Consider the following 41,801-nt stretch of genomic DNA (forward strand, 5'->3'; position numbering starts at 1 on the left):
AGTGGAAAATCTTCGCCTTTTGGGCAAAGACTATTGATGTTCCCTGGGATATCAACATTGGTCGTCGGGGCACGGCAGTGGAAAATCTTCGCCTTTTGGGCAAAGACTATTGATGTTCCCTGGGATATCAACATTGGTCGTCGGGGCACGGCAGTGGAAAATCTTCGCCTTTTGGGCAAAGACTATTGATGTTCCCTGGGATAATTAATCTACATCCGCATGGGCATAGCGCCGATAGAGGAAGTCTAAAGCGTAGTTGCGGAGGTCGTAGTAAGTTTGGTCTTCCATAATTTTCTCGCGCTCGCGGGGACGCTCAAATGGAATATCCAAAACTTCACCAATTTTAGCCGCTGGGCCGTTGGTCATCATTACGAGGCGATCTGCCAAGTACAGCGCTTCATCGATATCGTGGGTAATCATTAATACCGTGACCCGATGTTCGCGCCAGATGGCTAACAGTTCATCTTGCAATTCTTCCTTGGTTAAGGCATCGAGAGCGCCGAAGGGTTCGTCTAGAATTAGCACTTGGGGACGAATAGCCAAGGCGCGGGCGATCGCCACCCGTTGTTTCATCCCGCCGGATAATTGGGTGGGACGCTTGTACATTGCTTCTCCCAGTCCGACCATTTCCAGATGTTCGCGTGCGATCGCAGTTTTCTCGGCTTTGGATTTTTCCGGATATACTTCGTCTACGGCTAAGTAAACATTATCAAACGCGGTCATCCAAGGCAGCAAACAGTAATTTTGAAACACTACCATGCGGTCGGGTCCCGGTTCGGTAATGCGCCGCGAAAGCAGTCGCACTTCTCCCGTCGTCGGTGTTTGGAACCCGGATACCATGTTCAACAGGGTGGATTTACCGCAGCCAGAGTGACCGATTAAGCAGATAAATTCGCCTTCGTAAACTGTTAAGTCAATTCCATCCAATACAACGGCAGGGCCTTTGGGCGTGGGATAAACTTTAGTGACGCTATCGATTACTAAAAATGGGTCTTTTTTCCGTACCGATTGCTGTTTTTTTAAGGCTGTTTGAGTGCTGTTGAATGTTTGCATGGTTATCAATAAGGGACTAGGGGATAGGGAGTGGGGAGGCTTACTCGTTTGGCTAGGGAAGAATATCTATTTATTGAACCGCCAAGAAGCCAAGGACGCCAAGAAAGAAGAAACGAAGAAGATAGGTAATGTTGTGGCGCACTGGGAGTGGGAGTGGAAAAATAATTTCTTTCCCTGGCCTTTAGCCCCTTCTACGCTGCTTGAGAATCGACTAAAATTTCTTCAACGTTGAATTCGCGTTTGATTTCTAAGCGTTTGAGATAGCCTAGCGGATCGTCAGGATTAAATACAACGCCGTCGAACAGGGTAAAGGGTTTGCGATCTGGTTCCATATCGGACCAATTTAATTGGCGCGCTGCTTCGCCGTATAAGTCTACCCGGCGTACTCGTTCGAGAATTTCGATCCAATTTTTCGGGAAGGCGGTAATTCCCCAACGGGCGAGTTGAGTTAATATCCATAACCCTTCGGCGCGACCCGGACAATTAGTATTCTCGAAGTGGAATTGGTTGAAACGCGGCATTAGTTGGGGCGGCGCACCCGTACCCCGGTGATAGTATCCTAAGAAACCTGGGCGAATATATTCGGCGGGAACACCGACATATTGGGGTTGAGTTAGCCATTGCATAATCTCTTCCCGATTGCGGCGATCTTCGCAGTATTCGCAAGCTTCTAAAATTGCTTTAACGAGGGCGATGTGCAGGTGAGGGTTATAATTTGCCCACTCTTCCCTTACTCCCAGTACTTTTTCCGGGTTTCCGGGCCAAATATCCAGGTCGGTGGCGATAACGAAACCCAATCCTTCGTAAACGGCACGACAGTTCCAAGGTTCGCCGACGCAGTAGCCGTCGATGTTTCCCTCTTTGAGTTGGTTGACCATTTCTGGTGGGGGAACGACGACTAAGTTTACATCGCGGTCGGGGTCAATTCCACCTGAAGCCAGCCAGTAGCGCAGCATCAGGTTGTGCATCGAACATTCGTGAACGACGGCGAGGGTGTAAACTTTATCCGTTGATTGTGCGATCGCGCGTTTAAAATCGCTTAATGTCCGCACCCCTTGTTGGTAGAATCTATCGCTTAAGGTAATCGCGTTACCGTTGCGGCTGAGAACCATCGCTGTAGAGGTGGCTACGGGTGCGTTGCCAAAAAGGCCCAACGTCATTGCCAGAGGCATTGCCGTCACCATTTGGGCAGCGTCTAGGCGTCCCGTGGCGACACCCTCTGCGATCGCATCCCAGTTACTTTCCCGCACCAAATCGACTTCTTCTATCCCATGTTTTTTAAAGAAACCTTTTTCTTTAGCGACTACAAACGGCGCGCAATCTGTTAAAGGCAAAAAGCCAATGGCTAATTTGACTTTCTCTAATTCGCTGCCACCTTTAGAAACTTTGCGGACAACTTCTTTAGTTTCCTTGACAGATGTTACACTTGCTGGTTTAGTTTCCTTGACAGGCGTTGCACTTGCAGCTGCAGCTTGTTTGGCCTTGCGTCGTTTATCCCGCTTTTGCTGGTTGAGGAAATTAATTAATTCCGCCCGCATCCGATAATAATCGGGATGATTAACCACTTCCAAACGATGGCGAGGGCGGGGAATATTCACTTCTAAAATTTGACCGATGTGGGATTCTGGCCCATTAGTTAACATCACAATGCGGTCGGATAATAGCAGCGCTTCGTCCACATCGTGGGTAACCATGACCGAGGTAACGTGACTTTCCTGGCAAATTTGCATCAGCTGTTCTTGCAAGTTACCCCGCGTTAAAGCATCCAACGCACCGAAGGGTTCGTCTAAGAGTAATAGTTTAGGACGGATGGAAAGGGCGCGCGCGATCGCTACCCGTTGTTTCATCCCCCCCGATAATTGTCCCGGTCGTTTATCGGCGGCGTGGCGCAGTCCCACCATATCGATACTTTGCTCGATAATTCCGCGTCTTTCCCCTTTCGCCTGCGATCCATATACTTCATCAACTGCCAATTCAATATTTTCCCGTACCGTCAACCAAGGCAGCAACGAATAGTTTTGGAATACTACCATGCGATCCGGTCCCGGTTCGGTCACTTGGCGACCTTCTAAAATCACGCCGCCGTGACTTGGTCTATCCAAACCGGCAATAATATTGAGCAGGGTTGATTTACCGCAACCAGAGTGACCAATTAAGGAGATAAACTCGCCTTTACGAATCTTGAGTTCGATATTCTTAAGGGCGATATACTTGCCGCCATTAGCCAGGGGGAATACGCGGTCAATGTGATCGACTTCTACGAAGAAAGACATGGTAATTGCTAATTGCTAATTGCTAATTGATAATTGCGTTCGTAGTAGGCGCTGCAGCGCCTACTACGAACTACTTATGTTCTTGCGGTACGATAATGCTGCCGATGAAGCTAACTAACCTGTCTAGTAGTAGACCGACGACCCCTACGTAAATCAGCGCGATAATAATTTGGGACAACAGCGAGTTGTTGTAAGCATCCCAGATAAAGAAACCAATTCCTACACCACCGACTAACATTTCAGCCGCAACAATTGCCAACCAGGATAAACCAATTCCTATTTTCAGCCCGGTAAAGATGTAGGGAACCGAAGCGGGCAAAACGATCTTCAAGAAATACTTATGAGTTTTTAGACGCAAAACCCTGGCGACGTTTCTGTAATCTTGCGGAATGTTCTGTACGCCAACGGTTGTGTTAATCAGAATCGGCCAAATCGCCGTAATAAAAATTACAAAGATTGCGGAAGGATTGCTTTGTTGAAAGGCGGCGAGAGAAATCGGCAACCAAGCGAGGGGAGGAATGGTACGCAGCACTTGGAAAAGTGGGTCTACGGCGCGAAAAACGAAGTCATTAACGCCAATAACGATACCCAAAGCGATGCCAACAATAGCAGATAAAGAAAAGCCAATTGCTACCCGTTGCAAGCTGGCGAAGACTTGCAAAGCCAAGCCTTTATCGGTGCCGCCGTTATCAAAGAAAGGATTGATGATGTAAGGGTCCCACGTATCGGCGATTACTTGCATCGGGCCTGGTAAGCCTTTGGAACCGGGAGGACAGAGAATTTGCCAGACAATCGCAAAGAATGCAATCGCTACAATTGGCGGCAGGACATATTTATTGTTTTTCTTGAACCAACTACCCAACAATTGCTGGGGATTGTTGTTAGTTGAATATCTGCGATCGCTTCTAGCAGTCATGAAACCCTCCAAATTATCAGCCGTCAGTTCTTAGTTTGTCTTCCTAGTTCCCAGGCTCCTGCCTGTCTTCCTAGTTCCCAGGCTCCTGCCTGGGAACTCTATTTTAGAGGCTCTGCCTCGCCTATCTTAGTAACTAATTAAGCCTTTTTAATCTTGAGACTTGCCAAATAAGCTGCGGGGTTTTCCGGATCGAAAGTAACGCCATCAAAGAAAGTTTCGACGCCGCGAGAAGGACTGGTAGGAATTTCTGCCGCCGGTACGCCCATTTCTTGAGCGGCTGCTCTCCACAAATCTTCCCGGTTTACTTTATCAACCAATTCCTTAGTATTAGTATTGGCAGGAATATTGCCCCAGCGAATATTTTCAGTCAAGAACCACAAATCGTGACTCTTATAAGGATAGGAAGCATTATCTGCCCAGAACTTCATCCGCAAGTCGCTTGCTTGCAGTGGGGGACGACCATCGCCGTAATCAATGTTGCCTTTAGCGCGTTCGATAATATCTGCTGCCGGTACTTTAAACCACTTCGCTTGCGACAGAATTTGGCACATTTCTTCTTTATTTTCCGTCTTTTCGCACCACTGTTGCGCTTCCATGACGGCTTTTAAAACCGCCTTCGCTGCTTTGGGATGTTTATCCACCCAATCTGCGCGCATGGTAAAAGCTTTTTCGGGATGGTTTTTCCACAGTTCTCCGGTTACCAATGCGGTGTAACCAACTTGCTGATTAACCAGTTGCGCGTTCCAAGGTTCCCCTACGCAAAACGCTTCCATATTTCCCGTTTTCATATTCGCCACCATTTGGGGCGGTGGAACGGGAATTACCGAAACTTCTTGGTCTGGATTAATGCCATTAGCTGCTAACCAGTAGCGCATCCACATGTCGTGAGTACCGCCGGGAAACGTAATGGCAACTTTCAGTTCGTCTTTACCGCTGGATTTGGCTTGCGAGAATGCATCTTTGAGAGCTTTAGCTTCTAAGCCAATCTTGGCATCTTTGTAAGTATTGCCAATAGAAATCGCCTGACCGTTTGTATTTAACCTTGCCAAAATGTACATCGGTATAGCTTGCTTGGTCTTGGTTTGACCCAAGGTCATAAAGTAAGGCATGGGGGTTAGAATGTGCGCCCCGTCGATACCGCCGCCAGTGGAACCAATTTCTAAGTTATCGCGAGTAACGGGCCAAGATGCTTGCTTGAGAACTTCTACATCCTTCATCCCATACTTGTCAAACAACCCCTTTTCTTTGGCAATAATTAGGGGTGCAGAGTCGGTCAGCGCGATATATCCCAGTTTGGCTGTCGTGACTTCTGGGGCGTCGGCGGCGCTGACGTTGGTAGCCACGACTGGACTAGAAGTTGCCGCCGGTGCATTGTTAGCAGCAGGCGTATTGTTGGCGGTAGTATTATTCCCTGAAGTACAGCCGTGGGCAAACAGAGTCCCTGCTGCTGTTGCCCCTGCGGTGATGATGAATTTGCGTCTGGAAAACTTGGTCATTTTTCTTTACCTGTACGATAGTTGGTTTCTTTCCGGCTGAGCTTCCCCTGTCTAGAGGGTATGAAGTTGCATCTGATAGCAAGTTAGTATTCGTTTTGGCTTTCTGCAAGCGGGTAATACTTTTACTCTGCATCTTAGACAAATTAAATCGATGGATGGGGTATTACCTTTAGCAGAAAGCGTCGTATTTGTAAATAGTTTTGCTAGTAGGTTGCGTTTAGGTACGTTATCACTTGGGGTTACGCTTACTGAACAGCTATTGAGTTTTGTTAAGTAAAACCGGCTTCGGCTCCTCCTTGGTGTCTAATTAAGCCATCGCTGAATTGATTGTTTCGTATCTTTAGTTACAAATTATTGCAATAAATGAAGTTTAGGCATATATGTTATGCAATTTTGACATATATAATTCTTGAGAAAGATTGACCAAAGAGGCAGAGGTCGAGGGGCAGGTGGGCAAAAGGTGCTCCAGGGGAATTTGAATGTAAATTCTCCCCATCTCCCCATCTCCCCATCTCCCCATCTCCTTTTGCCCCTCTGCTTTTTTTTCACCCAGGGGAATTGGTAAAGTTGAATTTAGAAGCGCTGAGAGTTTTTTATGGATCGTCGTAGCTTTCTGGGCTGGGTGGGTGTGGGTTGGGTAGCCAGTTCGCTGCCGGTAGCACTTGCCGCCTGTTCCTCTAACAACACCGATACTCAAGCACAAACAAATAACACCGCCACGGACACACCCGTAGCCAGTTCTCCCCGCAGCGATCGCTTTGTCGTCGTCGGTACGGTTGCGGATTTAACTCAGAAAGGTCAAATCCTGAACAAGCAATCTGGCGTTGGCCCGGTTTTAGTTGTCCGTAACCCTGCTGCTGCTAACCAACTTGTGGCGGTTAATCCCACCTGTACCCACTTACGCTGCACGGTAGATTGGAAGTCCCAGCCAAGGGAGTTTGTCTGTCCTTGTCACGGTTCTAAATTCGCCACCAATGGCACCGTTGTCACAGGTCCAGCGGATAAGCCGCTAAAAACTTACCAAGCCAAGATTGAAGGTAATTCAGTTTTGGTCAGCTCCAGCTAGATCAACCACCAAATATGATCAAACAGCATGGTTTCCATGCATAATAAGAATCGCAAAAGTCATTCAGTAGTAAAAGTTACAAAAACCAACTGGGAGAACCGAATATGGTGTTTGCAGTAAAACATCAAGTACGTCGAGCAACAGCGGAATTAACGCCTGTGGACAAGAAGGAGCCGACTCCCTTGGCTGAAGCAGGAAATAAACGTCAAAACAAGCGAGTTAGAGAGCTATGCGTGTTTTGAGTCAGTTTTGTGTTGCACCTACTCCAAGCCCTCCGATTGACAAGGCGATCGCCTCCTATGAAAGGGGCGATTTTTTATTAAAATCCAACTCGCTCAAATAAATAAGGATCATGTTGAACGTTCTAGAACAGGCTGCTTGTGCTGTTGAGCAAAAGAATTGGTCTTTGCTCAACCAATGCCTGCAACAACTGCCGGTGAAGAGAAACAGTGCAGGCGCACCTGGGGGGGAACAGCAAGCCTTACCTGATATAAATTTACTGCTAACTTTAGCGTTAGAAATTCTGGAAACCGGGGATTTTCACCAACGTTGGGAAGTTGCGAAGGTTTTCCCTCGACTGGGGAGTTTTGCGATTGCTCCTTTAGTAGATATTTTGGCAGACGAAGCCGAAGAAGATCGGGAGTTACGCTGGTTCGCTGCTCGCATTTTAGGCGATTTCCACGCTCCAGAAGCGATCGCGGCTTTGGTAAACGTTCTCAAAACTGACCATAGCGAAGATTTAACCGCAATGGCAGCAGCGGCGTTAGCGAGTCTCGGTGCATCGTCAAAAAATGCTACCGCTTTTCGCTTAGCAATCGACGCTTTGACGGATATGCTGGGGCGAGACGAAACCAGAGCTTTGGCAGTGAAAGCGCTTTCCCACATCCGCCACTCGGAAACCATTACACCCCTGCTCAGTGTTATCCGAGATAAAGAAGTAGCAGTTAGAACAACAGCTCTAGAAGCGCTCGCCAGCTTTCACGACGATCGCATTCCGCCGGTTTTGTTAGACGCGCTCAAAGATACCGCAGCGCCAGTCAGGCGGGAAGCCACCATCGGTTTGGGTTTAAGGGCGCAATTGCAAGAAGAATTAAAATTGGTGGCGCAGTTGAGCGAGCAACTTTGGGACTTGAATCTGGAAGTTTGCAACGCAGCTGCTATTGCCTTGGGGCGCATGGGAACAGACGCCGCCGCCGATGCTTTGTTTGCCGTGCTGCGAAAGGGAACCGCGCCGCTATCGTTACAAGTTCAAATTGTGCGAAGTCTCGGCTGGATCGAGACGCCAAAGTCGCTAATTTATTTGCAACAAGCGATCGCACAGCGGAATGGATCGCAGGATCGCAGGGGTGCAGGGGTGCAGGGGTGCAGGGGAGAATTACCAACGCCTGATGTCCCAGGGGATATTGACTTAGTTTGCCAGGAAATTATCGCGGTTTTGGGGCGCGTAGAAAAGCCAGATGTAGTACGGCTCGCTGCTAAGATTTTGCTCGATGCCTTGAATTCTAACTATCCGAAGATTCAACATCCTAGACTGAAACAAGCCTTGGCAACGAGTTTGGGGCATCTGAAAGATCCGGCGGCGATTGATTCGCTAATTCAAATGTTGGCAGATGGGGATGAGGGTGTAAAATGGCACGCCATCGCAGCGTTAAAAAAGTTCTCTGGGGTCGCGCCAAAATTAGAGGCTCTGGTCGCTAATCATAATTTGACCCCCGCGCTCAAACAAGGGATTGCAATCGCTCTGGAGCATCTCAGATTTTAGATTGGGTAATTGGTAATTGCTAATTGCTCATTGCTAATTGGTAAGTTCCCCCCTGCTCACCTGCTGAATTTGCGTAATTCCTGATGTAGTACAATCTGCCAGCCCGCAATGGAAACCCAAAAAGCTCCCAGTGGGTGGGAGCTTTTTATTGACTATTAGCACTTACGCAAATCACCAAAGTTTCTCTGAAAAATCGTTGGTTTGGGAACTAGAGATCCAGGTCGAAACTTTGGTGATAGCCACGCGCTTGCGTAAGTCCTGTACCTGTTCCCCAATTAAATCCAAAAATCTGGTTCCATAGTGCTGAATTTCCCAAAAAATTGCCTGTTGTGCTACTGATATCATGTTTGGTTGCATCGGTTGTATATAGTCGATTGTGCGAAAAGCTGTTTTTTTCCCTCCCATCTGCCCAAGAGATCGCCTGCTCAAGAGCTCACCCTAAGCCTAACGCTACCGAAGCAAGCGGACATGATATGATTTGTAGACCCGAAATGTCTTGATAATTTCCCAAATTCCCGGCACTTTCCAGAGGGCTAACAAAACTGGTATCTTGTTCGAGAAAGTGAGATTGGTTAGCCCAATTATCCATCTGTGATGCACAATCCTGGCTCTTCCGTACTCTGGTTGATAAGTTTTACTAATTTATTTGGGTTGGGGCTATAACTAAAAAGGCTGAAATGCTGATCTAGTAAGATATTGAGTCTAAAAAGCCTGAAAAAATCTTAGCTAGTTTTAAGGCTAGTGGCATTTGAGATTCTTGTGGGGTGGGCATCTTGCCCGCCTCTGCATTCGATTTAGATGCCAACCAATGCTGGTTTTTTCATCATTAAATAAAATCAAAAAAAATTTACAGGACTTACGCACGACGCTCCTAGAAACCCGGTTTCTTTGCGTAAGTCCTGATTTATCAAAACTGACGCAAAGAAGTTGAACAGAAGAGAACTTTGTTCTCCTCTGTTCAACCTTAAATGTTCGGCTTTAGGCGGGTAGCCCTAATTAGAACAGTCAGTCAGTCCCATCGACATTAGTCTCACTAAAGTTGACCAGCGTGATAGTATTTCCGGTGCCAAAGACTGCACTGGAAATAATCGTATTCACCCCACTCTGAGTGACTGTCAAAGCATCAAAGGTGGTAGTAAATGCCTTCAGGTCGATGTAATCTACACCATTCTCAAAGCTGGGAATCTGGTCTAGGCCAAATCCGCTCTCGAAGATGAAGGTATCGAGATCTGCACCACCATCGAGGATGTCATCGCCAGCACCACCTGTCAGGAAGTCTTTGTCAGCACCACCATAGAGGCTGTCATTGCCAGCTTGCCCCAACAAGGCGTCTTCGCCAGCTTCACCATTGAGGATATCGGCATCAGCACCGCCATCGAGCGTATCCTTTTCGGCTCCGCCACTCAGGGTATCGTTGCCACTGTCACCAAACAGGTTATCTTCTTTGATTCCACCTGTGAGGATATCGGCATCAGCACCACCGTCGAGAGAATTCTTTTCGTCGCCACCCGTGAGGCTGTCATTGCCAGCGCCGCCTTCCAGGGTGTTTTCGCCGTCTCCACCTTGTAGCGTATCGTTACCGATGCCGCCAATCAGCGTATTCTTGCCGAAGCCAATTCCGATCAAGCTGTCATTGCCATCACCGCCGTCGATGTTGGTATCGCCTGTTGAACCTGTAATCGTATCATTGCCGCCGAGACCATTAATCGAACTGACTTTTTCTAGTTGGGTTGCCGAGAAATCTAGGATGTTGGCAGTGGCATCGCCAACGATCGCCTGTTCCAGACCACCCACATCTGCGCTGATGCGCTCAATGTTGTTCGTCGAGTTCCAGCTAGCGATTTTCAGGTCACCCGTACCAATGTTTTCTACAGTATCGACACCATCACCGCCGTTGAGCGCTTCACCAGCAGCGAGTCCTTCATTGCCAACTTGAATCGTGTCGTCACCCGCACCCGCAGAAGCTGTATCAACACCGTCGGCGAGAATGATCACATCTTTCTGGTCGCCGCCAATAATCGAGTCATTCCCTGCCCCACCATCGAGGGTATTATCTCCATCGCCGCCCGTCAAAGTATCGTTGCCATCACCCCCAATCAGGGTATTTTTGCCGGTTCCAGCACCCGTGAGGATATCGTTATCAGCACCGCCATCAAGAAGATTATCGCTATCGCCTCCGGTGATGGTGTCCTTGCCGATCCCACCTTCGATGGTACTCTTGCCACTGCCACCCGTCAGGCTGTCATTGCCACTGCCACCAAAGATTTCGCTATCGCCAGCGCCTCCAGTGATGGTGTCGTTGCCAGCAACGCCGTCAACAAAGTCAACATTGAGCAGGTTAGTTGCCGAGAAATCGAGCAAGTTATCGACATTAACGCCTTCTTCAAATCCAACAATTGCCAAAGGCGCGGTGGGAGTTATACCTGCATTAATCGTTTCGATGTTGTTGGAGGCACTCCAGTTAGCAATTTCGAGGTTGCCAGTACCGATGTTGACGAGTGTGTCAGCATCCGCACCACCATCTAGCACATCCCCAAAAGAAATGCCTTCAGCACCCACCTGAATTATGTCGTTGCCAGCACCGCTGGCAACGGTATCGGCCCCTGCTCCACCATTGAGCGTATCAGCGCCATCGGGTCCATTCAGTACATCGTTGCCAGCCCCACCGCTCAGTAGATCTTCCAGGAGCGTACCGCTCAGCGTGTCATGGAAGGCAGAACCAATCACCGCTTCAATTCCAGAGACGGTATCGCTGCCTCCCTGACCGTCCCTAGCGGTGGTGCTATTCAAATCGACGGATACGCCAACAGCAGCGGTGCTGTAATCGACGACATCAACGCCATCACTTCCCGCGATGATGTCATTTCCAGCGCCACCTTTGAACAGGTTGTCATTCTCATCACCATTAAGCGTGTCATTACCAGCGCCGCCATAGACATGGGAAAAATTAGTCAGGGTGTCGTTGCCAGATTCAGTGCTGGTCGCTGTGCCCGCTACTAGATCGACGAAAACTGCCGCTGTGTTTGCGCTGTAGTCTACGGTGTTGATCAGTTCACCTGGCAGAATCAACCCTTCCGTATCATCGCCATACAGGTCATCATCGCCAGCACCGCCAGTGACGATGTCATTACCATCACCGCCCGCGAGAGTGTCGTTGCCGCTGCTACCAACGATAACGTCATCAAACTCACTAGCGGAGATGGTATCGTTTCCAGTCAAATCAGGGAGAGGATCTCCAGCAGAATATGGCACACCATCAATCTCCACCTGGTCAGAGATGAAAGTAGGTGTAATTCTGTCGCTCAACTCGGTTCCCATAATTGTAGCCATGTTGACTATTCTCCTGATTTAGGTTTTGTTTCAATCAAACCAAGTCAAAGTTGCCAGTCTCTTGGCATTTGCACAGCGAAAGAAAGCTGATTTCAGAAGCCAGACAATCACAAGATATTCACCAATGTTCCTACAAAAGAGGCGTCCGTAAATTGGGGTTTCCGCTGCTATGTCACACCACTTTATAAAAGTTACACCATCCACAGTAATGCTCTTGTTGTATTGCCGGTTTTTTTGACTTTTTGCTGTCAGTTATTCTCCCACCATTATCACCTAACAACAGACTTCTTTTTTCGGTTATTTAACCCTCGATTACTCCTTTATTTAACTGGCATAAATTTTGTTTTTTAAGGATTCTGATAGGTTTTTTATAACATCTCAAAATTTAATTAATTTCAACATCGCAGAAAATCCTATATAAGCTACCTTTTTGCGCGGATTAAATTCCCAGAATAGGTGCTATTTATTGACTTAAAAAGTGAGATGTAATTTCATATTTTTGCCAAAAATATAAAGGCAAACAGAACTAAAAAATCCGCAGCATTTTTTGGCAATAACTTGACTAGCGAATCTTGATCCAGTTACTTCAAGGAGTTAGTTTCGCTAAAGTTTTGCCAGATGCGAACGCTTGCCTGGAACGACCTCTGATCCGAAATCCGGTTCAATAATCCCGTTTTTAAACGAACCGCCATAGACAGGAAGTGGCTTCCCGTAGGGTAGACGCCATAGACGCTTTCAGAGGCGCACCCGTTGGGTAGAACACCAAGAAGAAGAGGAAGAAGAGCAGAGGGGTTGTCGAGCCGGATTTGGGATGAGGCGTCGGGAAATTGTGGTGTCCGCTGCTATGGCACACCACTCCAATTTGCTCATGGATCTAAAGGATGCCCAAGTTTGACGGATGGAAGAAACCAACTCTGGAAACTCAAATCTTGAGAAACCGCCTTGATCAGAATTAAGTCGGTTTTAGACGAACAGGAAGTCAGCAGCAGTGAGGTCTGTTACACCAGCAACAGTAATGCTATTGCCAGCACCAAACGCTGTAGCAGTGATAATCGAATTGCCACCACCGACACTAATGGATAAATTGCTAAAGCTAATGCCAAAGCTGATCAGATCGATCTTGTCAGCGCCATTTCTGAAGTCATTAACAGTATCGGCTCCAAATCCGCTGGAGAATATCAGTCGGTCGGCTCCACCCTCACCATTGAGCGTGTCATTACCAGCTCGACCAACGAGCCTATCCTCTCCGTCTCCACCCAGGAGACGATCGTTGCCAGCACCGCCATCAAGGTAATCATTCCCACCTTCACCATTGAGGGTATCAGCGCCGTCGTTGCCAAAGATGTTATCGTTGTCGCCAGCGCCGGTCAGAATGTCAGCACCTGAGGTTCCTACATAAAGAGCGATCGCATTCGTTGCCGTTGCCCCCGTGAAATCGGCGTTGGTCAAGTCAACTTTGGTGAAGTTGGCATTGGACAAGTTGGCATTGGTGAAGTTGGCACCAACCGCTGAACCATCCACAAAGTTGATGCCGCTCAGGGTTGCACCCGTCAGGTTAGCGCCATCCAGATCTGCCTTCTCGAGAGAAGCACCGCTCAGGGTTGCACCCGTCAAGATCGCATTGTTGAGGCTGGCTTCTGTGAGATCCGCTGCGGTGAGATTTGCTGCCACCAGGAGAGTCGATCCATTGCCCTGTGTGAGTTTCAGATTCGCACCACTTAAATTTGCGCCAGTTAAATTGGTGCCAAAGATCTCCGTATTTTCCAGAAAAGCGTTATTGAGTTCAACGCCACCTGTGAGATTAGCACCATTCAGCAAGCCAAAGCCCAGGTTAATCCCGGTCATCTTTGCCCCAATGGCTGTGGCATTGGTCAGATTGCCACGTACCAGTTCAGCACCCGAAAGATCCGTTCTATAGGAGGTGCTATTTGGTGAAACAAAGGTATTGAGATTTGCGCCAACTAATTGCAGATTTTCTGCAATCAAGTCCACTATAATGGCACCCCGCAGATCCGCTCCGTCCAAGTCGGTATCCGACAGAATAGCTCGAGTTAAATCAGTCTGGATTGCAGTGCCATTGGCGTTGACATAAGGGCTGAAGTTAGACCCTGTAATCACCACATCCTCTGTCCGGAAGCCAGTCATAATGGCACCCCGGAAACTCAGATTTGCGGCTACATTCTGTGTTAGGGGACTCGTATCGGTGAGCGCTGCTCCACTTAAATTCACCAGGTCAAAGATCGAGTTTTCCAGGAAAGCATCGGTAAAGTTGGTTAATGTGAAATCAGCACCTGTGGCATTAGTGCCAGAAAACTTGATGCTTTCAATGTCAGCACTCTCGAAGTCAGCACCCGTAAGCGTCGCACCTGTGAAGTCCGCGTTTTTGAGTTTGGCATCAATAAACTTGGCATTCGTGGCATTGGCGTTGTTAAACTTACTGTTTTCACCGGGTTCGCCACTCAGATCGGCTAAATTAAAAATGGTGTCAACCAGGGTTGCACTGGTCAGGTCGATGCCTTTCAAAACAGCAAGCGACGCATCAGCTCCACTCAGGTTTGCACCCACCGCAACTGCATCGGTGAAATTGACTTCCTGCAAATTCGCACCCGACAGGTTCGCACCCGATAAGTTGATTCCTGTAGCAGTAGCCTTGAAAATATTTGCACCCACCATGTTTGCCTGAGTAAAATTCACATTACTCATGGTAGTGAGATTAAACTTCGCGCCTGTTAAGTCGGCACTGACTGAATTGAAAGGCGAAAAGTCAACATTGGTCAGGGATGCGGCTTGAAAGTCAGCATTCTGTAGAATTGTGCCTTTGAATTGCACATCGCCGATCGCAGAAGAGACAAACTTAGAAAAGTCATTGGGACCGCTCAAATTCTGACCATTAAAATTTTCGTTGCTTACTGTGTCGAAGCTACGATCGATTACTGGCATAAAGATGCACCCGAATTATTGGATTGAACGTTCTTTTTTCTTTGATTCTCATGTCTTCTCAAACACTTAGAACCTAACAACAGACTTTTTGCTTCGGTAATTTAACCCTTTATCACTGCTTTATTTAACTTAAATTCATTTTTTCTGTCAACGATTGTGAGAATTTTCTCACAATCTTATTACCTTTTATAAATCGAAAATAAATTATCATTTTAAATCCCCCAAAATAATATAGATGCTACCTTTTGGCGCGGCTTTGGTGCCCACATTCCGCACCCTGGGGTATCCCACAGCATAATTACGCAGAAAACTCTATTTTTCAAGTGATAAATTATGGCTTTAAACAGGGGTTTCTCTGTTTATATACGTTATAAACGTATAATTTATAGCTTTATTATTTGATAAAAACAGGTAAAAACCGATTGTGACAGTTGAGGGGGCGAAATCTGGGTTAATAGTGAAATGTACTTTCCTAGTTTTGTTTTGCAAAAGATATAAAGGACAGGACTGACGCAACTTTCAAATGCGATCGCATACGCCAGATCTGGGTAGCCTGGGCTTGACAAAAAGACGGTTTAATGTATCATTATTCTGAGAATGATAATAAAACATTACATAGTTGTATAAACCAGCTATAAATCTTTTCCTCTTAACCCAAGTTGTGCGAGCGCTCTACCAAAATTGGTTGATTTCGTGGGTTTAGTTGTAAAAGTCACAAATTTTTCGGCTTGCCTGCTGCGAGCTAATTAATACCAAGTTGTGCCTCAGAGTACTATAAGTCTGCTTCGCTCTTTTCTCTGTTGTTTCTTTGTCAATTCTATCCACTATCTTAGAAAGCAGCTGGCTAGAGCGATGGTCAAAATTATTTGATTTTATTGCGTTACAAACAAAATAGAGTAGTAACTAAGACTCAACATTAACCAAAGAAAAATAAACAGATGACAAGCGGTTGTATCAATTTATACGAAAATGGGGCAAGAAATGCGGTCAGGTCTTGTCACCCGTATGTAAACCAGGATAAAAAACCCTGGGCATCGAGCAGTTGCAGGCATTGCTAGCGATCGCTGAAACTGGCAGCTTCAGGACTTACGCACGAGGATCTGATCGCCTTTGTTTTTGCGTCGCTCTCTAGTGCTAAAGCGACGATTTTTCAGAGAAACGACGCTCTGAGAACCTTTGTTTCTGCGTCGCTCTCTAGTGCTAAAGCGACGATTTTTCAGAGAAACGACGCTCTGAGAACCTTTGTTTTTGCGTCGCTCTCTAGTGCTAAAGCTGGCAAATAATTCCCAGTGGCTGCCGCCTGGGATAAGCCATATTCCGGGTATGTCGCATCGTAAAATCGACCTCGCAAATCCAGGGAGCGCAGCCGATCCCATTGTTGTATGGGCAATAGCCAGTCGTTCATCTCAAAGACAAAATCCCGGAATATGGGGTCGCCAGTCGCGTCGAATAGCAATGCATAGGCTTGGCTATGCCAGGGGATAAAGGCGGGATGACGATTAGCCAGGTGATATTTTCGATAATAGGAGAAGCTTTGGCGACAGTTATCTAACCTCTGCTGAGTGGGATTCATTTGATATAGAGATGCCCAAAACAGAAGGGCGACTCCGGCGTCAATATTGTGGTGTTGATGTTCGCGTCCCTGATGCGGGTTATTAAAAGAACCATCTGCTTGCCATAACGCCTCAATCTCCTAATAAACCGATCGGAGTAATTGCGGTGGGCATTTCCATATCGACATGTTGCGAGAGGACTTTTGCGGCTATCCCACCCGCTGCTGCTAGATGACAGGGTGATAAATCTTCTGGAACTTCGGCTTCAAATTGGTCGGGAGCATAGCGATTTCCATAGCACAGGACTAATTCGTCACCGGGAAAGATGATTCCTTTGCGTCCATCGCCTTGTTCTAGACGTTCATGCTGACCAATTTCATCTACTCTGACTAGCACTAAATCGCCGGATTTAGGCTTGATCTCTCCACCGATCAGCGTCGCGATCTCATTAAAATCTACCTAGGGAGTCGTATAACCTGCTTTTGCCCGTTTCAGCCTTTCTTGTTTCAGATGCAAAATATCGATATCGCTCATAAATTCCTCGTCAAATCATTAACAAATACGATTTACACCCTTTGGTCAAATCGTAAAATCTCTGACATTACTACCTTTTTTGTCAACCCTGATGCTGCGATTTTTTCAGCCAATTTTTTGGGAAACAATCCGATTTTCGCTTAATCGCATCATATAACATTATTTGAATTCACCCCGCTTAAGAAAACCTTAAATTTGATAACTAAGTATCTGCGGGTAAATCAAGTAAAAATAACTGAATGCTCAATTTGAAATCTAGCTGGTATTTATTTTATATATAAAAATATTAACTCAGATGCTCAATCTTTGAGATAATCAGGCAAAAGAGTGGAAGAGGCGAGCCACCCTCGCCTCTTCCACCTCCCTGTGAGATTCACGATTGCTTTTGGCAAACTATTGCAGTTTTATTCTGATTCTTATCAACTAGAGAATTTCTCCGATGGGGATTGTACTTCCATCATTTTGAGCTTGTTTGTAGCAAAATAATGAAGAAAAGCTAAATTTCTAATTGACCATTCAGTTAGTTTTACTTGATTTACCTGCACCTACTTACTGTCACAATCGGTTTTTTCGGAATTATGACTCAGATTAATGTAACTTTTGAGACTAGAATTTACGGGAAATAGTCTTGCTGTTCTCTGTTAAGAAGTTCGCTCAAAATCTGTAGTGTGACACTTGAGGATGTGGAAAGTGAGATTAAACAGCTATAACGTATACAAAATAAGGAGTTTAGCCAACGGAAGTTGTCCCGCAGGGGGCAACTTCCGGTAAAAAAAAAATTAATAAAATAGTCTTGGTAATATCATGTCCAATAGCAACGGTTGTGTAACTGCTAATAGCTAATCCCTGGCTCAATCAGGAAAAATACTATATGAGCAATTAGCAATTAGCAATTAGCCATCCATACACTACCGATAGCACCGAGCATGATATCAGTCTTAAGACATTGCCAAATCAATCTGTTCCCCAATTAAACTCAAAAATTTGGTTCCATAGTGCTGAATCTCTAGAAAACTTGCCTGTTGCGGTGCTGATTTATATACCAAAAAATTTTTCATAATTCCTAAAGTAGCAGCACTTTCCAACGGGCCGATAAAACTGGTATCGCGATCGAGAAAATCAGGCTGATTAGCCCAATGATCCATTTGATTAGCATTCAAAAAATAGCAACCAGAATGAGGATTCAAAGCGCGACGGAACAGCATCGGAACTCCCATGATTGTACTTTTCAGTTGCGGGCGATCGCTTAAATTTTGAAACCTCTCAGTTGCTCTCTTAGCTATATCACCATCAACATAAGCTTTGTAGGAAAGTCCGTGGGTAGAGATTTCATAACGATTGGGTTGCAACAAACAGCGATCGCTTGCCTCTTTTGTAAACCAATATAATTTGACAAAAAACCAAGGATCGTGTATTATCAGGTCGTCTTCCATAAAGCAGTAATAATCATATTCGCCCAAGCAATCTCGCAACACTGCTTGGCACTCAAACCCCAAAAGCATAGGTTCTGCTTGTGTGGGATAATGCTGATAAAAATGAGCCGGTACGCGCAGTTTCTCCAAAAGATGACAGTTTTTAGTTGTACAAATGACAATATCCAAATCGTTAGCCAGGGGTTGGTTAACAGGAAAAGCTAATTTTTGATGGATGTTGATGATACTCTGCGATTTACTAAACAGCTGATGTAAAGCAACAAGACTTTGACTTAATGCTGCTAAACGTGGCTGAGGATTTTTGCGTCTAGAATCATGGCGACTATTATCTTCGGGTTTAAAGAAGTGAGCAATTGTAATCAGGATTCGCATAGATAGGGTTAGAGAATAAGGGATATTAAGGCTTTCACCAATTAAGAACTTCCTGATTGCCTTGGCATTTGTTATATTATGCCCGGTTGATTACCCATAATCGGGAGCCGGGACACGGCAAGATTGACGTTATCTGTTTGTCCGAGATATCTATGATGCCGTGTCCCTACGCAACAACTCTGTGAGGTTTTTTATTATCGGCAATTCAACGGAAATGATATTATATAACTCAAGTTGCTAGTTATCTCTCTGGGAGCGGCTAATGGCTAATGGCTAATGGCGAAATTGGTAAAAATCCAAGATTAGCAATTAGCAAGCTTGCAATTAGCAATTAGCAATTAGCAATTAGCAACGCCCTTGTTTATAACTAGCAACTTGCGTTATATATCATCTCCTGTAACAAAGGTTGTTTATAGTAGGGGCGGGTTTTACCAACCATGCTGTGGCATCACGAGATATTTGATTAAACCCTTCCTTTGCTGACAATACCGATGCAACCGGACATGATATTAGCGGTAAGTTTTTAGGCATTAACTAGCCGCCAATTGCAACGCAGCAGGCTTTTTGAGTTGTTCTTTAAGCCAATTAGCGAACAGTTCATCGAGTAACTTTTGTTGCATCGCTTCGTCGAATTGTGCCGGGATAATTTTTTCGATTCTGACAATTATCCATAAATCTTCGATCGCAGCGGGAGGTATTAGTTGCCCTGGTTGACTAGCTTTCAAGATTTGGGCTAGTTTAGGATGGGATAAACCCAATGCTACAGGCCCAATTAAACCACCAGTCTTAGCTTCTAAACCTTCAGAATATTGCTTGGCAATTTCCGCAAAGGTTTGTTCGCCTTCTTTTAAACGGAAGTAAAGTTCGTTTGCCACATCACCATCCCGCACGCGAATTAGAGAATAAACATATTGATCGAGTTGTGATTTTTGTTGCATAAAGTAGTTTTCTAAGTTGTCACCCCAAGTAGCTTGTTTAAACTTTTCTATTCGCAGTTCGCGAGTTGCGAGGTTGGTTAATTGGGCGGCTGTCATGTTTTGTTCTTGCAACCATTTTTGACGAGCAACTTCGGTATTTAATCGACGCTGCTTGTAGAAGTATTCGCAACATTCGGCTTCTTCTTCTGGCGTGCAATTAAAAGATGCGATCGCTTGCTCAATTACCATCTCTTCCTGAAGTTTTGGCAGCAGTTGGTATTGATTCAACAAAGCCGCTAATTCGGTTCCGGTGACAGTGCGATCGCCAATTTGTAAAAGCGGCTGTTCTGCTTTCGCTACTAATTGTGAGTTAACCTGTTTCCCTTTCGATCCATTCTTTTCGCTCTTGTTCGCCGATTTTGATGGCATTTTCATCCAGAGAGGAGCAGAATTACCGCCAATACCTTGCCCAATCCAATCTAAATGCTGAGGTAATAACAGGGACAAATCGTAATTTTCCATAATTGTTTGCCTTGCTTTGGCGCGAATTTCGCTCATTTTATCGGCATGATTTAAAGCTTCTACAATCCGCTCGGCAATTTCTGCGGGTGAGAAAAACTCAGCTAATAAACCATTAACCCCATCTTGAATTACTTCAGCGACTGGGGCAGTATTGGACCCTACAACTAAACAACCTGTAGATAAAGATTCCAACAATGACCAGGATAAAACAAACGGACGAGTTAAATAAACATGAGCCGAGGAAGCTTGCAGAACTTGTAAATATTCTGGGTAAGGTAGATGTCCTGTAAAGTGAACCCTCGACAAATCCAAGGGAAACTTTTCTAACATTACCTGTTTATAAGTTTTGCCATCTGGCAGAGTTTTGCCATAAGCAACTCGATCTTCCCCCACAATGACAACGTGACATTGGGGGCGACGTTGTTGCAGTAAGTAAATTGCCTCAATAAATTGGGGAAAACCTCGGTAAGGTTCCATGCCTCGACCTACATATGTGACTAATTCTTCCACATGGGATAGGTCAAGGTTTATGCTGGGTAAAACTAACTTTGCTCCAGGTTTAGGGCAGAAGAAATTAGTATCGATCCCATCATGAAGGACTTTAATTTTCTCGTGATATTCTGAGGGGAATTGTTGTCGTTGCCAGTAGGTGGGAGAAAGACCGCGATCGCAACTATATAGATCGACCAAAATCGGCGCATTTTTCAACCGAATCCGGGCTTCATCGTCGGCTGTTAGCGGTTCGCTGGGGTCAAAATCGGCATCAGTGCCATGAGCATGATAAAACCACTCGAAATAACACAATAATTTAGCTTTGGGAAATATATCTTTCATCAGTAAAGTTGGCCCCCAACCCGAATGACCATAGACCACATCGGGAACAAAACCCCGTGCCTTTAGTTGTTCTGCCATGCGATAGACAGCCTGACCTTGAATCACAGCATTTTCCAGGGGGCGGACATAGTGATGAGTTTCTGGTCGAGCTTCTCTTTTCGGGCTATAGATCATCTTGGTGACGCCGGGTAGGCTACCTTCGCGACGAGTGGTGCCGAACACGACTTGGTGGCGGCTATCTTTGGCGATCGCTGCCGCTACATGGCGGAACTGAGCCGGAAAATTAGGATGTAAAAATAGAATACGCATCGTTTTGTTTTGCTAGTAACTCAAGTTGCTAGTGATAACCATAATGGGTTGCTCGCATCGCTAATTGCTAATTGCTCATTGCTCATGGGAATATTTTTCGGTTATACAATTAACCATTAGCAATTAGCTGTTAGCAGTTCTAAAAAGATAACTAGCAACTTGCGTTAGTAAGTTCCTACAGAATGCGAGATTTGCTCAACCAAATTGAGCATCAGGTGTGTGTATCTGGTTGCCCCCAGATACACACCCATTTTTTAGATCAGGAAATCTGCTTCTGTGATTGTGATCAGCGAACCACCTGCCCCATTTATCCGGGCGACCAATTCGATGTAATCAGGTATTTCTCCAGGGACGCCTTCATTCCGAACGCTGATAGTAACGCTGGAAGTACCGTTGCCACCGATAATCAGTTCGCTAAAGTCAGTGGCAAACTCATACTCGAGTAGGTCGATCCCATCTTGGAAATCAGTAATTAGGTCGCCAACAGGTTCTTGTTGCGGGGGTGGTGGTGGGAAAGTAGGCTCGACGGGTTCTAGCAAAAAGCCCGTGCTTGCTAACTGGAATAAGTCAGCATCAGCGCCGCCAGTCAGCGTATCGCGCAAACTTTGGGTTTCCGAATCTACACCACCATTGAGAATGTCAAAGCCTGGACCACCGATAAGGCGATCCGCACCAAAGCCGCCATTGAGGATGTCATTTCCGGCTTGACCATTGAGGACATCATTGCCAGACAACGAATCTGCTACACCGAAATCCCCGTAGATGGTATCATCGCCACCGCCCCCTAAAAGGCTGTCAACGCCTTCGCCGCCATCGATGAAGTCAGCATCAACACCACCAGTAATGGTTTCTAAACCAGGCCCACCGTAGAAGTAGGTCGGACCGCTGGTATCGCTGAGGATATCATTACCTTCTTCACCATAGAGGGTGTCTATACCATTGCCACCGACGAGAGAGTCATTGCCATCACCACCATAGAGGACATCATCGCCATCGTTGCCAATCAGGGTATCTGCTGCCCCAACAATTGAGTCTTGTGGGTCATCGCCATAGAGGACATCATTGGTGAAGCTACCAATGACATGGTCACTGCCAGCACCGCCTATTGCCGTATCGCCTTCGCCAGCGTAAACCCAATCGTTTCCAATTCCACCATCGAGGAAGTCTGGGCCATCGAGGGCATCATCGATGCCGGTACCGCCATAGAGAGTGTCGTTACCGGCTTCGCCATACACCGCGTCTTCGCCTGCATCGCCAAACAGTCTGTCAGCGCCACCGCCACCATGCAGGGTGTCTTTATCGTTTCCACCTCGGATCAAGTCATTACCGCCTAAACCAATTAGTGAGTCGTCGCCTCCGAAACCGCGTATCGTGTCGGCATTGGCAGTTCCTGTAAGGGTATCGGGATTTTCTGTTCCATTTCTGATAGCCATGATTTATTCCTCTGTTGTGAGATGAATTGGGTTATATCTGAGGGTGCGCGATGCACCAAAAAATCCGATAACTTGTTGCTTTTGTGAATCTCTCGATCTCTCCCCCTCTCCAAGATTTAGGAGAGGGGTGCATAAGGCATGGACAGGGGCAATAAAAGGTTAGTAATCATCAAACAAACTCCTGATTTAAAGGGGAACAAAGTCTGTTGCGGTGAACCTTGCGGGAAGTAACCCAGCCACAACCGCTAATTCTTCGCCAGTTGCAGTCACGGTGATGCGAGTACTACCCGTAGAAACACCACCTATGTTGAGATTGATGCGGCTAATAGTTAGGGCTTCAAAGCTGAACCCTGTTTGTAAGAAATCAATGCCATCTTGGAAGTCTGAGATGTAGTCGCCCAATTGCCCACTTAACCCGGAATCTTCCAACCTAAAGTAATCACCGCCCGCGTTGCCTGTAAGGGTGTCGCGTTGGATTTGTTCGGGGAGGTCATCGCCGCCATAGAGGGTGTCGCTGCCAGTCCCACCCAGAATGCGATCAACCCTTGCACCCCCATCGAGGAAGTCATTGCCAGCACCGCCGTTGAGGGTATCATTGCCAGCGACAACATCAATTCCGTCGCCATCAATGACGTCGTTGCCAGCCCCACCTAAGAGGCTGTCGGCTCCTTCTCCGCCCTCGATTAAGTCAGCATCTAATCCGCCGCTGATGGTATCGTTGCCCCCATCGCCCGACAGCGTATTTATGCCTAATTCGTCTGTCAGGAAGTCATTCCCTTCGCCGCCGTCCAGAAGGTCATCACCATCGCCACCGTTGAGGTAGTCATCCCCGGCAAAGCCAAAAATTTCGTCATCGCCCGCATCGCCCAGGAGGGAGTCATTGCCACCCGCACTCAAGGTATCTGCATCGCCGTAAATGGTGTCGCTGCCATCCCCACCCAGGATGGTGTCCGCACCTGCGGTGCCCAAGGTGTCATCGCCCAAGAGCAGGTCATTGCTCAGACTGCCATCGATGAAGTCACTGTCCCCGCCGCCTTGCAGCGTGTCTTCAAAAAAGCTACCTGTGATGGTATCCGAGCCTGCTTCGCCGTCGAGGGAACCTTCACCGGAAAGAACGTCATTGCCATCGCCGCCCAATACTTCATCCTCTGCGCCACCAAAGAGCCAGTCGTTACCAGCACCACCTAACAGGGTGTCTTTGCCATCCCCACCATCGAGGGTGTCAGCACCAGCACCGCCGTCGAGGAGGTCATCGCCTGCTTCGCCAAAGAGGCGATCGTTACCGCCCCCACCTAAGAGGTCGTCACCGTCATCCCCACCTAAAATCAGGTCATTGCCGCCTAAACCGGATAGGATGTCTTCTCCACCAAAACCCCGTATTGTGTCGGCATTGGCAGTTCCTGTAAGGGTATCGGGTAGTTCTGTTCCATTTCTAATTGCCATGATTTACCTCGCTTGATTGCCTGAATTTGCGTTGAATTTGGATGTGGCGAATGCAAAGAGCGATCGCAACAGGACTGAGGCGCGACGAGGCCAGAAACCGGGTTTCTTGGTAGATCTCTTCCCTGTCCCAACGATTTTTCACAGAAACCCGGTTTCTTTGCGTGGCGCAACCTACGAGAACAGGAAGGTAGTACCGGCTGAGTCGGTAATATTGGTAGCAATATCCGCTGGGGTAAAGTTAGTACCAGCCAGGGTGAGTAAAAGGTCGCCGGTGTTAAAGCCTGCGTTTCCGGCGATGCCGTCCCCAACTCGGAAAAACGTATTAGTCACTCCCGTAGTAGCATTTGTGACGGCTCGCACATCGATGTTGGCAATACCGCTGAAGGAAAGGAAGTCTCCCCCTGCGCCCGTCGTGAATCCGTTAATTCTGTCTTGCCCATCGCCGCTGGTATAGCGAATCGTGTCGCTGCCTACACCGCCAGTGATGGTGTCATTACCAGTACCGCCGACCAAAATATCATTGCCATCAGCGCCAGTCAGGATATCATTGCCACCGCCACCAAAGAGCGAATCAGCTGCAATTCCACCGTTGAGGTTATCATCGCCTTCACCGCCATCAAGGCTATCGGCACCCCCTGCTCCCAAGATGGTATCGGCACCACCATTGCCAAACAGGACATCGTTACCCAATGCTCCATTCAGGCTATTGTTGCCCTCGTTGCCTGTGATGCTGTTGGCGAGATCGTTACCCGTGCCGTTGATCGCAGTGCCTAGCAACACCAGGTTTTCCAAGTTGGTGCCTAAGATGTAATCGATGCCAGAAAGAACTGTATCGGTTCCTTCGTTCAGGTTTTCTGTAACGCTATCTCCGGTGCTATCGACGATGTAGGTGTCGTTGCCTGTGCCACCGCTCATGGCATCGTTACCTGTGCCGCCATCGAGGGTATCATCCCCACCATTGCCGCTGAGGGTATCGTTGCCATCACCACCGTTGAGGGCATTGTTGCCATCGTTGCCGGTGATGATGTTCGCAAGTTCGTTACCCGTGCCACCTTGGGCAGTACCGACTAAGGTTAGATTTTCTACATTGCTGCTTAGGGTATAAGTAGAAGCACTGGACTGAACTGCATCTGTGCCTTCGTTGGCGTTTTCTGTAATGATGTCGCCCGTGCTATCGACGATGTATGTGTCGTTGCCTGTGCCACCAATCAGCGAATCATCGCCAGTTCCGCCATGCAGGGTATCATTTCCACCCCCACCGCTCAGGGTATCGTTGCCGTCGCCGCCGTTGAGGTTGTTGTTCGCATTGTTACCAGTGATATTGTTAGCCAGATCGTTACCAGTGCCGCTGACTACGTTGCCTAGCAGGATCAGGTTTTCTACGTTGTTGCCTAAAGTATGGTTAGCGTTAGCGCGGACGGTATCGATGCCTCCGTTAGCGCTTTCGATGATGGTATCGCCAGCAGTGTAGACGTAGGTGTCGTTGCCACCGCCGCCGTTCATCCGGTCGGTGCCAGCACCACCGTCAATGTAATCATTTCCGCCACCACCGCTGAGGGTGTCGTTGCCTTCATTACCAAACAGGTTATCGTTGGGACTGGTGTCGCCGCTGCTGTTGAGGACGTTATCGCTAGCATCTCCAATGTATAAACCAACCGAATCGACTGCGATCGCACCCGTAAGAGTTGCGCCGACAAAATTGGCGCTGGAAAAGTCGCCGTTCGACAGGTTAGCGTTAGTTAGGTTGGCATTGGTGAAATTCGCACCAATAAAAGATCCCCGAAGAGCGATCCCTTCTGCATTGATTTGGGTGAAGTTTGCACCATCGAAATCACCCCCAGCGAATATCGCTCCTGTCAGATTCGTGACTGTTACCGTACCATTGGCAGCAACAAAGGGACTAAAGTTAGCGCCGCTGAAATTGAGATCTTCTGCGAACAAACTACTAAGATTTGCTCCCCGAAAACTGGCATTGGTAGCCGTTGCTGGATCGAGGGGATTGGTATCAGTCAAACTAACGCCACTCAAATTAGCTAAGTCAAAGATCGCGTTTTGCAGGATAGCATCTGTGAAGTTTGCTAATTGAAAATCAGCCCCTGTGGCGTTGACATTGACTAAAACGGTGTCCTCTATGTTCGCGTCGAAAAATATCGTATCGACTAAAGTCGCACCTGTAAAGTCGGCTCCTGTGAGATTCGCCAAAGACAAGTCGGCGCGAGTAAAGTTCGCCCCAGTCAAGTTAGGACGCTCAGACTGTTCGCCACTGATATTGGCTGATCGCAGAATCGCATCAGTCAGGTTGGCATTTGATAGATTGAGGTTGAATGAGTTGATCAGCGACAGATCTGCCTGTCTTAGATCTGCGCCGCTGAGATTGAGATCGACTGAGTTGATCTCGGTCATATTTGCCTGCCTCAGATCTGCGCCACTGAGATTGACATTCTCTAATGTTGCCTTGTATAAAGTAGCGGGTCCAAAGGTGGCATTTGGGGCAAAGATAGCTAGACGGGCATTGACACCAATCCAAATAGATTCAGCAAAGTTTGTGCCTCTAAGTTGGGTGCGAGTCCCCGCATTGTTGGGATCGAACCGGACGTTTTCTAGTCTAGCTTTGAAAAATGTGGAGCCGTTGAGGTTTTGACCTCTGAAGCTATTTCCTACTAAGTTTTGACCTTCAAAATTTAATACTGCCATGATGCAATCCTTGTCGAAAAGATAGAAATCCCTGGTTGGTAAAGTTTTGTCAGATGTGAGGAGCGATCGCCCGATAAATTTGTGTTCTTACGAGAACTGGAAGATCGGACGGTTGATTGGGTCAATGTTGGTGTTGACGTTTGCTGCAAAGAAGGATGTATTAACCAAAGAAATCAACAAACTACCTGTGCCAAATCCAGCGTTACCAGCAATGCCATCTCCGAGGCGGAATTCTGTTGTACCGCTGACTATACGCACATCAATTGCAGCAATGCCGCTGAAGGAAATGATGTCTCCTCCGGTTCCTCTGGTGAATCCGTTGATGATGTCGCTGCCATCTCCACTGCTGTAGCGAAAAGTGTCAATATCAGCGCCGCCATTGAGTGTATCGTTACCTAAACCGCCAACGAGGATGTCATTACCACCATCGCCATTGAGTCGATCGTTGTCAGCACCGCCAAACAGGGTATCAATACCAAACCCGCCGTTGAGAACGTCATTGCCGATGCCGCCGTCCAGATAATCATTGGCATCAAGTCCGTTGAGGGTGTCGTTGCCCTGATTGCCAAAGATATTATCGTTAGAGTTTGTGCCGTTAATCGTATTGTTAGCGGCGGTGCCAACTGTTAAACCGATCGCGCCCGTTGCAGTTGCACCTGTGAGATCTGCACCGAAGAAAGTGGCGTTGGTGAAATTAACGTTTGATAGATTGGCATTTACCAAACTGGCATTGATGAAATCGGTGTCAACTGCGATCGCACCACTCAGATTTGCCCCAGTGAGATTAGCACCAGTCAGGTTAACTTTAGACAAGTCAGCGTTTTGCAACCGGGCATTGGAGAAATTCGCGTTTGTAGCAACTGCATCGATTGCGATCGCACCTGTAAGAGTTGCCCCAGTAAAGGTAGCATTCGTAAAATCGCCAGTAGATAGATCGGCATTCAATAACTGGGCATTAGTGAAATTTGCATTCACCGCAGTTCCGTTGATGAAAGCTCCTTCACCGTTAATTTGAGTCAGGTTTGCTCCACTCAAATCGCTGTCATTAAATCTGGCTCCAGTCAGGTTTGTGACTGTCACGGTGCCATTAGCAGCTACAAAGGGACTGAAGTTTGCCCCGCTGAAATTGTCATCTTCTGCGATAAATCCACTCAAGTTAGCGCCCCGAAAACTGGTACCGCTGACATTGATTGGATCGAGGGGGTTGGTATCAGTTAGAGTAATGCCACTCAAATCAGCTAGGTCAAAGATCGAGTTTTCCAGGGTGACATCGGTGAAGTTCGCTAGCCGAAAATCCGCCCCAGTTGCATTCACATTGACCAAGACAATGTTTTCGATGTTCGCTCCTTGGAAATTAGCATTTATCAAGGTCGAACCTGTAAAGTCAGCAGCTTTTAAGTTAGCAATAGAAAAGTCGGCGCGGGTAAAATTAGCCCCTGTCAGATTGGGTCGATCGGACTGTTCGCCACTGAGATTGGCTTGAACCAGAATCCCATCAGTTAAATTAGCATTAGACAGGTTGATATTTAGGGTGTTGATCCCTGATAGATTGGCTTGTGTCAGATCTGCACCACTAAAATCGACATTCTCTAATGTTGCTAAGGATAAATTAGCGGGGCCAAAGCTGGCATTTGGGGCAAAGATAGCTTGACGGGCATCCACACCGATCCAAATAGATTCAGCAAAGTTAGTGCCTCTTAGTTGAGTGGGAGTCCCGGCATTGTTGGGATCGAAGCGGACGCTTTCCAATCTGGCTTTGAAAAAGGTGGAGCCGTTGAGGTCTTGACCTCTAAAGTCATTTCCGACTAAGTTTTGTCCTTCAAAGTTTAAAGCTGGCATGATGCAATCCTTTCCAGAAATATAATAGTTACGCTTGGAGCGACGTAACTTGAACGATTAATCTTGCTCGACTGATTTCAGGTAACCAGGTTGGCGAAAGCTTTGGCGATGCATTCGGACAGCGTGCCGGAGGCATCTCGCATCAAATCAAACCCTTTAAATCTCAACTTTGCTCATTCGCTTTCTGACTGTAAATCTGAGTATGTTTATTCTTTTTCTTCATTTAAATACTATTTAAACAACCTTTAATTGATTAAATATACCCTCGGAAAATTACATACGTCAACGATTGTGAGATATTTCTCATAATTCCTTAGAGTTTTCTAAGTAATTGCTTGGTTGCAGTATAGACAAAATTTGTTAAGCTTAAAAGTATATAAAACCTTTACCAGCAATGCTTTTCGGCTTGCTGGTAATCCTTTTTTATTTATAATTTAATGGAAATAAAAATAATGAAGACATCTATTTTTGGAGAAATAGAGTCAACACGATGCCAAATTGGCAAATTTTTAAAAGTAATTACACACCTATATCAATTCATAACCACCTCCTTAAGTTCCGCGTTTCCCACTCTGTACTAACGCAAGTTGCTAGTTATAAACTGCGGTGTTGCAAGCTTGCTCATTGCTCATTGCTAATCAAGGATTTTTACTCACAACTTGCCATTAGCCATTAGCCATTAGCCATTAGCTGCTATGCATGAGATAACTAGCAGCTTGAGTTACTAAGAGAACTGGAAGACAGGAATGTTGGTTGGGTCGATATTGGTGCTGATGTCAGCTGAGGTAAAGGAAGAATTGGCTAAGGTTATCAACAGCGCACCCTTGCCAAAATTGCCATTGCCAGCGATACCATCTCCCACTAGGAACAAGGTGTTGCTGCCCGATTGCACAACATCAATCGCAGCAATGCCACTGAAGGAAAGGATATCTCCCCCTATTCCGGTGAGAAATTGGTTTACCGTATCGCTACCATTACCACTGTTGTAGGAAATGGTATCTGTAGCACCATCCACACTTAAATTAATCGTTGCAGCTTGTGCATTAACTACAAACAGCCGCTTGGATGTGGGGTCGTAAGCGGAAATTTCCGCCGCACCTTGATTGAATATTCCAGTTGTATATCTACCAATTTCTGTGAGTTTAATTGTGTTTGCCATATCGCAGTCAGATTGCCGTACAAGATCTGATGTCATTCCAAGGTGGGAAATATGGGATTAAATCCATATTCCTAAGCAGATGTTTGTGAAGTTAGAAAATAAAGTCGGTAGCATCAACATTGCTGGCGGTGAAGTTTGCCAGGGTAATCGTATTTCCAGTGCCGAATACCGCACTGGAAATGACAGTGTTTACACCACTTTGAGTAACGGTCAAAGCTGCGAAGCTAGTTCCAAATGCTGCGAGGTTAATTTTGTCTGCATTATTGCCGAAAGCGTTAATGCGATCGCTACCAAATCCCGATGCAAAGACAAAGGTGTCGTTGCCTGCCCCACCATTCATGGTATCGTTGCCAGCACCGCCGACTAAGATATCGCTGCCATTACCACCAGTGAGGCTATCCGCACCTACACCACCATCCAGGTAATCATTACCAGCTCCACCATCGAGGGTGTCATTCCCCTGATTGCCAAAAATATTGTCATTGATCGCGGCACCAGTTAACAGATCAACGGTTCCATTCAAAGTATCGTTGCCCGAAGTACCGACCACAAGGGCTACGGCATCAACCGCGAGCGCACCTGTCAGATTTGCGCCCCTAAAATTGGCATTGGTGAAATTACCTTTCGACAGGTTAGCGTTAGTTAAATTGGCATTAGTGAAATTTGCACCAGTAGCGATCGCATCGGTGGTGAGTACTCCTGTCAGGTTGGCACCTGTGAAGTTAGCATTTGTCAAGTCAGCTGTCGTAAAGTCAGCGTTAAGTAGGTTAGCATTGGTGAAATTTGCACCAACCGCAGAGCCGTTAATAAAAACACCTTGTGCATTGGCTTGGGTGAAGTTCGCTCCACTTAAATCAGTATCATCAAATCTAGTACCAGTGAGGTTTGTAACTGTACTACCAGAGAAGCTAAAATTAGCACCAGTCAAAACGGCATCATCTATCAGCGCACCACTTAAATCTGCACCACGAAAGCTAACATTACCCGTTTGACCCGGTTCGAGTGGGGCATCACTCAGAGAGACACCACTCAAATTAGCGAGGTCAAAGATAGCGTTTTGCAGGGTAACATCTGTGAAATTTGTTTGTCGGAAGTCAGCACCTGTAGCATTGACGTTGACTAAAAGAGTCGCTTCCAGAATCGCTCCTTGAAGGTCAGCATTCGTCAGATTTGCACCTGTAAAGTCAGCTGCTTTCAGATTCGCCAAAGACAGGTCAGCGCGGGTTAAGTTAGCACCACGAAGATTGGGACGCTCAGATTGTTCGCCACTCAGATTAGCCTGCTGGAGAATGGCATCCGTGAGATTGGCGTTTGAAAAGTTAATATCTGATGTGTTAACCAGGGTCAGATTTGCCTGTCTCAAGTTGGCGCCACTGAAATTGACATTCTGCAACGTTGCTAGAGAAAAATTAGCTGGTGTGGGAAAGTTGGCATTCGGCGCAAAGATGGCATTTGAGGCATTAACGTTGCTCAGAAATGCTTCTGAGAAGTTAGTGCCTCTGAGCAGCGTACCAACTAATTGGACATCTGTAAGGCTAGCTTTGAAAAAAGTGGAGCCATTCAGATTTTGTCCGTTAAAGTTGTTGCCAACCAGTACTTGATTGCTAAAGTCAAAAGCTGTCATGGTATTGCAACTCACAAAAATTTAATTGGTTTGCAGTTTCAGAATTTACGCTGTCTTTTTTACTTCCACAGCTGGCGATCGCGAAGCAGTTAGTTTTGCCAAACTTTTGCGAGATGCGATCGCAACAGATTCATCTGTGGATTTGTGGCGATCGCCCAGGGTGCGGTCGGCATATCGCGCTTTCAATTACGAGAACTGGAAAACTGTTGTGTTAGTTGGGTCGATGTTAGTGCTGATATCCGCTGCCGTGAAGGTGGTGTTAACTAACGTGAGCAACAATTGACCTGTGTTGAAACCTGCATTTCCAGCAACGCCATCTCCGACGCGGAACAAAGTATTACCTGCGGCGTTTTGGAACAGATCAATGGCAGTAATACCGCTGAAGGAAAGGATGTCTCCCCCTGCGCCCGTCGTGAATCCGTTAATTCTGTCTTGCCCATCGCCGCTGGCATAGCGAATCGTATCGCTGCCTGCACCACCAGTGATGGTGTCATCGCCAATACCACCGACCAAAATATCGTTGGCATCACCACCAGTGAGGGAATCATTGCCACCCCCACCAAAGAGCGAATCAGCGCCACCTCCACCGTTGAGGTTATCATCGCCTTCACCGCCATCGAGGGTATCGGCACCTCCTGCACCTGTGAGGGTATCGGCGCCACCATTGCCAAACAGAATATCGTTACCCAATGCTCCATTCAGGCTATTATTGCCTTCGTTGCCTGTGATGGTATTGGCGATATCGTTGCCTGTGCCGTTGAGCGCGGTGCCTACCAGCACCAGGTTATCCAGGTTGGTGGCTAAGGTGTAGTCGATGCTGGAAAGGACTGTATCGGTGCCTTCGTTCAGGTTTTCAGTAATAATATCCCCGGCGCTATCGACAATATATGTGTCGTTGCCTGTGCCACCACTCATTGAGTCGTTGCCTGTGCCGCCATCGAGGGTATCATCACCAGCACCGCCACTCAGAGTATCGTTGCCTGCTTCTCCCTTGAGGATGTTGTTGCTCGCGTTACCCGTAATCGTATTAGCAAGATCGTTGCCAATACCCTCTATAGCTGTACCTGTGAGAGTCAGTCTTTCTATATGGCTGCTTAAGGTATAGGTAGACGCAGTAGACTGGACAGTATCGGTGCCTTGACTGGCAACTTCAAGAATTACGTCCCCAGAGCTATTGACAGTGTAGGTATCGTTACCTGCACCACCTTTCATCGTGTCATTGCCTGCGCCGCCGTTGAGATTATCATTACCAGCGCCGCCGTCGAGATAATCATCTCCTCCAAGTCCGCTGAGGTTGTCGCTGCCCTCAAAACCGAAGATATTATCCTTCTCTGCTGTGCCGTTGAGAGTGTTATTACCGCTATCCCCACGGATTAGACCAACGGTATCAACCAGAATCGCACCTGTGAGATCGGCATTTACTAAGGTGGCGTTTGTGAAGTTGACTTTCGATAGGTCAGCATTATTCAGTTTGGCATTGGTGAAATTGGCACCAATCGCAATTCCATCAACGAACTTCACACCCGTTAAATCAGCACCCGTGAAGTTGGCGGTGGAAAAGTCGCCTTTAGATAGGTCAGCGTTAACCAAGCGAGCATTGGTGAAATTCGCGCCAATGGCAGTCCCATTCAAGAATATGCCTTCTGCGTTGGCTTGGGTGAAGTTGGCTCCACTCAAATCGGTATCAGCAAATTTAGCGCCAGCGAGCTTTGTTGCGGTAACGGTGCCATTGGTAGCGACAAACGCACTAAAATCAGCCCCCGTAAAATTGGCATCATCTGCGAAAAAGTTGGTTAAATCGGCACCGCGAAACCTGAGATTGCCCGTCTGTCCTGGTTCGAGTGGGGCATCACTCAACGCGACACCATTGAAATTAGCTAGGTCAAAGATCGAGTTTTGTAGGGTAATATCTGTTAATTTTGCCAACCGGAAATCAGCACCCGTGGCATCCACGTTGACTACAAGAGTCGCTTCCATGTCTGCTTCTTCAAACTTGGCATTCCGCAGAATGCTACCTGTAAAGTCAGACGCTTTGAGCTTCGCTTTGTAGAAATCAGCTCCAGTAAAGTTTGCTCCAGCAAGATTGGGTCGCTCGGACTGTTCGCCACTCAGATTCGCTTCTCGCAAATTGGCGTTGGTCAGGTTGGCGTTTGATAGATTGATTTCTTTTGTGTTAACTAATGATAGATTTGCTCCGGTTAGGTTTGCTCCCTGGAAATTGACAAACTCTAAGGTCGCTTTAAACAAACTAGCTGGCCCAAAGTTGCTATTCGCTGCGAACACAGATCCCGCTGCATTCACATTGCTCATAAATGATTCTTCAAAGTTGGTGCCTCTTAGTAGCGTATTGACGAATTGGACACCATAGAGCTGAGCTTTGAAAAAGGTCGAGCCATTCAGGTTTTGACCGTTAAAGTTATTGCCTGTGAGTAATTGGTTGCTAAAGTTAAGTGCCGCCACTGCAAATAATCTCCTATCAGGTCTACAAAAAACATGCAAAAACTTGGAGCAAGCAAACAGCTTGACTTTAAATAAATCCGCTCGCGTGAAGTTAGCCCAAGACAGGTTGGTTCCCTGGGATTGTTCGCCGCTAGGATTGGCTTATTGCTAACTTGACCAATGCCAGTTGGCGTTTTACAGATTGATGTCTTCTGTGACTATCTTGAACAGATTTGCTGTTGGCAGATTCGCTCTACTGAGGTTGACGTTATTCAGCGTTGCCAGGGACAAATCAGCATCGATAAATTTGGCTATTGATGCATTGTAATTCAGTAGCTTAGCTGCTCCAAAATTCCTCCTTACCAGGATGGTGTTGCTCAGCTGGCAGTTTGTCCAAAGTTGATTGTAAAAATTGGCTTTGGTCAGGTTTTGACCGCTAAAAATCACTCTAACTAGATTTTGCCCGCTGAAGTTTTGTGGCATGGTAGACACCTATAAAGGGGGTTAAAAACAATCAAGAATGATTTCCCGATATCGGTGAATATCAGCTGACATGGCGGGCACACGATCCAAGTTTAATTTCGCTTAAATCCAAACTGTTGCTATTTTGACATATGGGCTTTTTTCCTACTACTCAAAATCGCAATTTAACCACGCAGCTTAAAATTTATATATCAAGGCGATCCCACTTGCTTGAGTTGCCATATTTTCACCCGCCAACAAAATCATAATCGCCAATGCATCCGGCACGCGCAAGGGACGCACTTACAATTTTCGGGTCTAGCCAAAACTGCTCAAATAGCCTCTGCGATCTGCTTCCCGCAAAATGGCATCAACCAAATATTTCTCGGTAGCTTTGAACAGATTTACCTAATTTTATGTTTAATAACTTGGGTTTGTCAATGTTTTTATTAAAATTTTTATGAATTTTTTATCTAGCGATTAATTAACACTAAAAAGCCAAAATATGGGGATGGACACCACCTTTGGTCGCGCCCTTAATCCCCATGCTAGTTGCTATTTTTTTAATGAATGAGTGAAATATAAGCCCCTAATTTTTCCAAAAATAGTGACTTAAAACAGCTAGTTTCGCCTTTTGTCAGATGCGTCGCGCGTGCGGTCGGCATATCGCATCCAATAAAACCCGTTGCCTCGATCGTAGGAAATATAAAACTTCCTAATTCGTCTAACTTTCCTAAGAGCCAACATTTGTGTTACAAATCTGGTTTTCTCTTCATCTGATCCTTAGACAATACGTTTTTAATTGACTCAATTAAACTTTTCTTGATTGTATATGTCAACAATTATGAGAAAATTCTCATACTTATTTAGAGGTTTCTAATTATTGTATGCTGCCGCTATAAATCCAAGGTTAATTAAGATTAAAAAGCAAAAAGCTGGGGATGGACGCTACCTTTTGGCGCGCCCTTAATCCCCAGGCTAGGTGTTATTGTTTAATTGAGCGCTGAAATATAAGCCCCTAATTTTCCAAAAAATATAGAGGCAACCCGAAGTAAAAAATACGCAGCATTTTTCCGCACGAACTTGAATGGCGAATCTTTACCCACTTACTTCCAGGAATTAGTTTCGCCAAAGTTTTGCGCCAGGCGCATCAAATGCGACTCGTTGCATCTTGTTATCATAGGCAGGCTTAGATCAACATAGCTGTCTAAAGCTAGAAGACACTAATCCAACCTAGCTGTGTTGCCAATTTGGCTTTTTACAACAAATTACCTCCAGGTATTATTCGTCGATTTCTAGCTGTCCAAACGACGATTTTTACCAGAAACCGCGAATATGAGGGTAATTCATACATCTAACTTGGTATTGGTCGCTTCTTGCTCGCTAAACTTGACTCCTACTAACGCAAGTTGTTAGTTATAAACTTCGGGGTTGCTAATGGCTAATTGCTAATTGCTAATTGCTAATATACGATTTTTACTGACATGAGCCATCAGCCATCAGCCATTAGCCATCAGCCATTAGCCATTAGCTCCTATGCATGAGATAACTAGCAACTTGAGTTACTAGATTTTGCCGACTGAACTTTCCCAGAACAGTTAGCACCTCAAAATAATTTTAAGGCGCGTGAAATTATTGGATTACCGTAAATTCCAAGCTCAGGGAAACTTTTGCTTTATAGGGCTGTCTATGTACGCTTAGGAGTCTTTCATCATCAGAAAAATGGGTAGAAACCCCGTCCTTATAGGACGGCTTTACAGTTACCACTACTGCCTTGGGGTTGCTTGAATCGGTGTACTTTTGTGTTGTACTTTCAGCGGGACAGTTACCGCCTCGAATCTTGCCACCCTGTACACATAGTGTTTTGCTCGCCATTAGCCTCCCTTTCGGGGTAAAGTTAGCAAGGCCAATGTTTTAAGAGCTTGTTAGACTTGCAGCACTGTTTCAGTGACCTTAAAACTGTTTAACTGCAAATGACAGAGCAGGGAACTAGCTACGCATTCTCCGGTGTCGTGACTCAAAAAACCTAGACAAGGAAAGTCTTAGGCTGGTCAGGATGGCTTGTTAGATTTCTCTTCCAAGCCTCATGCCTTTAGGCTGAGGTTCCTGACAAGAGTAATATCCAGATTTGATAACTTTTGATAGTTGAGCAGCTCAGATATAAGTTGTCAATATAAAAACGGCAAAAATTGCCAACTTCCTACTTTTCGTACTTTTCGTACTTTTCGTACTTTTCGTACTTTTTGTACTTTTCCTACTTTTCCACCTAACCCAAGTTGTGCGATGGCTCTACCTTGGTTTATTTCGTGGTTTTAGTTGTAAAAGTAACCAATTTTTCTGCGAGCTGCTGCGAGCTAATTAATACCAAGTTGTGCCTCAGAATAGTAGAAGTTTACTTCGCTCTTTTCTCTGTTGTTTATTTGTCCCTTATATCCACTATCTTAGAAAGCAGCTTGCTAGAGCGAGCATCAAAATTATTTGATTTTATGGCGTTACGAACAAAATAGAGTAGTAACTAAGACTCAACATTAGCCAAATAAAAATAAACAGATGACAAGCGGCTGTATCAATTTCTACGGAACTGGGGCAAGAAATGCGGTATGGTCTTGTCAGAGCAGAATGTCAACCAGGATACAAAACCATGCGCGTCGAGCAGTTGCAGGCATTCCTAGCGATCGCTGAAACTGGCAGCTTTCAGAAAGCAGCGCGATTTTGCGGCGTCACTCAATCGACGATTAGTCGGCAGATCCAGTCGCTAGAAGCAGATCTGGGATTGCCGCTATTTCATCGCAGCGCGCAAGCAAAGCTAACGCTGGCGGGGGAAAGGTTTTTGCCCCGGGCGCGGAAAATCTGTCAGGAGTGGGAGAATGCGACGCAGGAATTAGCAGAGTTATTGGCGGGAAAACAGCCAGAACTGTGCATTGCAGCAATTGCATCGGTTTGCGCTCATCACTTACCGCCGGTTTTGCGCCAGTTTTGTAAGGATTACCCGGATGTACAATTAAGAGTGACTTCGTTGGGAAGCGATCGGGCGTTGAAAGTCCTCAAAGATGGATTGGTGGATCTGGCAATTGTGATGAACAACCGTTTTTTAACCGCCAGTCCAGACATGGTGGTGGACATTTTGTTCAACGAACCCGTGCAAGTATTGATGGCAGCGAACCATCCCCTCAGTCAGTACGAACAAGTACCTTGGTCAGAAATCACCCGTTGCCCACAAGTTGTATTTAAGGATGGCTACGGGATGCAACGCTTGGTACAAGAGCAATTTCACCGACAAGGGGCAAAGCTGCAAGCGGTGTTGGAACTCAATACCCTCGATGCATTCCGGGGTATCGTGCGCGAAGGAGATGCGATCGCTTTGTTACCCGAATCAGCGGTATTCGATGCGCGTTACGATCCAACTTTAGCAGTGCGCCCGACGGGGGAACCCACCTTGAGGCGTCAAGTAGTGTTGGTGACGACAAGCGATCGGATCTCCATTCCCCCGATTAAACACTTCCGCCAGCTAGTCCACCAGATGCTAGGAATTCAGTCAGAATCAGAAAAGCATGTTTTGCTAATGGCTAATAGCTAATGGCTAATAGCTAATGGCTAATGGTTCAATGAATAGAGCTAGCGATCGGCAATTAGCAATCAGCAATCAGCAATTAGCAATTAGCAATGAGCAAAGAATTTAGAGAACTGGTCAAAAAAATCGGCAGCGGTTCCCACACGGGGGAAGATCTGACTCGTGAAGAAGCAGCTGCCGCCACTCGGATGATGCTGGAACAAGTTGCTACTCCGGCGCAAATAGGGGCGTTTATGATTGCTCATCGCATCAAGCGCCCCACGGGAGAAGAATTAGCGGGAATGCTGGATGCTTACGCAGAATTGGGGCCAAAATTGCCACCGAGTTCGCGCCACGAGTACCCGGTAACGGTTTTGGGAATTCCTTACGACGGGCGATCGCGCACTGCGCCCATCAGTCCCCTAACTGCATTGATTTTAACCGCTGCTAATGTGCCAGTAATCTTGCATGGGGGCGATCGCTTACCGACTAAATACGGCGTCCCCTTGGTGGAAATTTGGCAAGGTTTGGGCGTAGACTGGACTCACAATTCCTTAGAGCAAACCCAGTCGGTGTTTGAAACAACGGGGTTGGGTTTTGTTTATTTACCTCGCCATTTCCCCCAAGCGCAACGGATATTTACCTATCGCGACGAAATTGGTAAGCGTCCGCCTTTGGCGACGATGGAGTTAATTTGGTGTCCGTATGCTGGGGATGTGCGTTTGATAGCTGGGTACGTGCATCCGCCGACGGAAAATATGTTCCAAACTGCGATCGCCTTGCGGGGAACTCCCAGGTATTTAACCAGTATTAAGGGATTGGAAGGTAGCTGCGATTTACCGCGAGATCGCACTGCTATTATCGGTATTGTTAAACCCGACGCCCCCTTTGAACGCTTACTATTAGCCCACGGCGACTACGGTTTTAGCAACATAAATCCTGCCTTGGAACCGACAGAAACTTTGGTAAAACAAATAGAATCGGTATTGCAAGGCGAACCTTCAGAACTGATGCAATCTGCGCTTTGGAATGGCGGATTTTATCTGTGGCATTGCGGCGTCACTCCCGATATGAATTCGGGTATTGCTGAAGCTAAAACCCTGCTGAATAGCGGACATGCGGCTAAAAAACTCCAGGAAATTCGCGCAGCTGTAGCATCACATCAAGCGGTGATGAGTTATTGAGCGATCGCTGCCATAAAAGCTGCTAGCGTTGATTGCTAATTGCTAATTGCTCGCAATTCAATTGCCAGAGATCAGCCATTAGCGATTAGCTATTAGCAGTTACACAACCGTTGCCTCAGGACATGATATTACGCAAAGAAACCGGGTTTCTGTGAAAAATTGTTGAGCAAATAAAGAGATCTAGGTCGAAACCCGGTTTCTTTTGGCCCCTACTGCCAATGATATCATGTCCGGTTGAATACTTATAATTCGAGCTGACGCCCAGACGCTAAGGACGCTCTGACGCGGAGACGTTTTTAATTACAAGTAATTAACCGGACATGATATGAATCCAATTACCAATTACCAATTACCAATTACCAACGTCACAATTTATAACTAGCAACTTGTGTTAAATTATGATTGCTTTAAATTCCCAACTCGAATCTCAAAGCTCAAAACTATTTCTCTCCGCTGTTATCCTTGCTGGCGGTAAAAGTTCTCGGATGGGGCAAGATAAAGCCCTGATTCCTTGGGATGGCATTCCTTTACTTCAGAGAGTTTGTCAAGTCGCCTCCCAATGCTGCCAGCAAGTTTACATTATCACCCCTTGGCCTGAACGATATCAAGAGATTTTGACTGATTTTAATTATCAATTTCTGGTAGAATCAAATCCAGGACAAGGGCCTTTAGTTGCCTTGGCTCAGGCATTGGCTGAAATTCCTAGTGAGTGGGTTTTACTTTTAGCCTGCGATCTGCCTTTATTGCAGGTAGAAATTATTCGAGATTGGGCGGATCGGTTAAATAATATACCTGGTTCTATTTTAGCCAATGTGCCGCAGCAGGAAACTTTTTGGCAACCTACTTGTGGGTTTTATCGCCGCGAAGCTTTACCCGAATTACAGAAATTTATTCAAGCAGGGGGGCGTTCGTTTCAAACTTGGCTAGAGCAAATACCCGTAGCTCCTATTTTAGTAGATGAGCAGTTAAGTAACATGTTGTTTAATTGCAATAGGCCAATGGATTTGAAAAAGGGGAATTGGTAATGGGAATTAAAAAGTAAAATCATCGTTAATAAAAATCCAGGTTATGCAGAAAAAATTATTGAATTAAAGTTTGACAAGCTGTCAAACTTTAAGATGATCGTATTATCAACAGATTGGGCAGAAAAATTCAACTATAATCTGAGCGACAAAACCTTGTAAGAGAGGCGTAACGGTTATGACACCTCTGCCCAATTACCGTCCCAAACAGCTTTCATTAGGGCCATTGGAAGCAGAAATTTTGCACATTGTTTGGGAACTGGGAACGGCTACAACTAAAGACGTACACGAACGCATTATGATCGATCCAGACCGGGAATTAACCTATTCGTCGGTGACAACTGTACTGCGTCGCTTGAGCGAAAAAGGTTGGCTAGAGTGCGATAAAACTAAGCGCTCGTTCGCTTGGCAAGCTTTAATTTCGCGCCAGCAGGCGCAGGCGTTAAAGGCATACGATCAGTTGCAGCGATTTCTGGCATCTGCTAACCCTGATATTGTAGCGGCGTTTGCGGATAGTCTGGACTCAGCAAGCTGCGAACAATTAGAAGCGATCGCACTGCGTATAATGGCTGTGCGTAAAGCAAGGGAGGAACAACAATAATGCACCTAATCATCATCCTGGCAGCACTTTTGTTAGCCTGGTATCTCCGATTGCAATGGTCTGATTCAGCACAAAATTGGGCAAAACGTTGGCAATGCGCCCTATTATGTTTTGCCCTTCCCCCGCTGCTGTTGATAATCACAGCGGCTTCGATCCTCTGCATGGGACCAAATGGATATATGGCAGATTTGGACAATGGATTGTTTAGCTATTTCTTAGCTTTGGGTTTTGCCGCCTGGGCGCTAGTAAAATGTCTGCAACTGGCGTTCCGGGGATATGGTGGCGTGCAACAAATTCGCGCTTCAACTCAAACTAATATCGGCGATAAATCTGCCCGCATTTTGGATACATCTGCTTTATTTTCGGCTCAAATTGGGTTTTGGCAACCTGAATTAGTTGTCAGTCAAGGGTTGTTACAAAAGCTGGATATGCCGCATCTGGAGGCAGTATTAGCTCACGAACAAGGGCATTATTATTACCGGGATACGTTTTGGTTTTTCTGGCTGGGTTGGTTGCGTTCTTTCACTTCTTGGTTGCCAAATACAGAGGCGTTGTGGGAAGAATTATTAGCTTTGCGAGAACTGCGTGCAGATCGTTGGGCAGCCAATCGCGTCGATCCGCTGTTGTTGGCTGAATCTTTATTGTTTGTTGCCAGCGACCGGGTACAAATGGTGGAACATTTCTGTGCTGCATTTAGTCAATCTGTGGGGCGAAATCGCTTGCAGGAAAGGATAGAAGCGCTGTTGACACCTGATGCTTCACCTGGTTTAAATTGGTGGGATTGGAGTTGGTTGTTGTTGGCGTTTGTGCCGTTGTTTGCTGTGCCTTTTCATGGGTGATTTTGTCAGTAGTTTAATTGTGTAGTTAACGCAGTGTAACGCACCATTTTTGCTGGTGCGTTACGGCGCGGCTTCCCATTTTTTGCCAAAATTGCCCCAGAATATGATGTCCTTAGGCAACGGTTGTGTAACTGCTAATAGCTAATCGCTAATGGCTGCTCTGGAGGCAATTGAAAAGCGAGCAATTAGCAAGCGAGCAATT

At 46.3% G+C, this 41,801-nt stretch carries 29 protein-coding genes and 1 pseudogene; 8 read left to right on the forward strand and 22 right to left on the reverse strand.

Features of this window, described 5'->3' with window-relative positions; all coding sequences use genetic code 11:
* Nucleotides 1–189 (forward strand): hypothetical protein (locus tag MiSe_RS26285; protein WP_226586167.1); only part of this gene is annotated, 189 nt, incomplete at its 5' end.
* A 15-nt stretch (nt 190–204) separates the two neighbouring features.
* Here MiSe_RS26285 and MiSe_RS26290 read toward each other — a convergent pair.
* The 4 genes from MiSe_RS26290 to MiSe_RS26305 all read right to left on the reverse strand — a co-directional run bounded on the left by MiSe_RS26290 (nt 205) and on the right by MiSe_RS26305 (nt 5,738).
* Nucleotides 205–1,053 (reverse strand): nitrate ABC transporter ATP-binding protein, encoded by an 849-nt coding sequence (locus MiSe_RS26290; protein WP_226586168.1) that lies wholly within the window; start codon nt 1,051–1,053, stop codon nt 205–207.
* 191 nt (nt 1,054–1,244) lie between these two features.
* Nucleotides 1,245–3,326: an ABC transporter ATP-binding/substrate-binding protein gene (locus MiSe_RS26295; protein ID WP_226586169.1), complete on the reverse strand. Its 2,082-nt coding sequence runs from the start codon at nt 3,324–3,326 to the stop codon at nt 1,245–1,247.
* A 70-nt stretch (nt 3,327–3,396) separates the two neighbouring features.
* Entirely contained in the window at nt 3,397–4,242 is an 846-nt protein-coding gene (ntrB, locus tag MiSe_RS26300) for a nitrate ABC transporter permease (protein ID WP_226586170.1), read from the reverse strand.
* A 137-nt stretch (nt 4,243–4,379) separates the two neighbouring features.
* Nucleotides 4,380–5,738 (reverse strand): CmpA/NrtA family ABC transporter substrate-binding protein, encoded by a 1,359-nt coding sequence (locus MiSe_RS26305; protein WP_226586171.1) that lies wholly within the window; start codon nt 5,736–5,738, stop codon nt 4,380–4,382.
* Nucleotides 5,739–6,333: 595 nt separating this feature from the next.
* Here MiSe_RS26305 and MiSe_RS26310 point away from each other — a divergent pair.
* Nucleotides 6,334–6,804 (forward strand): QcrA and Rieske domain-containing protein, encoded by a 471-nt coding sequence (locus MiSe_RS26310; protein WP_226586172.1) that lies wholly within the window; start codon nt 6,334–6,336, stop codon nt 6,802–6,804.
* 352 nt (nt 6,805–7,156) lie between these two features.
* Nucleotides 7,157–8,566, forward strand: a complete 1,410-nt coding sequence (locus MiSe_RS26315; protein WP_226586173.1) for a HEAT repeat domain-containing protein — start codon at nt 7,157–7,159, stop codon at nt 8,564–8,566.
* Nucleotides 8,567–8,737: 171 nt separating this feature from the next.
* Here MiSe_RS26315 and MiSe_RS26320 read toward each other — a convergent pair whose 3' ends face one another.
* The 18 genes and pseudogenes from MiSe_RS26320 to MiSe_RS26425 all read right to left on the reverse strand — a co-directional run bounded on the left by MiSe_RS26320 (nt 8,738) and on the right by MiSe_RS26425 (nt 34,424).
* Nucleotides 8,738–8,995 carry a hypothetical protein gene (locus MiSe_RS26320; RefSeq protein WP_226586174.1) on the reverse strand — a complete coding sequence of 86 codons (258 nt, stop codon included), beginning with the start codon at nt 8,993–8,995 and terminating at the stop codon, nt 8,738–8,740.
* 576 nt (nt 8,996–9,571) lie between these two features.
* The gene (locus tag MiSe_RS26325) at nt 9,572–11,896 is read right to left on the reverse strand and encodes a calcium-binding protein (RefSeq protein ID WP_226586175.1); all 2,325 of its coding nucleotides are present in this window, start codon (nt 11,894–11,896) and stop codon (nt 9,572–9,574) included.
* A gap of 963 nt (nt 11,897–12,859) precedes the next feature.
* Nucleotides 12,860–14,836, reverse strand: coding sequence for a pentapeptide repeat-containing protein (locus MiSe_RS26330; protein ID WP_226586176.1), 1,977 nt, complete (start codon nt 14,834–14,836; stop codon nt 12,860–12,862).
* Nucleotides 14,837–16,052: 1,216 nt separating this feature from the next.
* Nucleotides 16,053–16,409 (reverse strand): hypothetical protein, encoded by a 357-nt coding sequence (locus MiSe_RS26335; protein ID WP_226586177.1) that lies wholly within the window; start codon nt 16,407–16,409, stop codon nt 16,053–16,055.
* Between the two features lie 112 nt (nt 16,410–16,521).
* On the reverse strand, nt 16,522–16,785 hold the full coding sequence (locus tag MiSe_RS26340; protein WP_226586178.1) for a hypothetical protein: 264 nt from the start codon (nt 16,783–16,785) through the stop codon (nt 16,522–16,524).
* 1,076 nt (nt 16,786–17,861) lie between these two features.
* The gene (locus tag MiSe_RS26345; RefSeq protein WP_226586179.1) at nt 17,862–18,728 is read right to left on the reverse strand and encodes a calcium-binding protein; all 867 of its coding nucleotides are present in this window, start codon (nt 18,726–18,728) and stop codon (nt 17,862–17,864) included.
* A 530-nt stretch (nt 18,729–19,258) separates the two neighbouring features.
* Complete coding sequence (locus MiSe_RS52190; RefSeq protein WP_307731542.1) at nt 19,259–20,080, reverse strand: peptidylprolyl isomerase; 822 nt, start codon at nt 20,078–20,080, stop codon at nt 19,259–19,261.
* Between the two features lie 30 nt (nt 20,081–20,110).
* Nucleotides 20,111–21,310: pseudogene (locus MiSe_RS26355) on the reverse strand (glycosyltransferase); the annotation flags it as partial.
* A gap of 254 nt (nt 21,311–21,564) precedes the next feature.
* Nucleotides 21,565–22,743, reverse strand: a complete 1,179-nt coding sequence (locus MiSe_RS26360) for a calcium-binding protein (RefSeq protein ID WP_226586180.1) — start codon at nt 22,741–22,743, stop codon at nt 21,565–21,567.
* 186 nt (nt 22,744–22,929) lie between these two features.
* Nucleotides 22,930–24,186, reverse strand: a complete 1,257-nt coding sequence (locus MiSe_RS26365) for a calcium-binding protein (RefSeq protein WP_226586181.1) — start codon at nt 24,184–24,186, stop codon at nt 22,930–22,932.
* Nucleotides 24,176–24,328, reverse strand: coding sequence for a hypothetical protein (locus tag MiSe_RS26370; protein WP_226586182.1), 153 nt, complete (start codon nt 24,326–24,328; stop codon nt 24,176–24,178). The genes MiSe_RS26365 and MiSe_RS26370 overlap by 11 nt, the downstream gene beginning before the upstream one ends.
* 29 nt (nt 24,329–24,357) lie before the next feature.
* A complete protein-coding gene (locus MiSe_RS51190; protein WP_264196700.1) occupies nt 24,358–26,880 on the reverse strand; it encodes a pentapeptide repeat-containing protein in 2,523 nt (840 codons plus the stop codon).
* An 87-nt stretch (nt 26,881–26,967) separates the two neighbouring features.
* A complete protein-coding gene (locus MiSe_RS26395; RefSeq protein WP_264196701.1) occupies nt 26,968–28,719 on the reverse strand; it encodes a pentapeptide repeat-containing protein in 1,752 nt (583 codons plus the stop codon).
* A gap of 724 nt (nt 28,720–29,443) precedes the next feature.
* Nucleotides 29,444–29,878, reverse strand: a complete 435-nt coding sequence (locus MiSe_RS26400; RefSeq protein ID WP_226586183.1) for a hypothetical protein — start codon at nt 29,876–29,878, stop codon at nt 29,444–29,446.
* 91 nt (nt 29,879–29,969) lie between these two features.
* Nucleotides 29,970–31,502, reverse strand: a complete 1,533-nt coding sequence (locus tag MiSe_RS26410) for a pentapeptide repeat-containing protein (RefSeq protein ID WP_307731541.1) — start codon at nt 31,500–31,502, stop codon at nt 29,970–29,972.
* 45 nt (nt 31,503–31,547) lie between these two features.
* Nucleotides 31,548–31,688, reverse strand: coding sequence for a hypothetical protein (locus MiSe_RS26415; protein ID WP_226586184.1), 141 nt, complete (start codon nt 31,686–31,688; stop codon nt 31,548–31,550).
* Nucleotides 31,689–33,962, reverse strand: a complete 2,274-nt coding sequence (locus MiSe_RS26420; RefSeq protein ID WP_226586185.1) for a pentapeptide repeat-containing protein — start codon at nt 33,960–33,962, stop codon at nt 31,689–31,691.
* A gap of 174 nt (nt 33,963–34,136) precedes the next feature.
* A complete protein-coding gene (locus MiSe_RS26425) occupies nt 34,137–34,424 on the reverse strand; it encodes a pentapeptide repeat-containing protein (RefSeq protein WP_226586186.1) in 288 nt (95 codons plus the stop codon).
* Nucleotides 34,425–37,044: 2,620 nt separating this feature from the next.
* On the opposite strand from MiSe_RS26425, the gene MiSe_RS26430 reads away from it, so the two are divergent.
* The 5 genes from MiSe_RS26430 to MiSe_RS26450 all read left to right on the forward strand — a co-directional run bounded on the left by MiSe_RS26430 (nt 37,045) and on the right by MiSe_RS26450 (nt 41,599).
* Nucleotides 37,045–37,980, forward strand: a complete 936-nt coding sequence (locus MiSe_RS26430) for a LysR family transcriptional regulator (protein WP_226586193.1) — start codon at nt 37,045–37,047, stop codon at nt 37,978–37,980.
* Between the two features lie 86 nt (nt 37,981–38,066).
* Nucleotides 38,067–39,137, forward strand: a complete 1,071-nt coding sequence (locus MiSe_RS26435) for an anthranilate phosphoribosyltransferase family protein (RefSeq protein WP_226586187.1) — start codon at nt 38,067–38,069, stop codon at nt 39,135–39,137.
* Between the two features lie 398 nt (nt 39,138–39,535).
* Nucleotides 39,536–40,162: a molybdenum cofactor guanylyltransferase gene (locus tag MiSe_RS26440; protein WP_226586188.1), complete on the forward strand. Its 627-nt coding sequence runs from the start codon at nt 39,536–39,538 to the stop codon at nt 40,160–40,162.
* A gap of 175 nt (nt 40,163–40,337) precedes the next feature.
* Nucleotides 40,338–40,760 carry a BlaI/MecI/CopY family transcriptional regulator gene (locus MiSe_RS26445; RefSeq protein WP_226586189.1) on the forward strand — a complete coding sequence of 141 codons (423 nt, stop codon included), beginning with the start codon at nt 40,338–40,340 and terminating at the stop codon, nt 40,758–40,760.
* Complete coding sequence (locus tag MiSe_RS26450) at nt 40,760–41,599, forward strand: M56 family metallopeptidase (RefSeq protein ID WP_226586190.1); 840 nt, start codon at nt 40,760–40,762, stop codon at nt 41,597–41,599. The genes MiSe_RS26445 and MiSe_RS26450 overlap by 1 nt, the downstream gene beginning before the upstream one ends.
* Nucleotides 41,600–41,801 lie beyond the last annotated feature (202 nt).

Source organism: Microseira wollei NIES-4236 (genome assembly GCF_020521235.1).
GTDB classification, from domain to species: Bacteria; Cyanobacteriota; Cyanobacteriia; order Cyanobacteriales; family Aerosakkonemataceae; genus Microseira; species Microseira wollei.

Coding starts and splice junctions, on each gene's coding strand:
- MiSe_RS26290 (WP_226586168.1), bottom strand. CDS start 1,053: ATGCAAACATTCAACAGCACTCAAACAGCCTTAAAAAAACAGCAATCG.
- MiSe_RS26295 (WP_226586169.1), bottom strand. CDS start 3,326: ATGTCTTTCTTCGTAGAAGTCGATCACATTGACCGCGTATTCCCCCTG.
- ntrB (WP_226586170.1), bottom strand. CDS start 4,242: ATGACTGCTAGAAGCGATCGCAGATATTCAACTAACAACAATCCCCAG.
- MiSe_RS26305 (WP_226586171.1), bottom strand. CDS start 5,738: ATGACCAAGTTTTCCAGACGCAAATTCATCATCACCGCAGGGGCAACA.
- MiSe_RS26310 (WP_226586172.1), top strand. CDS start 6,334: ATGGATCGTCGTAGCTTTCTGGGCTGGGTGGGTGTGGGTTGGGTAGCC.
- MiSe_RS26315 (WP_226586173.1), top strand. CDS start 7,157: ATGTTGAACGTTCTAGAACAGGCTGCTTGTGCTGTTGAGCAAAAGAAT.
- MiSe_RS26325 (WP_226586175.1), bottom strand. CDS start 11,896: ATGGCTACAATTATGGGAACCGAGTTGAGCGACAGAATTACACCTACT.
- MiSe_RS26330 (WP_226586176.1), bottom strand. CDS start 14,836: ATGCCAGTAATCGATCGTAGCTTCGACACAGTAAGCAACGAAAATTTT.
- MiSe_RS26335 (WP_226586177.1), bottom strand. CDS start 16,409: ATGAATCCCACTCAGCAGAGGTTAGATAACTGTCGCCAAAGCTTCTCC.
- MiSe_RS26345 (WP_226586179.1), bottom strand. CDS start 18,728: ATGCGAATCCTGATTACAATTGCTCACTTCTTTAAACCCGAAGATAAT.
- MiSe_RS52190 (WP_307731542.1), bottom strand. CDS start 20,080: ATGAAAATGCCATCAAAATCGGCGAACAAGAGCGAAAAGAATGGATCG.
- MiSe_RS26360 (WP_226586180.1), bottom strand. CDS start 22,743: ATGGCTATCAGAAATGGAACAGAAAATCCCGATACCCTTACAGGAACT.
- MiSe_RS26365 (WP_226586181.1), bottom strand. CDS start 24,186: ATGGCAATTAGAAATGGAACAGAACTACCCGATACCCTTACAGGAACT.
- MiSe_RS51190 (WP_264196700.1), bottom strand. CDS start 26,880: ATGGCAGTATTAAATTTTGAAGGTCAAAACTTAGTAGGAAATAGCTTC.
- MiSe_RS26395 (WP_264196701.1), bottom strand. CDS start 28,719: ATGCCAGCTTTAAACTTTGAAGGACAAAACTTAGTCGGAAATGACTTT.
- MiSe_RS26400 (WP_226586183.1), bottom strand. CDS start 29,878: ATGGCAAACACAATTAAACTCACAGAAATTGGTAGATATACAACTGGA.
- MiSe_RS26410 (WP_307731541.1), bottom strand. CDS start 31,502: ATGACAGCTTTTGACTTTAGCAATCAAGTACTGGTTGGCAACAACTTT.
- MiSe_RS26425 (WP_226586186.1), bottom strand. CDS start 34,424: ATGCCACAAAACTTCAGCGGGCAAAATCTAGTTAGAGTGATTTTTAGC.
- MiSe_RS26430 (WP_226586193.1), top strand. CDS start 37,045: ATGCGCGTCGAGCAGTTGCAGGCATTCCTAGCGATCGCTGAAACTGGC.
- MiSe_RS26435 (WP_226586187.1), top strand. CDS start 38,067: ATGAGCAAAGAATTTAGAGAACTGGTCAAAAAAATCGGCAGCGGTTCC.
- MiSe_RS26440 (WP_226586188.1), top strand. CDS start 39,536: ATGATTGCTTTAAATTCCCAACTCGAATCTCAAAGCTCAAAACTATTT.
- MiSe_RS26445 (WP_226586189.1), top strand. CDS start 40,338: ATGACACCTCTGCCCAATTACCGTCCCAAACAGCTTTCATTAGGGCCA.
- MiSe_RS26450 (WP_226586190.1), top strand. CDS start 40,760: ATGCACCTAATCATCATCCTGGCAGCACTTTTGTTAGCCTGGTATCTC.